The organism is Brevibacterium sp. MGP-B1 (assembly GCF_057766545.1).
Genome location: NZ_CM173407.1, coordinates 2,687,968 through 2,745,638 on the forward strand (window position 1 = coordinate 2,687,968; position 57,671 = coordinate 2,745,638).

49 protein-coding genes (2 of these 49 only partly in view) are annotated in these 57,671 nt (G+C 65.6%); 13 read left to right on the forward strand and 36 right to left on the reverse strand.

The annotated features are described in order from the left end of the window. The 6 genes from AC3CD9_RS12295 to AC3CD9_RS12320 all read right to left on the reverse strand — a co-directional run. Positions 1–46 carry the beginning of a YbjN domain-containing protein gene (locus AC3CD9_RS12295; protein WP_488364120.1) on the reverse strand. Its footprint begins 671 nt before the window's first position, so 46 of the gene's 717 nt are visible here — the first part of the coding sequence; it begins with the start codon at positions 44–46; the stop codon falls past the left edge of the window. Positions 47–96: 50 nt separating this feature from the next. Next, positions 97–1,533, reverse strand: a complete 1,437-nt coding sequence (locus AC3CD9_RS12300; RefSeq protein ID WP_488364122.1) for a glycosyltransferase — start codon at positions 1,531–1,533, stop codon at positions 97–99. A gap of 119 nt (positions 1,534–1,652) precedes the next feature. Next, positions 1,653–2,462, reverse strand: coding sequence for an alpha/beta fold hydrolase (locus AC3CD9_RS12305; RefSeq protein ID WP_488364123.1), 810 nt, complete (start codon positions 2,460–2,462; stop codon positions 1,653–1,655). A gap of 73 nt (positions 2,463–2,535) precedes the next feature. Beyond that, the gene (locus AC3CD9_RS12310; RefSeq protein ID WP_025777370.1) at positions 2,536–2,847 is read right to left on the reverse strand and encodes a DUF2516 family protein; all 312 of its coding nucleotides are present in this window, start codon (positions 2,845–2,847) and stop codon (positions 2,536–2,538) included. A gap of 109 nt (positions 2,848–2,956) precedes the next feature. Beyond that, the gene (locus tag AC3CD9_RS12315; RefSeq protein ID WP_488364125.1) at positions 2,957–3,439 is read right to left on the reverse strand and encodes an AzlD domain-containing protein; all 483 of its coding nucleotides are present in this window, start codon (positions 3,437–3,439) and stop codon (positions 2,957–2,959) included. Then, complete coding sequence (locus tag AC3CD9_RS12320; protein WP_488364126.1) at positions 3,436–4,212, reverse strand: AzlC family ABC transporter permease; 777 nt, start codon at positions 4,210–4,212, stop codon at positions 3,436–3,438. Before AC3CD9_RS12320 ends, AC3CD9_RS12315 begins: the two co-directional genes overlap by 4 nt. 66 nt (positions 4,213–4,278) lie before the next feature. Here AC3CD9_RS12320 and AC3CD9_RS12325 point away from each other — a divergent pair, with 66 nt between their 5' ends. Beyond that, positions 4,279–4,977, forward strand: a complete 699-nt coding sequence (locus AC3CD9_RS12325; RefSeq protein ID WP_488364127.1) for a helix-turn-helix domain-containing protein — start codon at positions 4,279–4,281, stop codon at positions 4,975–4,977. A 12-nt stretch (positions 4,978–4,989) separates the two neighbouring features. On the opposite strand, the gene AC3CD9_RS12330 is transcribed toward AC3CD9_RS12325, so the two are convergent. Next, complete coding sequence (locus AC3CD9_RS12330; protein WP_488364128.1) at positions 4,990–6,147, reverse strand: FUSC family protein; 1,158 nt, start codon at positions 6,145–6,147, stop codon at positions 4,990–4,992. 85 nt (positions 6,148–6,232) lie between these two features. Between AC3CD9_RS12330 and pepN the strand changes: the two genes are divergently transcribed. Next, positions 6,233–9,364: an aminopeptidase N gene (gene pepN, locus AC3CD9_RS12335; RefSeq protein WP_488364129.1), complete on the forward strand. Its 3,132-nt coding sequence runs from the start codon at positions 6,233–6,235 to the stop codon at positions 9,362–9,364. Positions 9,365–9,723: 359 nt separating this feature from the next. On the opposite strand, the gene AC3CD9_RS12340 is transcribed toward pepN, so the two are convergent. From AC3CD9_RS12340 to AC3CD9_RS12355, 4 genes are all read right to left on the reverse strand, one after another. Next, positions 9,724–10,812, reverse strand: a complete 1,089-nt coding sequence (locus tag AC3CD9_RS12340; protein WP_488364131.1) for a C40 family peptidase — start codon at positions 10,810–10,812, stop codon at positions 9,724–9,726. 318 nt (positions 10,813–11,130) lie between these two features. After that, the gene (locus AC3CD9_RS12345; RefSeq protein WP_488364132.1) at positions 11,131–12,246 is read right to left on the reverse strand and encodes an LLM class flavin-dependent oxidoreductase; all 1,116 of its coding nucleotides are present in this window, start codon (positions 12,244–12,246) and stop codon (positions 11,131–11,133) included. A gap of 142 nt (positions 12,247–12,388) precedes the next feature. After that, a complete protein-coding gene (locus AC3CD9_RS12350) occupies positions 12,389–14,770 on the reverse strand; it encodes an HNH endonuclease signature motif containing protein (protein WP_488364133.1) in 2,382 nt (793 codons plus the stop codon). Positions 14,771–15,174: 404 nt separating this feature from the next. Then, the gene (locus AC3CD9_RS12355; protein ID WP_229663978.1) at positions 15,175–15,834 is read right to left on the reverse strand and encodes a helix-turn-helix domain-containing protein; all 660 of its coding nucleotides are present in this window, start codon (positions 15,832–15,834) and stop codon (positions 15,175–15,177) included. Between the two features lie 185 nt (positions 15,835–16,019). Between AC3CD9_RS12355 and AC3CD9_RS12360 the strand changes: the two genes are divergently transcribed. Then, complete coding sequence (locus AC3CD9_RS12360) at positions 16,020–17,048, forward strand: NAD(P)/FAD-dependent oxidoreductase (protein WP_488364134.1); 1,029 nt, start codon at positions 16,020–16,022, stop codon at positions 17,046–17,048. A gap of 119 nt (positions 17,049–17,167) precedes the next feature. Here the strand turns inward: AC3CD9_RS12360 and AC3CD9_RS12365 are convergent, their stop codons facing one another. From AC3CD9_RS12365 to AC3CD9_RS12460, 20 genes are all read right to left on the reverse strand, one after another. Then, positions 17,168–17,563, reverse strand: coding sequence for a universal stress protein (locus tag AC3CD9_RS12365; RefSeq protein ID WP_101543775.1), 396 nt, complete (start codon positions 17,561–17,563; stop codon positions 17,168–17,170). A gap of 133 nt (positions 17,564–17,696) precedes the next feature. Beyond that, positions 17,697–19,130: an APC family permease gene (locus AC3CD9_RS12370; RefSeq protein ID WP_488364136.1), complete on the reverse strand. Its 1,434-nt coding sequence runs from the start codon at positions 19,128–19,130 to the stop codon at positions 17,697–17,699. A 105-nt stretch (positions 19,131–19,235) separates the two neighbouring features. After that, positions 19,236–19,937, reverse strand: coding sequence for a type 1 glutamine amidotransferase (locus AC3CD9_RS12375; protein ID WP_488364137.1), 702 nt, complete (start codon positions 19,935–19,937; stop codon positions 19,236–19,238). Further along, entirely contained in the window at positions 19,934–21,211 is a 1,278-nt protein-coding gene (locus AC3CD9_RS12380; protein WP_488364139.1) for a dipeptidase, read from the reverse strand. The genes AC3CD9_RS12375 and AC3CD9_RS12380 overlap by 4 nt, the downstream gene beginning before the upstream one ends. A 114-nt stretch (positions 21,212–21,325) precedes the next feature. After that, positions 21,326–22,483: a DUF819 family protein gene (locus AC3CD9_RS12385; RefSeq protein WP_488367547.1), complete on the reverse strand. Its 1,158-nt coding sequence runs from the start codon at positions 22,481–22,483 to the stop codon at positions 21,326–21,328. Positions 22,484–22,703: 220 nt separating this feature from the next. Then, positions 22,704–23,012: a DUF3870 domain-containing protein gene (locus tag AC3CD9_RS12390; protein WP_488364140.1), complete on the reverse strand. Its 309-nt coding sequence runs from the start codon at positions 23,010–23,012 to the stop codon at positions 22,704–22,706. A gap of 48 nt (positions 23,013–23,060) precedes the next feature. Beyond that, positions 23,061–23,861 carry a serine hydrolase gene (locus AC3CD9_RS12395; RefSeq protein ID WP_488364141.1) on the reverse strand — a complete coding sequence of 267 codons (801 nt, stop codon included), beginning with the start codon at positions 23,859–23,861 and terminating at the stop codon, positions 23,061–23,063. Positions 23,862–23,939: 78 nt separating this feature from the next. After that, positions 23,940–25,217, reverse strand: a complete 1,278-nt coding sequence (locus AC3CD9_RS12400) for a S66 peptidase family protein (RefSeq protein ID WP_488364142.1) — start codon at positions 25,215–25,217, stop codon at positions 23,940–23,942. Then, the gene (locus AC3CD9_RS12405; protein ID WP_488364143.1) at positions 25,210–26,865 is read right to left on the reverse strand and encodes an ATP-binding cassette domain-containing protein; all 1,656 of its coding nucleotides are present in this window, start codon (positions 26,863–26,865) and stop codon (positions 25,210–25,212) included. Before AC3CD9_RS12405 ends, AC3CD9_RS12400 begins: the two co-directional genes overlap by 8 nt. Next, the gene (locus tag AC3CD9_RS12410; protein ID WP_488364144.1) at positions 26,865–27,848 is read right to left on the reverse strand and encodes an ABC transporter permease; all 984 of its coding nucleotides are present in this window, start codon (positions 27,846–27,848) and stop codon (positions 26,865–26,867) included. Before AC3CD9_RS12410 ends, AC3CD9_RS12405 begins: the two co-directional genes overlap by 1 nt. Beyond that, entirely contained in the window at positions 27,848–29,053 is a 1,206-nt protein-coding gene (locus tag AC3CD9_RS12415) for an ABC transporter permease (RefSeq protein ID WP_488364145.1), read from the reverse strand. The genes AC3CD9_RS12410 and AC3CD9_RS12415 overlap by 1 nt, the downstream gene beginning before the upstream one ends. Positions 29,054–29,179: 126 nt before the next feature. Continuing rightward, positions 29,180–31,000: an ABC transporter substrate-binding protein gene (locus AC3CD9_RS12420; protein WP_488364147.1), complete on the reverse strand. Its 1,821-nt coding sequence runs from the start codon at positions 30,998–31,000 to the stop codon at positions 29,180–29,182. Between the two features lie 183 nt (positions 31,001–31,183). Next, the gene (locus AC3CD9_RS12425) at positions 31,184–32,728 is read right to left on the reverse strand and encodes a type III PLP-dependent enzyme domain-containing protein (RefSeq protein WP_488364148.1); all 1,545 of its coding nucleotides are present in this window, start codon (positions 32,726–32,728) and stop codon (positions 31,184–31,186) included. A 167-nt stretch (positions 32,729–32,895) separates the two neighbouring features. Further along, positions 32,896–34,791, reverse strand: a complete 1,896-nt coding sequence (locus AC3CD9_RS12430; protein ID WP_488364149.1) for a PucR family transcriptional regulator — start codon at positions 34,789–34,791, stop codon at positions 32,896–32,898. Positions 34,792–34,936: 145 nt separating this feature from the next. Beyond that, a complete protein-coding gene (locus tag AC3CD9_RS12435; protein ID WP_488364150.1) occupies positions 34,937–35,644 on the reverse strand; it encodes a response regulator transcription factor in 708 nt (235 codons plus the stop codon). A gap of 53 nt (positions 35,645–35,697) precedes the next feature. After that, complete coding sequence (locus AC3CD9_RS12440; RefSeq protein WP_488364151.1) at positions 35,698–37,176, reverse strand: sensor histidine kinase; 1,479 nt, start codon at positions 37,174–37,176, stop codon at positions 35,698–35,700. 109 nt (positions 37,177–37,285) lie between these two features. Further along, on the reverse strand, positions 37,286–38,650 hold the full coding sequence (gabT, locus tag AC3CD9_RS12445; RefSeq protein WP_488364152.1) for a 4-aminobutyrate--2-oxoglutarate transaminase: 1,365 nt from the start codon (positions 38,648–38,650) through the stop codon (positions 37,286–37,288). A gap of 209 nt (positions 38,651–38,859) precedes the next feature. Further along, positions 38,860–40,071, reverse strand: a complete 1,212-nt coding sequence (gene ygfZ / locus AC3CD9_RS12450; protein ID WP_488364153.1) for a CAF17-like 4Fe-4S cluster assembly/insertion protein YgfZ — start codon at positions 40,069–40,071, stop codon at positions 38,860–38,862. A 1-nt stretch (position 40,072) separates the two neighbouring features. Then, positions 40,073–40,672 carry a heme-binding beta-barrel domain-containing protein gene (locus AC3CD9_RS12455; protein WP_488367548.1) on the reverse strand — a complete coding sequence of 200 codons (600 nt, stop codon included), beginning with the start codon at positions 40,670–40,672 and terminating at the stop codon, positions 40,073–40,075. A 173-nt stretch (positions 40,673–40,845) separates the two neighbouring features. Beyond that, the gene (locus tag AC3CD9_RS12460; RefSeq protein WP_488364154.1) at positions 40,846–41,649 is read right to left on the reverse strand and encodes an ammonia permease; all 804 of its coding nucleotides are present in this window, start codon (positions 41,647–41,649) and stop codon (positions 40,846–40,848) included. Between the two features lie 127 nt (positions 41,650–41,776). Between AC3CD9_RS12460 and AC3CD9_RS12465 the strand changes: the two genes are divergently transcribed. The 4 genes from AC3CD9_RS12465 to AC3CD9_RS12480 are packed head-to-tail and all read left to right on the forward strand — an operon-like array spanning position 41,777 to position 46,803. Beyond that, positions 41,777–42,673: a winged helix-turn-helix domain-containing protein gene (locus AC3CD9_RS12465; protein ID WP_488364155.1), complete on the forward strand. Its 897-nt coding sequence runs from the start codon at positions 41,777–41,779 to the stop codon at positions 42,671–42,673. Beyond that, positions 42,670–43,683 carry a mycothiol synthase gene (mshD, locus tag AC3CD9_RS12470; protein ID WP_488364156.1) on the forward strand — a complete coding sequence of 338 codons (1,014 nt, stop codon included), beginning with the start codon at positions 42,670–42,672 and terminating at the stop codon, positions 43,681–43,683. Before AC3CD9_RS12465 ends, mshD begins: the two co-directional genes overlap by 4 nt. A gap of 4 nt (positions 43,684–43,687) precedes the next feature. After that, positions 43,688–45,832 carry an RNA degradosome polyphosphate kinase gene (locus AC3CD9_RS12475; RefSeq protein WP_488364157.1) on the forward strand — a complete coding sequence of 715 codons (2,145 nt, stop codon included), beginning with the start codon at positions 43,688–43,690 and terminating at the stop codon, positions 45,830–45,832. Beyond that, positions 45,829–46,803 carry an NUDIX hydrolase gene (locus tag AC3CD9_RS12480; RefSeq protein WP_488364158.1) on the forward strand — a complete coding sequence of 325 codons (975 nt, stop codon included), beginning with the start codon at positions 45,829–45,831 and terminating at the stop codon, positions 46,801–46,803. Before AC3CD9_RS12475 ends, AC3CD9_RS12480 begins: the two co-directional genes overlap by 4 nt. Before the next feature lie 32 nt (positions 46,804–46,835). Here AC3CD9_RS12480 and AC3CD9_RS12485 read toward each other — a convergent pair whose 3' ends face one another. Continuing rightward, positions 46,836–47,645 carry a methyltransferase domain-containing protein gene (locus tag AC3CD9_RS12485; RefSeq protein ID WP_488364159.1) on the reverse strand — a complete coding sequence of 270 codons (810 nt, stop codon included), beginning with the start codon at positions 47,643–47,645 and terminating at the stop codon, positions 46,836–46,838. Between the two features lie 382 nt (positions 47,646–48,027). Between AC3CD9_RS12485 and pstS the strand changes: the two genes are divergently transcribed. From pstS to pstB, 4 genes are all read left to right on the forward strand, one after another. Further along, positions 48,028–49,128, forward strand: a complete 1,101-nt coding sequence (gene pstS / locus AC3CD9_RS12490; protein WP_488367549.1) for a phosphate ABC transporter substrate-binding protein PstS — start codon at positions 48,028–48,030, stop codon at positions 49,126–49,128. A gap of 244 nt (positions 49,129–49,372) precedes the next feature. Further along, positions 49,373–50,263, forward strand: a complete 891-nt coding sequence (gene pstC / locus AC3CD9_RS12495) for a phosphate ABC transporter permease subunit PstC (RefSeq protein WP_101544086.1) — start codon at positions 49,373–49,375, stop codon at positions 50,261–50,263. Positions 50,264–50,277: 14 nt separating this feature from the next. After that, positions 50,278–51,417, forward strand: coding sequence for a phosphate ABC transporter permease PstA (gene pstA, locus AC3CD9_RS12500; RefSeq protein WP_488364161.1), 1,140 nt, complete (start codon positions 50,278–50,280; stop codon positions 51,415–51,417). A 55-nt stretch (positions 51,418–51,472) separates the two neighbouring features. Further along, a complete protein-coding gene (pstB, locus tag AC3CD9_RS12505) occupies positions 51,473–52,252 on the forward strand; it encodes a phosphate ABC transporter ATP-binding protein PstB (RefSeq protein ID WP_488364163.1) in 780 nt (259 codons plus the stop codon). A gap of 357 nt (positions 52,253–52,609) precedes the next feature. On the opposite strand, the gene AC3CD9_RS12510 is transcribed toward pstB, so the two are convergent. Further along, complete coding sequence (locus AC3CD9_RS12510) at positions 52,610–53,263, reverse strand: winged helix-turn-helix transcriptional regulator (protein WP_488364165.1); 654 nt, start codon at positions 53,261–53,263, stop codon at positions 52,610–52,612. A gap of 128 nt (positions 53,264–53,391) precedes the next feature. Between AC3CD9_RS12510 and AC3CD9_RS12515 the strand changes: the two genes are divergently transcribed. Next, positions 53,392–53,952, forward strand: coding sequence for a dihydrofolate reductase family protein (locus AC3CD9_RS12515; RefSeq protein WP_488364166.1), 561 nt, complete (start codon positions 53,392–53,394; stop codon positions 53,950–53,952). 59 nt (positions 53,953–54,011) lie between these two features. Here the strand turns inward: AC3CD9_RS12515 and AC3CD9_RS12520 are convergent, their stop codons facing one another. The 3 genes from AC3CD9_RS12520 to AC3CD9_RS12530 form a co-directional block, all read right to left on the reverse strand. Then, entirely contained in the window at positions 54,012–55,151 is a 1,140-nt protein-coding gene (locus AC3CD9_RS12520; protein WP_488364168.1) for a hypothetical protein, read from the reverse strand. Positions 55,152–55,272: 121 nt separating this feature from the next. Continuing rightward, positions 55,273–55,911: a response regulator transcription factor gene (locus AC3CD9_RS12525; RefSeq protein ID WP_488364170.1), complete on the reverse strand. Its 639-nt coding sequence runs from the start codon at positions 55,909–55,911 to the stop codon at positions 55,273–55,275. Continuing rightward, positions 55,908–57,410, reverse strand: coding sequence for a sensor histidine kinase (locus AC3CD9_RS12530; RefSeq protein ID WP_488364171.1), 1,503 nt, complete (start codon positions 57,408–57,410; stop codon positions 55,908–55,910). The genes AC3CD9_RS12525 and AC3CD9_RS12530 overlap by 4 nt, the downstream gene beginning before the upstream one ends. Before the next feature lie 122 nt (positions 57,411–57,532). Here AC3CD9_RS12530 and AC3CD9_RS12535 point away from each other — a divergent pair, with 122 nt between their 5' ends. After that, positions 57,533–57,671: the 5' portion of a DUF4383 domain-containing protein gene (locus tag AC3CD9_RS12535; protein ID WP_488364172.1), read on the forward strand. Its footprint extends 320 nt past the window's final position; only the first 139 of its 459 coding nucleotides appear in the window; its start codon is at positions 57,533–57,535; its stop codon lies off the right edge, out of view.

Here is a 57,671-nt window from a genome sequence, read left to right on the forward strand (position 1 = left end):
CCCAGGTGCGCACTCCGGACAGGATCGCCTCGGTGTCGGTGCTCATGCTCTCACGCCTTTCGCTCGGCTCTCGTGCTCACCGCCGACTCTAGTCGTTCAGCACGCTCCCAGCGCTTCCGAGCGCCGCGCAGTTATGCCGGAGGTGTCCGGCACAGCGTCGAGCACGGCTGCGACGGTGTGGCCCCAGTCGAAGCGTTCGGCACGATCGACGGCATGGCCGGCGAGTTCGGCTCGCAGCTGCGTGTCAGTGAGCAGCGTTTCGATCGCCGTCGCCCAGTGGTGCGGGTTGTGGTCGGCGATGAGCAGTCCCGAATGTCCGTGTTCGACGATCTCCGGGAGTCCTCCCACCGCCGAGGCGATCGCAGGCAGACCGGAGGCGGCCGCTTCGGCGGCCACGAGTCCGAAGGATTCGCTGCGGGAGGGGACGATGAGCAGGTCAGCGGCCCGGTAGTAGTCGACGAGGATGTGGGAGGGAACGGGCGGGCGGACCTCGACGCTGGGTTCGCTCGCGATCGCCGCGGTCAGCTCCCGCAGATACGTCGAGGACGGTCGGACCGCTCCCCCGCCTGCTTCGACGCCTGCCCCCGAGGCGGCTCCGAGGAGGATACCGCGGGTTCGGGAGGCCAGGTGCGGGTTGCGTTCCCGCAGTTCGGCCAGGGCGTCGACGGCGACGTCCGTGCCTTTGATGAACTGCATACGTCCGACGTAGAGGACGATCGCCTCGTCCGAGTCGAATCCCAGACGCTTGCGCGCGTCCGACTGTGAGTCCGGTGCGTAGAGCGCGTGATCGACACCCGGTCGGGCGACGACGACCGAGTCGGGGTCGGCGTGGAGTTCCGACACGAGATCGCGACGTTCGGCGGGTGTAGCGGCGACGAGCAGGTCGGCCTCGGCGGCGATGCGCTCTTCGGCTTCGAGTCGTTGGGGTCGTTCGTGACTGGTGTCGGAATCGCGGTTCTTCACGGCCCCGATCGTGTGCATGCTCACCGCGATCGGAGCCTGCGCCGCACGGTCCTGCCCGGCCCCGGCAACGGCGTCGGCACCGCTGTCTCCGGATTCGGTGCCGCTGTCTCCGGACTCGGCGTCGTTGTCGACGGCGTTGTCACGAGCGCGCAGGGCCGCCTCGGCGGAGATCCAATAGTGGCTCCAGATGAGATCGGCGGAGAGGAAGTCGGGGTGGGCATTGAGCAGGTCGGCGAGTTCGTCGATCGCGTCGGAGAGTTCGTCCTTCGTCGCGGCGCCGACCGGCAGGTGGTGGAGGGCGATGGATTCGGTGATCTCCAGCCTCGCACTCTGACCCTCGGAGGGGCCCGCGCCGCGTCCCCGGTCAGCGCCGGCTCCGTCGAAAGCGACTTCTGCACTGCCTCCCGTGCCGTCGAGTCCGCCGGGGTCGGCGGTGAACACGTCGACTCGGTGTCCGGCGGCGGCGAGCGCGCGCACGGATTGGTCGACGTAGACGTTCATTCCTCCGGCGTCGCCCTGGCCGGGTTGGGCGACGGGCGAGGTGTGGAGGGAGAGGACGGAGATGCGCACGGAGACAGTCTAGCCAACGACCTCGGTCGGGTGACCAGCCGAAACCAGCGCTGAACCGAATCCAGAACCTCACCGAAGCCGGCACCTAGTCGAAGCCAGTGCCCAGCCGAAGAACGTGACTAACCGAAGAACTCGCCGAGGATGCGCCGCACGTCGTGACGGCCGCGCCACAGGATCGATCCGGCGGGGAGCACCTCGAGGCGGGAGTTCGGAATCGCACGGTGGATGTCTTCGGCGACGGGGACCGGATGTGCCGGGTCGTCTTCGTGGGTGAGCACGAGGACGTCGCCCGGGAAGGAGCGCAGGTTCTCGGCTGCCTCTTCGGTGTCCGCGACAGCGATTTCGAGGGCGAGTCCGAGTCCGTCGGACATGTCCGTGTGGACGAGGTTCTCGGCCTTCGCCTTCGCCCAGGCTCGCGCGGGAAGCATTTGGGCCACCTCGGCGGGTTCGCGGGAGAGCATGAGTTCGACGATGCCGTCGATGTCCTCATCGGCGACGAGGCGACGCAGTCTCTCCAGGTGGGAGCGGTTGGCGGCGGCCACCTCGGTGGGGAATCCGGTGAAGGAGGCGGGGAGGACGAGGGCGATCTTGTCGAGACCGCGGGTCACGGGGTGGGCGATGCTCAGCAGGTGGAGAAGTCCTCCGGCGGACATCGAGACGCCCAGCGCTCGGCTCGCCGAGGTGGTGCTCACGGCGTCGGCGAGCACCTCGGCGATCTGCGGGTAGGTCCAGCCGGGGCCGGGTGAGGGGCGGCCGCCGTGGCCGGGCAGGTGGAGGAAGTGGCGGGTGCCGGTGATGCCGGTGCCGAAGGGGCGGGTGTCGCGGATCGCGCCGGCGAATCCGTGGCCGAAGAGGGTGTGCGGCTCGCCGCTTCCGAACGTGGCGATGAAGCCGGATTCGGGACCCGGCAGGTTGAGGTCGGTGCTCATAGGGCGAGTCTAGCCAGCGTGTGCTGGGCGCTTGCCGACCGGGTCCGCGAATGCTGGTGCGGCGTCAATCCGGTCAGCGTTTGCGGTAGCGCGGGTCGACGGCCCGGACCTTCGGGCGCACATCGGTGAGGTAGACGATGCCGGCGACGAGGGCGATGATGTTGAGGAAGATCATGCTCATGCCCATCGGGGGCAGTGCGATGAGGGCGAGCGCGAGCCCGACGCCGAGGAGGATGACCCAGAACTTCTTGCTCTGTTTGTCCACGGCGCGGTAGTTCTCATCCTTGAAGCGGAGGCAGTCGATGAACGCCCAGAGCTGGACGACGAATGCGGCCACCGTCAGGGCAAGAAAGACGAGACGCTGAAAACCCGCGATGTATTCCATGGTCCCAGCCTAGCAATCTCGGGCTTTCGGGGCAGTTCCGGGCGGGAGATCCTCGGCAATTGCCCACCCGCATCCCACGGCTTTCACAGTGGGGGCGTGCCGCCGCTGCTCAGAGGATCCCGGTGGTGCGGATGAGCGCGCACACGCCCATGCCGATGACGACGGCGAGCAGCATCGGCACGCGCAGAATCGAGGCGAGAACGCCGGCACCAACGCCGATGAGGCGGGCCGGATCGGCGATGTCAGTGCCGTCGAAGACCGCGGTGGTAGCGAAGACGGCGCCGATGAGCACGACCGTGGCCCGGTCCATCCACATCGTCACACGCTCGGTCGAGTCGGCCGAATCACCTGCCCCCGCCGAGGCGGCTGCACCCTGTCCGTCGACCCCTGCAGGGGCGGTTGCGCCCCCTCCGTCCACACCCGCGGAGGAGTCAGCCCCCACAGAGGAGTCAGGCCCTGCCGAGGCGGTCGCCGGGGCTCGCCGGCGCCCCTTCGTGGCGATGGCCGCTCCCACCTTCACACCGGCGAAGCGCATGAGATAGGTCCCGAGGCTCAGCCCGGCAAGGGCGATGAGGAAGCTGACGGCGCTCATCGGCGGCTCTCCTCTCGAGTTGTGTGTGGCGAGTGATCGACTCCGTGCTGGTCGGCACCGTTGGTTCCGGACCGGCGGCGACGGATGAACCAGCGCACGGCCCAGCCGGCGGCGACGAAGACGAAGACGGACAGTGAGGTCACTGCTCCCAGCCCGAGCGGCAGCAGCGGGGTCAGGCCCACGGCGATGAGGATGCCGATAACGGTCAGCGAGAGTGTGACCCGGTTCTTCAGGTCCCCGCGGATGAGGCAGAAGAGGATGATCGGGAAGGCCGCGTCGAGTCCGAGCAGGTCCGCGTTGATGACATTGCCCAGCCACTGCCCGACCATGGCACCGCCGGGCCACATGATGGCGATTGCGGCGCCCATGAGCAGAAACGCATGCCATTTCGCCCGGTCGTTGTGCCCGAGGCGCGAGATCGCGGTGGATTCGTCATTGATCCAGTGGGAGGCGATGAGAGCTCGCCAGTCCTGTGGGAAGAAGGGGCCGACCGCGACTCCGAAGGCGAAGTTCCGGGAATTGACGAGGAGACCCGCGAGCACCGCGAGGATCGGGGCACCGCCGGCGGCGATGACGCCGACGAAGGTGAATTCGGCGGCGCCGCCGAGAGCGAACATCGCCAGCAGCAGAGTCTGCCACCAGGCGAATCCGGAGACCGCGGAGATCGCCCCGTACGACAGGGCGACTGCGATGATCGTGATGGTGACGATGGCGACCGCACGGTAGGTCGAGCCGGGGAGCACCCGATCAGCCGTGCGAAATAATGAACTCATGTTCTATACAGTGCACCCTCGGTCATCGTTCGTCAACCCGAACGGCCTAACCGCTATAGTGAACTCATGACTTCTCGAAGCAACGACGATTCGCTGAACGACTCCCAAAGCGGTCCCACCCCTGATGCAAGCACCGAGGCCGCCGGCGAGCTCGTCTCCGATAACGCCGCAGCCTCCGCTTCCACCGGCTCCGGCTCCGGCTCCGCCCCCAGCCCGTCGCTGTCGCCGAGTCAGCAGATCGCCGCGGCACTGAAACGCGAACGACTGCGCGCCGGACTCTCCCTCTCCGAGGTCGCCAGGCGCGCCGGCATCGGCAAGTCGACGATGTCCGGGCTTGAGACGGGAAGCGGAAATCCGAGCCTGGAGACGATGTGGGCTCTGGCCGCTGCGCTCGACATCCCTCTCGCGCGCCTGCTCGACCCGCCCCCGCACGAGGTCGCCTTCCAACACGTCGGCGATATGCCCAGCCTGCCCTCGACCACCGCGAACTATGTGGCCACCCTGCTCTCACCGTCGCCGACGAATGCCCGACGCGACGTCTACTTCATCCAGGCCGAACCGGGTGAACCCAGGGAGTCTCAGCCGCACCCGCAGGGCACGATCGAACATGTCATCCTCGGCCGCGGGGCCGCACGCATCGAAGTGCTCGGCAAGTCCTACGAACTGGGCGTCGGCGACTACCTCACCCATCCGGGCGATCAGCCTCACCGGTTCACGGCTCTGGAACCGGGCACGAACGCCGTCTTCGTCGTCGAAAGCAGCTGACCGCCTCGACGGCTATTCGACGGCCGGCCCGTCTTCCTCATCGGCCTCATCGGCGTTCACGGCCAGCGGTGGAAGCCGGGACTGGGCTTCCTCACGGGTGAGTCCCGCGGCCTGCAGCAGGTCGACGGCGACTGTCCGCAGGAGCAGGACCATCGACTCGTCGTGGATGTCCCAATCGGGTTTCGCTCGCGGATCCAAAGCGCCCGCCGCTTCGGACAGGGCTGCCTCGGCGAGGGAACGGTCGGTGCCGCGGCGCAGAGCGATCTCGAGCTTCTTCGCACCGTCGGCCAAGGATCCGACGTAGTCGGCGATGACGGGTTTGGCGACGCCGAGCTCGGTGATGCCGACGACGCGGCGGGCGATGACTCGCATGGTCCGCATCGCGCGGTCGGAGAAGGTATGGGCGCGGGACAGGCGGGTGACCTCGGCCGCATGCCGGCGGGCTCGTGCATTGATCTTCGCGGCTTCACGGGAGATCCGCAAGGATGAACCCCAGGAATCGATGATGTCCTGGGTTTCGCGAGCACGTTCGAGGGCTCGTCCGGCCATCGTCACATCGGCTTCGCGCAGGGCTCGTTTCATCATCCTGAGAACGGCGTCGACCTCCTCGAGCATGTCCGCGGCCAGGCGACGCGGAGCCTTTCGGGCGTCGCGCGGGATCAGCAGTGCCAGGAGGATCGCGCAGACGGATCCGGTGAGAGCGTCGAGGGTGCGCGGGAACGGCATGGTGGTGGCGCTGGTAGGGACAACGACGACGTAGACGGATTGGACGGCGATCTGGGTGATGAAGATGCCGCCGGAGTTCAGTATCGTGCCGATCGTCAGGCCGATGATCAGGGTCAGGGCGAGCTGCCAGATGCCGGAGCCGTAGAAGTTGACGAGTATCTCGCCCACGAGCACCCCGAACGTCGCTCCGATGCCGATCTCGAGGGCGCGGCGCAGGCGACGGTCGACGACCGGGCCGATGCCGACGGCGGAGGCGACCGCGGCGAGGAACGGATACGGGTGGCCGAGCACGTAGACGCAGAAAGCGTAGGCGGCCGTCGCGGCGATGGGGATCTGGATCAGCTGACCGGAGTTCACCCACACCCGCTTGAGCCCTAAGCGCAGGCGGTGGGCGACGACGTTGAACCCCCGCCGAGGCAGTTCGCTGACCCGATTGTCCGCCATCAGTCCCCTCTGCCGCTCGCTGGTGCTGTACTCAGAATACCGGAAATGTGGCATGCTAAAGTCTGTCCGCCGAGGAGGCTATTGAATGACAACGAATCTCACCCGAAGCGAAGCCCAGAGTCGAACACAGCTGCTCGAGGTCGATTCCTACTCAGTCCATATCGACGTCAGCAACGCCGAAACCGATGCCGACACGTACCTGTCTCGCACTGTCGTCGACTTCTCCGCCCGCTTCGTCGATTCGACATTCATCGACCTCATCGCCGACTCCGTGACCTCCGTTCTGATCAATGGTGAGAGCCTCTCCCCCGCCGAGGTCTTCGACGGTGCCCGAGTCACGTTCCCCGTCCGCGCCGGCCGCAATTCCCTGACGATCGAGGCGCAGGCCCGCTATTCCACCTCGGGCGAGGGTCTGCACCGGTTCACGGATCCGGCCGACGGCAAGACCTATCTCTATACACAGTACGAACCCACCGACGCCCGTCGCGTCTTCGCGAATTTCGACCAGCCCGATCTCAAGGCCGAGTTCATCTTCACGGTCACCGCTCCCGCACATTTCCAGGTTCTGTCGAACCGGGCCGAGGCACGGACGGAACCGGCCGATGGTTCGGCGGGGGCCGCCTCGGCGGGTTTCGAGCCTGCGAACGGATACGAGTCGTCTGCCGCGGTCACCCATTGCTTCGAACCGACGCTCAAGCAGTCGAGCTACATCACCTGCATCACCGCGGGCCCCTACGAGGGGGCGACGGACGAGTGGACGGATCCGCGCACCGGGCAGACCGTGCAGCTGGGCGCGTGGACGCGCGCGAGCCTCGTCGACCACCTCGACGCGGAGGACATCTTCGGCGTCACGAAAGCCGGCCTCGACTTCTTCACCTCCGAATTCGACTACCCCTACCCGTGGGGCAAGTACGATCAGATCTTCGTTCCCGAGTACAACCTTGGGGCGATGGAGAACCCCGGTCTGGTGACGTTCACGGACAATCTGATCTTCCGGGACAAGGTCACGGACGCGAACTACGAGTCCCGTGCCAATGTCATCCTGCACGAGATGGCGCACATGTGGTTCGGCGATCTCGTCACGATGAAGTGGTGGGATGACCTGTGGCTCAAGGAGTCCTTCGCCGACTTCATGGGCGGGCTCGCGCTGGCCGAGGCGACGCGGTTCACCGATGGGTGGGTGACCTTCGCGCTGCGCCGCAAGGCGTGGGCGTACACGCAGGATCTGTATCCGACGACGCACCCGATCGTCGCCGACATCCCCGATGTCGAGGCCGCGAAGCTCAACTTCGACGGCATCACCTATGCCAAGGGCGCATCGGTGCTCAAGCAGCTCGTCGCGTTCGTCGGCCGGGAGGCGTTCTTCGCCGGTTCGCGGCTGTATTTCAGGCGCTTCGAGTACGGCAATACCGAGTTGGCTGATTTCCTCGAATGCCTCGCCGAGGCGGCTCCCGACCGGGACATCGCGAACTGGGCGGCCGCGTGGCTGGGGACGTCCGGAGTCTCGGAGCTTTCCCTGCAGCTGACGACGGCAGACGGTTCGTCTGGGTCCGCGAATGGTTCGTCTGGGTCCACGGTCGGGGCGGCAGGGCCCACGGTCGGGTCGGCCGTGTTCTCGCAGGGTGGGACCGGAATTGGAGCCGACGGAGATTCTGCCGGTTCCGACGTCTCCGCGCAGAGCGCGGGACGAGGGAGGCTCGTGGCTTCGAGCTCGGGCGCAAGGCTGCGCAGCCCGGATGTCGTCGGCGACGGTTTCCACGGGATCGCCGGAGCCGCTCACGAGGCAGGATCCAGGTCGAGCGGCAGGGTGGACCCGCCTCGGCGACGGTCCGGTTCGGAACAGGTCACGGGTGCCACGATCACTCAGTCCGATTCGGCCGACGGCACGGCCCTGCTGCGGCCGCACACGATCGAGATCGCCACGTTCGGGCGGTCGGGGCGGGCGATCGTTCCCCTCGATTCCTTCCGTTTCGAGTTCTCGACCGAGTCGGCCGACGTCGAGCAGCTGATCGGTCGCAGCGCCGGCGTGATCACTCTGCTCAACTACAACGACCTGGACTATGCGCGGGTGCGCCTCGATCCGGAGTCGACGGAGGCGGCGATCACCTCGGCGTCGCGGATCACGGACCCGCTGTCACGGGCCCTGGTGTGGTCGGCCTTGGACAATGCGGTGCGCGATGGGCTCATGCCGGTGCAGAAGTACCTCACCGCCTATGCCCGCAGCCTGGGCAAGGAGAGTCATGCCGGGATCATGGCGGGGCTCAGTCAGACCGCTCTGACTTGCATCGACCAGTGGGTGGCGGACCGGAATTTCGATGCCGCGATCATGGGGCTTTTGGGAGCCGCGTTGGATGCGTTGGCGGCGGCGAAGGCGGGATCGGATGCGCAGCTGCATCTGGCCAATCTCGTATTGGCGCTGACGTCGCGGACGGCCCGCTGTGCCGCCGGCAGCTCCGCGGTGGCTATGGGGCGTGGGTTCGCCAGCCAGATCCTGACGGTGCCGGTCGGTGAGGAGATCGACCGAATGTATGCCGGAGCCCCCGGGCAGGCCGGTTCGGCTGATCGGGCCGGGTCGGTTGGGCAAGCTGGTTCTGCTGGGCAGGCCGGTTCGGTGAGTCAGTCGGCCGAAGCTTCCGGCGGTGCCCGCACGGGTCGAGGCGCCGAGCATTCGACTGCAACGCTGCCGTTCCGGGGTCTCATCAATGATCATGCACTGCGGTGGAATGCGCTGACGGCGCTCGTCTGCCTCGGGTGGGCGGATCAGACGGATATCGCGCGGGAGAATCATTCGGATCCCAGCTCTTCGGGTCGACTTCACGCCGAGACGGCCAGTGCCGCACTGCCTCTGCCGATCGTAAAGATCCGTGCCTGGGAGGCGATCCGCGAGGCGGGAGCGCTGAGCAATGATGTTCTGTCGGCGATCATCGCCGGGTTCATCGCGCCGAGTGCGATGCCGCTCATCGAGGAGTATGTCGATGAGTACTTCGATGGTCTGCTCGGGTTCTGGACGGACAATTCGATTGAGATCGCCCGCCGCCTGGTGCTCGGCCTCTATCCCCGATGGTCCGTCGACGAGGAGGCCGTGGTCGAGAAGACCGACGCATGGTTGGCCGCCAACGACGATGCACCTGCGGCTCTGCGCCGGCTGGTCATCGAACGTCGGGATGATCTGGCCCGTGCCATCTTCCTGAAATCGACTCAGAGCTCGCGGCACTGACCGACGGTCGCGTCGGGGAAACCATACTGCGGTCGCCTCGGTGGGCGAGTTTCGATGAAATCGGGTCGCCGGTCATTCCGGTCGACTCTGCTCGATAGCCGCCTCGGCGGGCACCCCTCCCCTGGCCAGGCCTAGCGGCAATCGCCGTGCTCAGCAAACCTTGCGAGGCTCCCCTGCCAGAGCCGTGCTCAGCGACCTTGACGATGTTCCCAGCGAGGCCCTTCTGAAATCACTGATGGCCGGTCCCCTATTGGGGCACCGGCCATCAGTGTGTCGGCTGGTCACTCGACTGACGTGGCCAGATCCTGGTTGGAACCGGGACCATCTGACTCGATCCAGATCAGAGGACGCGGCTCAGATCAGAGGATGCGGCGAGCTCCGGAGAATTCGTTTCCGGTGTCCCACTTCTTCCAGTCGGTGACGTAGACGTCTTTCGACGCGTTCGGCGAGTGGATCATCTTGCCGTCGCCGACGTACATTCCGACGTGGTGGACAGTTCCCGAGCTGGTCGAGAAGAACAGCAGGTCACCGGGCTTGAGGTTCGACGAGGAAACTGCCTTGCCGGCCTTCGCCTGCTCTCCCGAGTCGCGAGGCAGATCGATGCCGTGGGCTTTGTAGATGGAGTAGGTGAATCCGGAGCAGTCGAATCCGTAGGCGGAGACTCCGGCCCATAGGTAGCGCAGACCCTCGAACTGCTTCGCGGTCTTCACGAGGTCCTTGCCACTGGGCTTCTCGGGTTTGCCGCCGACATCGTAGACATCCACATCGTCGATGTCGATCCAGGCGGCTCCGCCTCCGGGGAGTGCGACGCGGACATCGTCGACGTCCTGGGCGATGAGCGGCAGGTCGACGTTGAAGCTGACGTCGGCACCCGTGTCCTTGGTGAATTCGATGCCTTCGAGTTCGCTCTTGGGCTTCGTGACCACCGCGCGGGGCTGGTCTTCAGCGAGCTTTCCGAAGCGGTCGTTTTCGACCAACTGCTTCTTGGGCAGCCAACCCGGGTAGCCCTTCTTGTTCTTCGGGGTCTTCTGGTCGGTCACGGCGACCTTGGCCCAGCTGCCCTTGGTTTCGAGGACTGAGACTTCCGAACCGTACGTTGCCTGGGTCTCGGTTTTTCCAGTCAGGCCTCGGCGCACATCGGTGGATTCGAGGTTCTTGTTCCACTTCTTGAGGTCGACGGGGTGCTGGAGTGCGGGCTTGTCGACCTTGCGAGGGGCCTTCGGGTCGGTCCACAGTGTCGCGACCGTGACATCGACGTAGGCGGTCTCGCCCTTTTCGATCTTGCCGTCGGTGATTCGTTCGAGTTCTTGGCCGGGCACGACATCAGCGGAGATGCCGGACGTTTTTGCGGCGTCGGTCGACGACAGATTGCTCGACAGTGCGGGAGCACCGGCGCCGAAAACCAGTCCGACCCCAAGTGCTGCCGAAACAGCAATTTTGGTACGCATTATTTCTCTTTCGGTCTGCAGGCCGGGGCCCGCGTGGGGGAAGTCTCCGAAGGTGCGCGAGCGCATTCGGCGTACAGTATTCGCCTCCGTTTCGACCTCTCCGCAAGGAGCGGTCTCGCCGTAGACGAGGTTCTGCACGGTGTCGATTCTACCGGCTGTCACACGACTGTCAGCTTTAATGACACTGTGACAGGATAACGCGGACTGGTCGTGGATTGAAGTCCACTTGCCCGAATCGATGCTGAGCTGAGACTTCGGCCCGGTGCCGGTGGCCGATATCGGCCCCGACCGGCTCCGGGGGCAGTCTCCAGTCAGGTGTCACATATCAGTGCCTGCATCAGCGACGCCGGAAGCACCGGCAGAGCCGAGGAATTCCGCGGCAAGCAGGTCGATCGTCTGAGTCCGTCCCGGGTCTTCGCGCACGTCTTCGCCTTCCATGGCGCCGGCGATCGGTTGGATCATGATCTCGTCGACTTCGAAGCGCTCGGCGAGTTCCTCGAGCTGCGAGGACACGGATTTCGTGTCGCCGATGATCCAGTTGCCGGAGAGCTCTTCGCCGACCATGCGCTCTTGGTCGGTCATCACCGATCGCACGTCATCGCCGGCCAGGTGCAGCTTCTCCATCGGTCCGCCGGTGCGCATTCTGGCCATCTGCAGCATGAACGGCTCCGAGCGCAGCCGCGCTTCTTCCTCGGTGGGCGCGGCGACGACGTTGGCCGTGACGAAGGTCTGTGGTTTGTCACCATAGGCGCCGGGTGTGAAGTTGTCGCGGTAGATCTTCATTCCGGTGGTGGCACCCGATGCGAAGTGATTGGCGAAGACATAGGGCATGCCGAGTTCAGCTGCCAGCCTGGCCGAGTAACCGGATGAACCGAGCAGCCACGGCAGCGGTTGCGTTCCCGGGACTGCCGCTGGAGTCGCCTTGAGCACGTGTTCGCGTCCGCCGTGAAGCGGGACTCGCATCCCCTCGGGCCGTATGAGGCTGAGCGTGTCGATCACGTGCTGGGGGAACTGTTCGACGGGATCGATTGCCCGTCCTTCACGGTCGACCATCCGTCCTTCACCGAGGTGGCCCCGCATTGCCGCCGAGGTGATCGGGTCCGTCCCCGGTGCGCGACCGATTCCCAGATCGATGCGGTCGCCGTAGACAGCGGAGAGCAGAGCGAACAGCTCTGCGACCGCCAGCGGGGCGTGGTTGGGGAGCATGACTCCACCGGAACCGAGGCGGATCTGCTGTGTTCCGTGGCCGAGGTGCATGAGTTCGGGCCCAGGCATCGTCGATGCGATCGAGGGCATGTTGTGATGCTCGGCGACCCAATAGCGGGTGAATCCGAGCGTGTCAGCCGTGTCGATGATCTGCTTTGAGGCGGCGAAGGAGTCTGCAGTCGTCTGTCCTGTACGGACAGGGACGAGGTCAAGGATCGAAAGCTTCATACCGAGGCAACAGTGCATGTGAGAAGAACATTCCGTTTCCCGCTGTTCATGCCGCCGATGAACCGCACCATCGGTCACGGCGTGTGTCCTGCGAAAAGCAGTCACATTGCCGGGGTGTTTGTCGGCCGAACCTAAGTGCTTGTCAGCCGAAGAGAGTCTCTCCGATTTCCCGCGCGATGAACCGTGCGTGGAGCACCGGTTCTTGTACTGGGTCGATGGTCGCCGGTGGCACCCACGCGGGCCGACCGTCAACGAGCATTCTGCAGTCCCAATCGGTGTAGTCAAGCAGGTGGTGATGCGCTGAACAGGCCAAAGTGAGATTGTTGACGTCGGTCTTGCCGTTCTGCGCCCATGGGACGATGTGGTGCGCTTCGCACCAGCCGGGAGGAGTGTCGCATCCGGGGAACGTGCATCCCTGGTCACGGCTGGCGAGAATTGCCAGCTGTTTCTCTGTGGCCAACCGTCGTTCTGTCGCCAGTGCCAACGATTTCGCCTTGTCGCCCATGAGGTGGAAGAAGACCGATCCGTTCAGTCCTTCCAGTGCAGCGGAATCGATCGGAAACGGCGCTTCTGCCCCCGTGACGGCCTTGCCGGTCCGGTTCGCCAGGTCTTCTGCCTTGGCTGTGACGACCAGTGCGTAGGCGGCTCCGGCCTTGATGCGGTTCATTTCGATGCTTCCGATGACGCTGGAGAAGCGCTCGTAGATGCGACGCCGGACACTCGGCTGCTCAGCGGCCATCGTCACCAGTGAGCCGTCCTGCCTCACCCCGGCTCCCTGCGGGATCTCACCGTTCGCGCCGACCTGCGGCGGGGTGAAGTCGAGCGAGGGGTCGAGACAGTCCGAGCGGTCGCCGCGCAGAACCTCCGTATAGGCGTCGACGACTTCCTGGTCGAGGTCGCTCACACTGTCACTGCCGCTTTCGGCTGCGGGGCGGGCGTCGTCGGTGGCGCTCGCTCCGTCGATCGGGCGTTCGCCATCCGCGGGAGCGGCATCGATTCCGGCCGCATTCGCGCACCTGTCCTCGTCCGACTGAGAATCGGTTTTGATGCGCGAAGTCAGCAAGCCGTTGAGGATCCCACCGGTCTCCTCGTCGAGGCGACCTTTGAGGGTCCACGTTCCGTCCTTCGCCTGGCGCAGGTTGACAGCGAAGCTGTCCCGGTCTGCCGCTTCTTTCGGTTCCTGGCCGTCGGGATCGATCCAGCCCAGGATCTCTTCGAAGAGTGCATGGATATCGCAGACGCGAACCGCCTGAGCCTTTTCGACAAGCAGACTTTCAGCCTTGATCTTGTCGTCCTCCGATACGTTCACAGGCAGGTTCTTCAAGCATTTGGAGATCGTCGACGCCTGGTTTGCCGAGAGCACTCCTTCACGAAGGGCCGCTGCGAGAATCGGAAACTGCGCCTCGATCGATTCCCCGCTCATGCTGGTCCGCTTTCCCAGGCACTCAGCGAGCTGGGTGCGGCGGTAGGCCTCTTGTGCAGACAGGTTGAGGCGATGCTGGACCAGCGCCTTCGTCGTCTTCGCGCCGTAGTCGCGGGGCGTGCCGACACGTTCGAACACGGAGAGGGTCACAACCGACAGGGACTCTGTCAGACGGTTCAAGGTCTCAAGACCGTCGAGAAGAGTCACCGCATCATCGGGCCCCATGGGGCGGGTGAAGTCGTGGAGCCCGTCGAGCAGACCCTGCAGAGCGCAGATGCTTTCTGTGACTTCTGGGGCTGCGTGCTTCAAGTCTGACCAGCGAAACTCGTCGAGCAGGGGATGCGCGTCAGCTTCGGAGTCATAGCGTTCGGCGAGTGCCTTGTGTCGCTCCGCGCGTTCTGCCTCAGCGATACGTTCAGCTTCTTCCTGCGCTCGCTTCTTCGACTCGTACCGCTCAACGTGGGCGTTCCACTCCGCTCTTTCACGCGCGAGCTCTTCGTCCTCTGCGCGGGCCTGCGGGTTCTTCTTCAGGAACTCCTCACGCTCCGCAGCTCTCTGTGCCTCACGTTCTTCGCGCTTTGCCTTCATCCACGCGCTTTGGCGTGCTTCGATCTCTTTGATGCATGCCTGGACCTCTGCCTCGGTCTCCGGCATCGTCGTCCTGCTCGACCAGGGCCCCTGCCCGGCGTTGATATCGCCGCCCGGAAGAGCAGGCGCCGATGCGTCAGCCTCGATAGCAGTTGCTTGACTGCTGTCTTCCGCGGTTACGACTCCGTCGACGACTGCAGCGCTGCCATCTTCGACGGCGTCATCCTGTCCGTCACCAACTTGGTCGGCGACCGCCTCGCCGTCGGCCAGGTTGTCGGCGATCCCGTCGAATCTGTCGGCGAGAGGATGGCCGGTCAGATCGAATCCGGCCTCAGCGAGCAGCTCCCGGTAGGTCGACCTGGAGGAGTCACTGTCGGCAGACCGGGCAGAAGAGCCGCCTGCAGTTGGAGAGAGGCCACTGGGCGGTGAACCCTGAGGGGGTGGTGCCTGCGAAGCCTTTCCTGCTTCGCGATCATCGTGCTCGTCGTACCTTCGGTCGGGGATGAGAGCCATCTTCTCTTTATCCGTTCATCATCGTTGATGTCTTCGGCTTGGCTCTATTCTAATCCAACAATAGAACAGAGTCGATAGTTCTGTACTATTTATTTGAGATATTTTCCCTGAGGTACTATTTTATACTATTTGTGCTGGTCAAATAGAGATTTCACTCGGAGTGCGGTGTTTGACAATGATCGCCGGCGACGACTATCAGAAGGGCCTCTCACCTTCGGTGTCGACCAAGTGGATCAAGACTACTTCTCGCCACTGACGCGATCACGCAGGACCAGGGCCCTGCCACAGACACGCGAGCAGAACTCACATCGCGCCACAGTCACGCAGGCATCCCGCCACAATCAAGCGCGCGCAACCGACGCCCCGTCGCATCCACGAGCGCCTGCGCCGCCCCACAGCTCCACTCAGCTCTTCATATGAACGCGCTGTCCTTCGGGCCCGAACAGGCTGAGATACTCGACCCCGCCGTCATCGGCTCCCCCGAACCAGTGCGGAGTGCGCGTATCGAACTCCGCAGCCTCTCCGGCACTGAGAACCATCGTCCGATCACCGAGGATAAGGGTGAGTCGGCCGCGGATCACATAGACCCATTCGAATCCTGGGTGAGTCTTCAGCGCACCGAGCTTCGGTGTCTGCCGACCGTCGACGATGTGCTTGAAGGCCTGCACTCCGATCGCTCCGCGGCTGAGCGGCAGGATCGTCTGATCATGGAACTTCCGCGGCGAGATATGAATGCGCGGATCCCCGATCGGCGGAGTCCCCACAAGCTCATCGAGCGGGAGCCCATAGACCCCAGCCAGCGGCAGCAGCAGCTCCAAACTCGGCTTGCGCTTCCCGGATTCCAGGCGCGACAGTGTGCTCGTCGACATTCCGGCAAGCTCAGCCACCTCGTCGAGGGTGCGCCCCTGCTCCTGCCGCAGCCCTCGCAGGCGAGCGCCGACACCGGCCAAGGACTGCCTGATGGCCTCCTGCGCCTCGACCGGGGCGGACCCATCGGAGAGGATCTCCGACATCCGACCCGTCGCATGAGCGGCACGCTCTCCTGACTCTCTTGGCTCTTCCATGCCCTCAGCATGACAGAATTTGCTATTTCCGCAAACCCATTTGCGTCTCCGCGCACATCGGGAGCACACTCGAACAGTCACCGAAATCGGAGCACGGCTGGCACCGAGGTTCCTGCCAGTCCAGCACCGGCGTGCCATCACAGCACCACCCACGTTCCGACCACTTACCCGCCCACAGGAGAATCATGACTACCCCCGCCCCATCAGCGAACTACCAACCAACTGCCCATGACCCATCTGCCGAATCCGCGCAGGATTCCTTCGATGTCGCCGTCATCGGCGGTGGGGCAGGCGGCCTCGCCGCATCGATCGCCCTGGCCAGGTCTCTGCGATCCGTCGTCGTCATCGACGCAGGCCAGCTGCGCAATTCCTCAAGCGCACACGCGCACAACGTCCTCGGCCACGAAGGCATCAGGCCCCAGGATCTCGTGGCGAAAGGCCGCGCCGAGGCCGAGGAATACGGTGTTGCCTTCATCGAGGCGACTGTGCAGCAAGCACGCACGATCGATTCGGAACCCCACCCTGCCGAGGAGGCCCCGCATTATCGGTTCGAACTGACCACCTCGGCGGGGGTCGATGTCAAGGCCCGACGCATCATCATCGCCACCGGTTTGAGCGACGAACTTCCGGACATCCCAGGTCTCGCGGAAGGCTGGGGCGACACCGTCCTGCACTGCCCCTACTGCCACGGCTTCGAGGTGCGCGGGCAGCGCATCGGGGTCATCGGCACAACGGCCATGTCATACCACCAGGCGATGCTGTTCTCCCAGCTCAGCGACCACGTCAGCTTCATCCGGCACAACGCTCCCGCCCCTGATTCCGAACAGACGGCAATGCTCGATACGCTCGGCATCGAGTTCATCGATTCCACCGTCACCGAGGTGGCCCGCACCGAGTCCGACACCGTCGTTTCACTGGCGGCCGCCGAATCCGCGGACGGAGCGGAATCGCTTACCTTCGATGCGCTCACCGTCGGCGCGTATGGTCGAGCAAATGCCGACCTGTTCGCCCAGCTCGGAGGCGAGGTCGTCGCTCACCCGAGCGGGATGGGCACCTATATTCCGACGCAGATGGCCGGACAGACCGATGTGCCCGGCGTCTGGGCGGTCGGCAACAGCGCAGACGTGTCTGCGATGGTCGTGGCCAGCACAGCCAGCGGGGTGATGGCCGGCGCTCATGTCAACGCCGATCTCATCATGGAGCGGCTCGGCTGAGACATGCACGCTATTGCGGCGCGGCCTACTTCCGCTGGCCACGCAGACGTCACGCATGCACAGCATGACCCGTAGCCGCGGGCCACGCCGCCGCGGGTCACGCCGCCGCGGTCAAGACCTCAGTGCGCGGCTTTGACGCACAGCACCGGGGCCTCGGCGTCGAGGATGACCTTCTGAATCGTCGACCCGAGCAGGAATTTTCCGACCGGGGTGCGCTTCCGGGTTCCGAGCACGATCAGTTCGGCTCCCACCTCGTTGGCGGTGTCGAGGATCTGTTCGGCCGGGTCGTATTCGCTGCCCAAGGTCAGCACGCGAAACTCGACGTCCGCTCTGGTCAGGTAGTTGTTGACCGATTTGAGCTCCCCCTCGCCGAGGCGGTAGGAGTCGCTGCGCTGCGCCGACCGTGACGCATTGACGACGACGAGCTCCTTGCCGTCCTTCTTCGCCTGCGCGATGCCGGCATCGAGAGCAGCGTGTCCGGCGGGATTGTTGACGTAACCGACGAGTACTGTCATTTTTCACCTTCGTTGGATTGAGCTGTACAGAACCGAGCGCGCAGGCCGGGAACCCACCGTCCCAGCATATCGAGCGATACGGACATGGGTCGGCGGGCGGCCCCGGCCGCACCGCCTCGGCGAGGGGATGAGCTCACGACAGCTCTTCGGGATTGCGGAATCGGGTGCTCGTGCCCTTCGTCGAACGGTTCCAGAACCAGGTCACGGCCCACAGGACGACACCGATGCCGACGAGCGCCGCCGCGATCTGATACTGGATGAGCTCATCGAGACGGGCCCACGGACCGACGAGGAACACGCAGGTGATGACGCCGATCCACGGCAGAATCGTCGGTGCCTTGAAGTGTTCGGCATTGCCGGACTTGTCCTTGCGCAGGATGAGCACGGCGACGTTGACGACGGCGAACACTGCCAACAGCAGCAGCGAGGTGGTGCCGCCCAGGGACGCGGTCACCGTCTCGGGCAGGATCGTGGACACGAAGAAGATGAGCGCGAAGGCGATCAGCGTCGTGAAGATGATCGACACCCACGGCGAGCGGCGGCCGGCCAAGACCTTGGCGAACACGGGCGGGAGCACGTTCTGCTTGGCCATTCCGTAGAGCAGACGGCTGGCCATGAGCATGTTGATCAGGGCCGAGTTCGCAACGGCGAACATCGTCATGAACGGGAAGATCGTATCGATCGGCAGGCCCGGAGCACCCTCGCGGACGACCTCGAGCAGCGGCGTCTCGCTCTCGGTGAGCACGCCGATGGGCACGGCTGCGACGGTGACCAGGGAGACGAGGACGTAGATGATGCCGGTGATCGTCAGGCCGGAGAGCATGATCTTCGGGAAGATCCGCGGATCTTTCGTCTCCTCGACCATGTTGACCGAATCCTCGAAGCCGACCATGGAGAAGAAAGCGAGCGCAGTGGCACCGGTGACCGCGAGGAAGACGCTCTTGTCGCCCTCGGTCTCGAAGATCATCACACGTGAGAAGTCGGCGTCACCCGAACCGAGTGCGAAGAAGCCGACGACGATGACCAGCAGCAGACCGCTCAGCTCGATGAGGGTGAGGACGACGTTGAACCATACGCTCTCGCCGACTCCGCGGAGGTTGATGAGCGCGATGAGGGTGAGGAACGCCAGCGCAATCCACATCACCCCTGTGCCGGAGACGTCCCAACCGAAGCCGGCCACGAGGTTCGCCGCGAAGACATTCGACGCCGTCGATGCCGAGGTGATTCCGGAGCTGAGGACGGCGAAGGCGACGAGGAACGTCACGAAGTGGATTCCGAACGCCTTGTGCGTATAGAGCGCTGCACCTGCGGCCTGCGGATACTTCGTCACGAGTTCCATATAGGAGAATGCGGTGATCAGCGCGATGAGGAAGGCGAGGATCACCGGTGCCCAACCGGCACCGCCGACCTGCCCGGCCACCTTGCCCGTCAGAGCATAGACGCCGGTTCCGAGGATGTCACCGACGATGAACAGAAGCAGCAGCTTCGGCCCCATGACCCGCTTGAGGGTCTCGGGCTGGTGTCCGTCACCGGGGCCGATTGTCGTCGTGGGTTCTTTGTCGCTCACGATTCCTCCGTGTCCAATGCGGCGGCTGTGCCGCATACCTGGCAACCCTGACTGTGGTCAGAGCCTCGCCTAGTATGCCTCAGACACGAGCCTGACACACAAGCTTCAGTTCCGAACCACCGTGAGAAACGCGGAGAACAGTGCCTTCGAATCACGTTCGCTCTCCGGCCCGAGCTCCATCGCTTCTTCCAACAGGGTATCTTTATCGAACCCCAAAGTCTGCAGTTTCTCCGCATCCCAGCGCTCGATGTTCGCCCGCGTCGACTCCGGGTGGAACTGGGTCCCCCACGCCCTGCCGACCCGGAACGCCTGGAATTCGCAGGCCTCGCTCCTGGCCAGCAGCGTCGCCTCCTCGGGGAGGGCGACGATGCGGTCGACGTGGCTTTCGACGAACGAGGTCCGTGGCCGGATCGCGGAGAACACCGGGTCCGCGGCCGCCTCGGCGGTGGTGTCGATCCGCGTGTATCCTTTCTCCGGCGCTCCGGTCCGAGCCCGCACATCGCCCCCGATGACGTGGGCGATGAGCTGCCCGCCGAGGCAGATCCCGAACTGCGGCAGATCCGTGGCCAGGGCACGGCGGACGAGTTCGGCCTCATCGGCCAACCACGGGGCACGATCCGTCTCATCGGGCATGTACCCGCCGCCGAGCATGATGAGGCCGTCATAGGCATCGAGTTCCAAGGGCGCTGGCAGGGGTGAGACCCCGCCGATGCGCAGATCGAATTCGACGTTCTCGCTGATCGTCCACCGTGTCAGCAGCCCCGGCTGGGATTCGATGTCATTGACGATAACAAGCAGCCGAGTCATGATTCCGCCCCCGCCGAGGCGACCGAACCATTGCCTGCGGACGCGGCGTTGCCGGTGCCGCCGCCGTGCCCCTTCGCCGAGGCGGCCGTGCCGTTGGCCGCGGGCCCGGCGTTGCCGGTGCCGCCGCCGTTCCCCTTCGCCGAGGCGGGGGTGCCGTTGGCCGCGGACGGCGCATCGACCGCCGAGCCGAGGAACGCCGTGTACGCATCCTCGTGCGCGTCGAGGACGCGCATCGCATTGTCGAAGCCGATCTTGCGCAGCTCGGTCTGCGACCATCCGCGCGAGGCGAGCTCGGCGAACAGGTTCGGATACTGGCCGGCGTCGCCGAGGCCGGTCGGCAGCTCGTCGACTCCGCAGATGTCGCCGCCGAGGCCGATGTGGTCGATCCCGATCCTCTCGCGCACGTAGTCGCAGTGGTCGGCGACTTGGGCCACGGTCACCTCGGGGGCGGTTCCCTGCTCTCCGGCATCGACCCATTCGCGGCGGGTGTTCGAAACGAAAGACGGCACGAAGGTCATCATGGCCACTCCCCCGTTGTCGGGCACGCGGTCGAGGACATCGTCGGGGATGTTGCGCGGATGCGGGTTGAGTCCGTACGCGCAGGAGTGGGTGAAGAGCACCGGCAGGGTGCTCTCGTCCAGCGACTGGTGCATGACGGTGGGCGCGACGTGGGAGAGGTCGAGGATCATCCCGATCCGGTTCATCTCCGCCACGACCTCACGGCCGAAGGCGCTCAAGCCGCCGTGGACCGGTTCGTCCGTGGCCGAGTCGGCCCAGGAATGAGTGGTCGACCAGGTGAGAGTCATATAGCGGGCCCCGGCGCGGGCGTACGACCGCAGCACGGCCAGGGATTCGTCGATCTGCTGACCGCCCTCGACACCCATGAGGGATGCCACCTTGCCGGCTGCGCGGGCGGCACGGACGTCGGCGGCGGTGCGGGCGAAGGCGAGGCGTTCGGGGTAGGCGGTGACGAAGCGCTGGACCGCGTCGATCTGCTCCCATGTGGCCTTGATCGCGTCGGCTCCGGTGATCGAGGAATGGACGTAGACGGACCAGTACTGCGCGGCCACATGTCCGGCAGCCAGCTGATCCATCGTGGTGAACGGCGAGACGGCGGGGTCGTTGAGTCCCTCCACGCTGTAGTCGCGTTCCTCGCGCAGGTACCATGCGAGGTCGTTGTGTCCGTCGAAGACGTCGACAGCGGGTGCGGATGCTGCGCCTGGTGCGGATTCGGTGTCGGGTCCGGCTGCAGAGGCTGTGTTGGGTGCGGTCATGGTCGGGTCCTTCCGGTCGGGCGGATTGGGTCGGTGCAGGGGTGGGCGGATGCGGAACGGCACGTCCGCGATGGGGAGGTCGGCCGCCTCGGCGAGGTGGGGTCGGTTCGTTCATCATGCCAGCCCGGACAGGATCTGGGCCGACCACAGGCCGAGGAACGTGCCGAGGAACGTGCCCATCAGCGCGAACAGCACACCGACGGGGACGAGCTGTCGGTTGAAGGCTCCCGCAACGACCGGCGCCGAGGCGATTCCGCCGATGTTCGCGGTGCTGGCCACGGCGATGCTGAAGAGCTCGGTGCGGGTGAGCTTCGCGTAGATGAGCATGATGGCGATGTGGACGACGAGGACGATGATGCCCGCCACCAGGTAGAGCGGTGCCTCGGCCAGGGAGGTGAAGTCCGAGCCCGAGGCGATGATGCCGATGATGAGGTAGAGCAGGATCGTCGCGAGCTCATTGGATCCGGCGGTCTTGCCGAACCGAGTCGATCCGATGGCCAGCCCGAGGACGCTGACGGTGAGGATCGTCCACGCCGTGCCGTCGATGACCGCTCCGACCTCGGGCAGCAGTTCGCCGAGGCGGATCGCCAGTGCGGAAGCCAGAAGTGCGAAACCGATGAGCCCGAAGATCGACGACAGCGTCATCGGCTTCTCCTCCTCGGCGGAGACCCTGTCGGTGAAGTCGAGTTTGGACATATCCGCCTTCGTCCACTTGTCGAACTTGTCGGAGACAGTGACAGAGGAGAAGACGAGCAGCAGCCAGAAGGAGTAGAGCACCGTGTCGACGATGAGGACATAGCCGAACACGTTCTCGGGCGCCTGGAGGACCTCCTGCACCGCGACCATGTTCGCCGAACCGCCCGTCCACGAGGCGTTGAGAGCGCCGAGGGCCTTCCACGCTTCCGGGTCGAGGCTGGAATGCAGGATGAGGTAGCTGATGATGAAGCCGATGATGATGCTTGCCGCGGTCACCGCGAAGGTGAGCAGCAGTTTGGGCCCGAGCTTGATGATCTGCCGGATATCGCACTTGAACAGCATGAGCAGGATCATCGCGGGCAGCATCACCTCGCGCAGGGTGTCACCGACCGCGGTGATGTCTCCGCCGTCGTGGTCGAAGACGCCGAAAGTGTTGAGCAGCGCCGCCACGATATAGAGGATGACGAAGCCGGGCACATATTTGAAGAGCCTGAAGCGCCCGCTCCGGTCCGCGACGACGAGCGCTGCGGAGATCGCCAGAAGCAGGCTGATGAATAGAAAACCGTCCGTGATCACTAACGACACTTCCTCATTGAAAACGTCCATCCCGGCAGAGGCAGAGCAGACGGTGCCGCAGCTGGCTGCGCCGCACGGCGCGGATGGCAGCAGCACTGGGTGAGCCAGCGGCAGAGCCACGGGCGGCGCCGAGGATGCCTCCGGGATGGAGCAATGTGCAGTTGTCGATCGGATCCGGTCCGGTGAGGGCCCGGGCAATCGGGGTGGTCGAACGTGCTGCCTAAGCGGTGACCTCGCGGTACTTCTTCGCGGCGTTGTTCACTGCTGTGATCAGCGCCTTCTGCGAGGATCCGTGGTAGCGGCGCTGGATGCGCTCGATCAGTCGACCAGGGTCCGTGATGTCGACATCGACGAACAGGCTCCGAATGAAGTTCCGGGTCAGAGCCAACGTCGCCGTGCAGTCCACATCGAGGATTCGGTGGGTGTCCGGCTGGATCTCGAAAGCCACGTAGAACAGACCGAACTGGTTGGTGATCGGGTTGTTCGACGGAGCCTTCGCTTCGCCTGTGAGGTAGATCGTATCGGACATCGCCCACCAGACTACCCCACGGCTCTCCGCGCCGATTCGCGCTCGGGCTCAGAGGAACCGGTGGATCGCGTTGCCGGCCTGCCGCATGATCGGCATGACGTCGACGACGCGGTCGGTGCCCGGTTCCCAGTTCGCGAACACCGCATAGGCGACGCGACGCGTAGGCGTCATCACGATCCCGGCATCGGCCCGGATCGTCCCGTTCGTGCCGGTCTTGTTCCACACCCACACGTCCCGCTGGTAGTTGTAGTGGGCGAGCGGGTCGAGATCGAACGCCGAGGCGACCATCGAGGTGTCCGCGCCGGCTCCTAACCAGCGCCGGAAGACCTCGTTCGTCGACTCATCCCAGAATTCGTCCTTGGCATGCCTGGCCATGAAATCACTGAGCTCCGCGGCCGTTCCCGTCGACAGAGTCCGCGGTGCCTTGGCCGGACGCGGCCAGCGCAGAAAGTCGTGCAGACCGGAGCTCCGGTACCCGAGCTTCTCCACCTGATCCGCAACATTCTCCAGCCCGACCCTGCGGATGAGCACGTTCGTGGCGAAATTGTCACTGAACGCCCCGATGAGCAGGGCGACGTCGAAGATGCTCAGGTCGTCCTGCTCCATGAGGTACCAGATCCCGGACTCGTCGACCCTCTCCGAAGGCCGCCGATGCAGGCGTTCTTCCAGGTCAAGCGTGCCGTCCTTAGACATCTGCAAGGCAGTGTGGAGCAGGAAGACCTTGCCCATGCTGGCCGTGTCGAGTTCGTCGTTCTCATTGTGGGAGAACACCCGTTCCCCGCTGTCGACGTCGAAGGCCAGAGCGCTGAAGCGCACTCCGGGCAGTCCATCGAATTTCAGTTCGCTCATCAGCGTGCTCCTGTCAATCTCGTTTCGTTCATGTCTGCCTACTCGCGAAGCGGTGAGAACCCCTTTGAGTCGGCACCGTCATGCCTGCTCATCCGCGCGATCCACCCACAGCCGCGGGCGCTCCCCGGCCTCTGCCTCGAGTGTGACGTCGACACCGAGTGGGGCACTCGGCGCATCGGGATCGTGGCCGAAGCCCATCTCCGACACGATCGGTATTCCCAGACCGCCGAGGTAGTCGATCATCAGCGCTTCCACCTCGTGGACGGGAGCGCAGTCCTCCCACGAGCCGAGCACCACCGCATCCGCCGAGGTGAACCACCCACCGCGGACCAGCTGCACCATGAGATTGTCGAGCCGGTACAGCTCTTCGTCGACGTCTTCGAGCATGAGGATGCTCGGACCCCGACGGTCGCGTCGTTCCCGCACGTCGATGAGTTCGGGACTGCCCATCCCAGCGGCGATGAGACTGAGATTTCCCCCGCCGAGGCGGCCCTTCGCCGACCCCGGAACCAACGTCTGCGCCCGGCTGAGCGGGCGGGGCGCCTCTTCCTCGGCGGTGTCCTCAGCCGCACAGTCGTGGGTGGTCGAAATGGTCACGTCCCCAGCGGTTTTCTGCGACCATTTCGACCACCTAAGCGACGGGTCGACGGCCTCCGAGAAAGAAGTGGTCGCTTTCGGAGACTTTTCGGCGCCGAAAGTATCCGATGGTGACCTATTTTTGTCCGCCGCAGCCGCAGCGGCAGCCCCCGCCGAGGCCTCTGCGGGGAAGCCGAGTTCGCGGCCGCCCCAGAGATGGAACAGCCACGAGGCCACCTCGTCGGGGACGACCGTCGAGTTCTTGAACGGATCATTACCGACCATCGGGCAGAACAGGGTCGCGACCCCGAGGTGGTGGTCCCAGGCCTGGTGGAGTGCGGTGATGTCCGAGGAGCCGGTGAGCAGCTTGGGACGGCCGTCGCGGCGCAGCATGTGCCGGCGCATGAGGTCGAAGTCGATGCCGTCGAGCAAGCGCATGGCTCCGAAGCCGCCACGCAACGCGATGACCGCGTCCGTGTCCGGATCGCACCACGCGTCGACGAGATCGGCCCGGCGCTCGGCATCCGTGCCGGCGAGGTACTTCACCCTTGGATGGCGGGCGCGGATGTTCTCACCGGGCACAACGCGCAGCCCCCAGGATTCGAGCTGGGCGATGGCTCGCTGCAGCGATTCCTCGTCGGTGGGCCCGGACGGCGCGATGAGGCGAACGGTGTCACCAGGCGCCAGCGGCGCAGAATCGAGATATGGGCTCGGCTCCCCCGCGCCGACAGACCCGAACGCACCGTCGCGCCTGGACTCAACGAACTCCGACTTACTCATTCCTCACCAGACTCTGACTTCCCAGTCGGGGAACCGCGGCGAGCAGCTCCTGCGTGTACTCGTGCTGCGGATCGGACAGCACCCTGTCGACCTCACCGTATTCGACGATCTCCCCTCTCTTCATCACCGCCACCGTATCCGCGATGTTCCAGGCCAGGCCGAGGTCGTGGGTGATGATGAGCGCACTCATCCCGAAGTTCTTCTTCAGCGCGAGGAACAGCGACAGGATCTCCCCGCGCACCGAGGCGTCCAGCGACGCCACGGGTTCATCGGCGATGAGCACCTGCGGGTCGAGCGCCAGGGCGCCGGCGATGACGACGCGCTGCCGCTGTCCGCCGGAGAGCTCCTGCGGAATCGACTCGAGATAGTCCTCGGCCGGGGTGAGCTCGGCGGCTTCGAGCGCGCCGATGACCCTCTCGTACTCCCGGTCCCTGATCCCCTGCACTTTCAGGCCCTCGACCACGGCCTCGTACACGCTGCGTTTGGGATTGAGCGATCCGGCCGGATCCTGCAGAATCATCTGCACCTTCCGCCGGAATGCTCGCAGCGCCTTCGCCTTCTTCGGCAGAGCCTTGCCCGCGAACGACAGCTGGGAACCCGCCTCCACCTCCTGCAGACCGAGCAGCGACCGCGCCAGAGTCGTCTTCCCCGAACCGGACTGGCCGACGACGGCGAGGATCTCCGCCTTCCGCAGCTGCAGATCCACACCGCGCACCGCACGTTCACGACCCCGCCGGGTGTCGAAGGCGACACTGAGGTCCTTCGCCTCGAGCACCACCTCATCCGTCATGGTGAACGGTTCAGCCCGGGCCACCTCGGCGGGCCGCTGCGTCCGGGGATTCAGCCGGGATTCGGGGTCCCCGATCTGCGGAAACGCACCGGCCAGCTGCTTCGTGTAGTCCTCCTGCGGAGACAGGCACACTTCGTCGCTGGGTCCGTATTCGACGAGGCGGCCGTGGCGCATGATCGCGAGATTCGCGCACACGGCCGAGAGCACGGCGAGGTCGTGGCTGATCATCAGCAGGGAGATTCCGCGTTCGGCGACGAGGCGGGCCAGGCCGGACAGGATCTGCTTCTGCACGATGACGTCGAGAGCAGTCGTCGGTTCGTCGGCGATGATGATATCGGGCTCGCAGGCGAGCGCCATGGCGATCATGATGCGCTGCTTCTGCCCGCCGGAGAGCTCGTGCGGATACGCAGTCGACTTCGCCGCCTCGAGGTTGACCTCGGCGAGGAGTTCGAACATCCGGTCGCGGCGCTTCTGCGGGGTCGTCCACGTGCCTTTCGAGTGGTGTTCGAGGGCTTCGATGATCTGGCTTCCCACCTCGCGGACGGGGTTGAGAGAGTGCAAGGCGCCTTGGAACACGATCGAGGCCTGCGCCCACCGGACCGCGCGGATCTGGCCGAAGCTCAGCTCCCGGATGTCCTGCCCGCCGAGGAGGACCCGCCCGTCGAGGCGAGCCGACTTCGGCAGCAGGCGCAGAGCCGACATGATCAGGGTCGATTTCCCCGACCCGGACTCCCCCGCAATGCCCAGGGTGGCACCGGCGGGCAGGTCGAGGCTGACGTCTTCCACGGCGACGACGTCGCCGCGGTCGGATGAGGAGCGGTAGGTGATCGAGACATTCTCGAATTGCAGATCGGTCATCAGCGGCTCCTCAGGGCAGGGTTGATGATGGCCTCGAATGCGCGCCCGACCATCGTGAAGGCGAGCACGACGAGCAGAATCGCGATGCCCGGGGTGAGCACGTACCACCAGTAGCCGGAGGTCGCCGCGGACACGTCCATCGAGTTCTTGAGGATCGTCCCCCACGATTCCTTCGACGTGTCCCCGAGGCCGAGGAACGACAGCGTCGATTCGGCGATGATCGCCCCACCGACGGTCAGCGTCGTGTTCGCGAGCACGAGCGGCATCACCGCCGGCAGCAGGTGACGGAACAGGATATGGGAATGACCGGCACCGAGGATGCGCGCCCTTTCGATGTAGAGCCGAGATTCGACGCTCAACGTCTGTGAGCGCACGATCCGTGCGGTCGACGCCCATGAGGTCAGTCCGATGGCGACGACGATCGTGAAGACTCCGCGCTCGAGAACGGAGGAGAGCACGATCGCGAGAAGCAGGGACGGCAGGACGATGAAGAAGTCGACGATGCGCATGATGATGCCGCCGAACAGTCCCGTGAAGTGACCTGCGGCCAGGCCCATGATGGTGCCGATGATCATCGACATGACGGTCGCTGCGACGCCGACGAGGATCGACACGCGCGCTCCCCAGAGGATGCGCACCCACAGCTCCCGTCCCAGGTCATCGGTGCCCAAGGGGTGGTCGAGGCTCGGCGGGGCATAGCGCGGCACGTCGAGCTGCTTCGTGACATCGAGCATCGAGGCCGGGGCGATGAGCGGTGCGGCGATCGCGATGACGATGAAGAAGAGGAGCACGACGGCGCCGATGAGCGCCGGGACGTCGGAGCGGAAGAGCGCCCAGTTCTTCTTCGCGTTGTTCAGGCGGCGTTCGCGGACGAGCTTCGCGCCGTCGACGGCGGGGGTGGATCCCCGTGTCTCCGAACCACGCGGATTCGGTTCGTTCGATGAGGGGTCGGGGGCCGCCTCGGCGGGGGTGTTCGCGCTCATCAGGCCCTCCTGACGCGGGGATCGAGGAATCGGTAGACGATGTCGGCGGCGAGGTTCATCACGATGATGATCGCCGAGAATACGACGAAGGTGCCCTGCAGCAGCGGCAGGTCGGGGCCGCGGATGGCTTCGAAGGTGAGTTTGCCCAGTCCCGGCCACGAGAACACGGCTTCGACGGTGACGGCGCCGGCGATGAGTCCGCCGATGTGGAGGAAGACGACGGTGACGGTCGGCAGCAGCGCGTTGGGCACGGCGTGACGGCGGCGGACCTCATCCTCGGTGAGTCCTTTTGCGCGGGCGGTCGTGAGGTAGTCCTCGTTCATCTCCTCGAGCAGGGAGGCGCGCATGATCATGAGGAACTGCGCATAGACGACGGCGACGAGCGAGACGACGGGGAGGATGAGGTGTTTGATGACGTCGATGATTCCGGCCGGTGACCACGGGTCGAGGCCGGGGGTGATCATGCCGCCGGTGGGCAGCCATTGGAGGGTGCCGCCGAAGATCATGAGCAGGATGAGGCCGAGCCAGAACGTCGGCACGGACCAGAAGATCAGCGAGGTCGAGGAGGCGAGCTTGTCGAACAGGGTGTTGCGGCGCCAGGCCGAGATCTGTCCGAGCCACAGGCCCAGGACGATGGCGATGACGGCCGCGGTGGCGGTGAGCAGCAGGGTCGGGCCGAGGTATTCGCCGATGAGCGCCGACACGGACTTCCGGTACACGTAGGACTCGCCGAGGTCGCCGCTGACGATGCCGACGAGGTAGTCCCAGAACTGGACGATCACGGGTTTGTCGAGTCCGTACTGGCTGCGCAGTTCGGCGATCTGCGCCGGGGACATCGGCCGTTCCTTCGCGATCTTGAGCACGGGATCGCCGGGCAGCATCCGGAACGCGAAGAAGCCGAGCACGATGACGAGGACCATCGAGGTCGCGGCCCCGCCGAGCTTGCGCAGGAAGTAGCGGGTGAACGATCCGCCGGCCGGTGGTTCGTCCATATCGACGGTGGCGGGGTTCGCGTCGGCAGGGTTCGCGTCGGCGGGGTTCGCGTCGGCAGGGTTCGCCGCGTCGGCGGAATTCGCGTCGGCGGTTGCCGCGGTTCCCCTCGCCGAGGCGGGGCTGGGGTTCGTGGGGTCGGTGCCCGGGTTCGCCGTGCCAGTTCCTCGGTCAGGGCGATCCCCGGACTGGGGATCGTGGGTGGGTGTGCTCACTGTGGTGCTCCAGGTGGTGGGGACGGGCCCGTGGGCCCGGGTGCCGCGGGTGGTGCGGACTGGCCCGTGAGTCCGGGTGCCGCAGGTGGTGCGGATGGCGCGGCACCCGGACTGTGGGTGTGGGGACTATTCGCGGTCGTCGGACTTCTTGCGACGGCTGAGCAGCCAGCCGCCTCCGCCGAGGACGACGATGACCGCTGCCGCGATGCCGATCCACCCTCCTGCGCCCATTCCGCCGCCGGTGGCTTCCTCTTCGCTGACGGGTTCGACCGAGGAGTAGCCCCAGTAGCCGACCTGGTTGGCGATGGCACCGCCGTCGCTGGGCTGTTTGGTGAAGTTGTCGAACCGGTCGGAGCGGTAGGCCTCGAGCTGGTTCGGGTACCACAGCGTCACCGAGGGAGCCTCCTCGTAGTGGATGGCCTGGGCCTTCTGCACGAGGTCCTGACGCTTGGCCTGGTCGAGTTCGACGTGCTGAGCCTGATAGAGCTTGTCGAATTCCTTGTTGCACCAGCCGTCCTGGCTGGTGCCGCCGTTGCCTTCGGCATCAGGGCGCTGACCGCAGGTGTTGATGCTCAGCTGGTAGTCGGGATCGGGGTTGATCGACCAGCCGGAGAAATACATATCGTAGTCGCCCTTGGTGGTGCGTTCGGACTCGGTGTCGGCGTCCGTCGATTCGTTCTTCAGGTCGATTCCGATGTCCTTCATCCACGGTTTGAGGAACTTCGCGGTGCTCTGCTCCGTCGGGATGTCGGCGTCGGTGAGGAAGCGCAGCTGCAGCTTCTCGCCGTCCTTCTCGCGGATGCCGCCGGATCCTTCCTTCCAGCCGGCGTCGTCGAGGAGCTTCTTCGCCTTGTCGACGTCGAACCCGCTGATGACGGAGTTGTCGGACTTGAGTGCCCAGTCCGGGTAGACGGCGGGGATGAAGCTCGTGGCCGGCTGCGCATAGTCCTGCATGACCTGCTTGCGCAGGGTCTCGGTGTCGATGCCGGCGCGGATTGCCTGGCGGACCTTCTTGTCCCCCAGCGCCTCGTGGCCGGTGCCGAACTCCTTGCCCTTGGCGTCGGCGACGCCCGAGTTGATGGAGATTCCGTTGAAGCGGCGGCCGTTGCCGTCGTTGAGTTCGACGTTGTCCGCGTTCTCCAGCGCCGTGAACTGGTCGGGGCTGAGCCCGGTGATGAAGTCGACTTCGCCGGAGCGGATCGCCTGCACCTGCGCATCGGAGTTCGTGTAGTAGCGGTACTGGATCTCGTCGAGCTTCGGCTTGCCGCGCCAGAAGTTCGGGTTCGCCTTGAGCGTGATCGACTTGTTCGCCTCGTAGCTCTCGAGCTGGAAGGGCCCCGAGCCGACGGACTTCTCGTCGTTCTTGAATTCGCCGGGCTTGTCGATCTTCGACCAAACGTGCTCGGGCACGACGGGGATCTCCTGGCCGGGGTTGTTCGCCTGCGGCTTCTTCAGAGTGATCTTGACGGTGCCGTCGTCGGGGGCCTCGACCTTGTCGAAGTTCTCGACGAGGCTGCCGTTGGCCACCGCCATCTCTTCTTTCTCCATCATCTGGTTGTAGGTCCAGGCGACGTCTTTCGAGGTCAGCGGTTCACCGTCGGACCATTTCATGTCCGGACGGATCGTGTAGGTCCAGACCTTGCCCTCGGAGTCCGTGTTCCATTCGGTGGCGAGCCCCTCGGTGATCGAACCGTCCTTGGCGTCGTTGGCCACGAGGTTCTCGTACATGTACCGGAAGGTGTTCGTCGGCACGAGGTAGAAGGACGTGAACGGGTTGAAGGAGTCGATGAAACCGTCGGTGGCGATCCGCAGCACGTTCTCGGAGGCCGGAGCCTCCGAGGTGGCGGCCTGCGCCGGGGAGGTCGCCATCGATCCGGCAAGGGCGAGTGCTGCGACTCCGGCCAGGCACCGTTGCCAGCCTCTGCGCAGTGAGTGTGAAGTGAACATCTTCGTCTTTCTTCTCGTGCGGTGATTCACTTGTCCTCCCCTGACCCAGGTGAATCGGGGTGTTCTCCCGGGTCAGAGCAGATGTGTTCTCCATCACTCTACGTTCGAAGTGACGTGAAAACGGCACAACAACACACAAATATGCCTGCCGGTCACTGTGCAGATGCCACAGGCGACTCGAAATCAGCTGCCGTGGGCAAGGGGTTCGGCAGCGGTTTCGCGGTTATCCGAACTCAGCGCACGGCCGTCCGAGCTCAGCCCGCGGCTCGCCTGGCTCAGCCCGCGGTCGTACGGACTGAGCGCACGGTTGTCCGGACTCAGCGGGCGCAGCTCGGTCTCGCCCGCCTCGGCGAGGATTTCAGCGATCGTCTGCCCGCGGCGGATGATGCTGAACTCGATGCCGCCGTCAGGAGCAGTGCGGTAGCCGAAGATCGGCACCCGCGGGAGCAGATTGTAGGAGAACGGATTCGAGAAGTAATAGGCGCCTGTCTCCGGTATGGCGACGAGGTCACCTGCATCGAGACGCGGCAGCATCCGATCCCGGGCCAGGAGGTCGCCGGAGAAGCAGGCGGGCCCGGCGACGTCGGTCGGGACGATCTCGGTGCCGGCCTCCTCGGCGATCTTGGGGTTCCCGTCCGGGGTGAACGGCAGGATCCGCAGGGGCCAGTCGTTCGGGGCATAGGCGGTGCGGGTGGCGACCTGGACACCGGCCTGGGTCATGACGATCCGGCGCCCGCCGGTGGTCTTCGCGTATTCGACGCGGGTGAGGATGGTGCCGGCCTTGGCGAGGAGAGCGCGGCCGAATTCGGTGACGATGTCGAAGTCGAACAGGCCCGGCACCTCCTCTTCGAGCACCGAGCGGTAGTCGGCGAAGGTCGGGGTGATGTCCTCGCCGTCGAAGTTCACCGACAGTCCCCCGCCGATGTCGATGCGCGTGATCCGGCGGGCCGAGGCACGGGAGTTGATCTCCTCGGCGAGGTCGACGGCGGCGCGGATTCCGACGGCGGCCTTGTCGAGGCTGATGCCCTGCGAGCCGGAGTGGACGTGGATCTGGCTCAGCCATGGGCGAGCGAGGTAGGCCTCGATGAGGGCCTCCCGGGCGCCCGGGTCGGCGAGTCCGATACCGAATTTCGAGGTTTCGGTGGCGGTGCTCAGGGCGCCGATCGCGCCCGTGCCCGACTGCGGATTGATGCGGATTCCGATCTTCGCCGAGGCGGCCGTGGCGGCCGTGCTGTTTCGATCCGCCAAGATCGTGTCCAGGCGGGCGAGTTCGTCGAAGTTGTCGGCGTTGATCGAGACGCCGAGGTCGACGGCGCGGCACAGTTCGGCCCAGGTCTTGGCCGGGGAGTCGAAGACGATGCGATCGGGGGCGAACCCGGCCGAGAGGGCGAGCTCGAGTTCGCCGGGGCTGGCGACCTCGCAGCCGGCTCCCGCCTCGGCGAACCGACGCAGCAGCGACGGCAGCGGCACCGCCTTGCACGCCACTGCGTGGAGCACCTCGCGGTCCGTTTCGAACGCCGAGGTCAGCCGGTCGAAGGCGGTGTCGACCCAGTCGAGGTCCATGAGTCCGAGCACGGCCGCCTCATCGGTCAGCGCGGGGACGGAGTCCGATTGCGCGGAGGCGTTTGCCGGCAGTGTGGGCGCCGAATCCGACTGTGCAGGAGCCGAATCCGACTGCGTGGAGGCATGTGCCGACTGTGCGGGAGCGGCTGAGTGGTGAGGCGACACGCTGTTCTCCGCGATCGTTCGGATTGCTCGGGCGCGACGGTTCGGAATCGCATGGTGATGACTGGGCATAACGTCCTTTGTTCGAGATCTGTTGTCACTTTAGGACGGCTGACCTCGAAGAACGCACGATAATTCGCCAACGTTCGCGGGGGCTGATTGTAGGTTTCTCACGACCGGTCGTGAGCGAGCACGGAGAGTTCGAGCCAGAGCCGTTCGGCCGGTTCCGCCGTTGAGAGTCCGGTGATCTCCTCGATCCGGCCGAGGCGGTGTCGCAGCGAATTCGTGTGCACATGAAGCCGGCGGGATGCCTCGGCCGAGTTGCCGACCGTGGCGAAGTAGACCCGCAGGGTCTCGAGCAGGCTGCCGTTGTGCTGACCGTCGTGAGCGGCCAGCGCCTGTGCCGGACCAAGCACTCCGGCGCCCGACGGAGTCCGCTGGCCGGTGAGCGCTCGCCCGTCGGCCGGTCCGGGCCCTCCGCCGATCACGCGCTCATCTGCGGCCAGCAGCGTATCGGCGACCTGCAGACCCACGACCCTCGCTGCCACGTCGCGGATGGTCGCCCCGACGATTCGGCCGTGAGCACTCGGACTTGCGCGCGTACCCGAGCTCTTCTGTGGGGTCGGGTCCACGTCCTGATCGTCGTCCGCGCCAGGACCCGCCTCGGTGACGGCCTGCACGGCGTCGACGACGTATGCGGCTTCGGTCCACGACCGGTGCACGGCATCGAGCCGATCGACCGGAGTGCCGACCCCGAAGCACAGGGTCTCCGTCGCCGGCAGGGACCTGCGCAGAGCGGCGATGACGTGATCGCGCACCTGTTCGGCGTTCATCGGCTCGTTCATCTGCACCAATGCCGCGAGGTGGACCCGCTCCCCGGTTCCGGATCGACCCATGCTGACATCTGCCGGGCCGACAGGGACAGAACCATGTCCGGCGTGTGCGGCACCGGCAGAGCTCACGTGCGCGAGCACGGCATCGGCGAAGGCAGCCCGCAGATGGAACCGCAGGACGGGCTCTCGGTCGGGGGCCACCTCGGTGAAGGCAAGGACGCAGAAGCTGCCCGAGAACGGCAGCGACAACAGGGTCGCCGACGGCCCGAGATCGGCCGAACCGGCGAGGATCCCGCCGAGAGCCTCCCGGCGGATGCGCTTCTCGAACGGTGACCGGCGCAGGGTCCGCAGCATCACGGGCAGGGCCGCGCGAGCGGCGTCGCGCAGCACCTCGCGCAGCGGTTCGGGGTCGACCTCGGCCGGGTAGGCCGCCCAGATCGTCCCGATGAGTTCGCCCTCGCTGCGCAGGGCGATGACCGATCGAGCCGGTGATGTGCCTTCGGCGGGACGTTCGACGACATCGGTGGAACGACGGATCGTGTCGAGGAACCCGGATTCCTCGAGTTCGGCGATCCGCCAGTCGGGAATGGCCCCGGACAGGATCGTCTCGCGACGGATCTCATCGAGTTCGTCGCCGAGGTTCGCATGCGCGAGCACTCGCGAGGCCGGGTCCTCGATCGTGATCGACGCGCCCGTGGTTTCGGCGATGACGGCGGCCAGGGCGCTGAGGTCGTCGACATCAGGCCAGGCCAGGGCGCTCGTCGCCCCTTCGATGAGCTGTCGCAGATGGACGAGGATCTCCGACCACGTCACATGCGGCGATCGTTCGAGGAGGACCGGAGCCCGGCCCACACTCCCCCGCAGGTCGGCCCCGTCACCGAGGTGACTGTGCGTTCCGGGCGGGACGACGAGGGCGGCGGCTCCCGCATAGTCGGTCAGCACGGAATCGAGTCCGGCAGGGCTGCGCACCGGTTCGGTGACGAGGACGACGGTCCCGTTCACGGAGCCGTGGTCGGCGGCCCCGGCAGGCGCGGACGTGTGCGCAGTGGTGCGCTGATCGGCGCGTGGTGCAGTGAGCGCTGCGGCCGACGGCTCTGTGGAAGCGGCTGGCAGGTCGAAACCGAATTCGACTCGCGCGACCGCGACGTCGTCGGCCACCTCCGTCAGCGGCAGGAGGAACCCCTCCGTGTCCCGGATCAGGCGGGACAGTCGCGGACTCGCGGTGTCGGTCATGCTCCCACTGTAGTCAACGACCGACCGTGGTCGGGAGGGTCTGCGCCAACGGAACCGGTCGCCTCGGCGGGGTGGGATCAACTGGACGGGTCAGCCGCCTCGGCGGGGGTGAGTCGAATCAGCCAGCCGCCTCGGCGGGGGTGGATCATTCCGGGGAGAAGAATTTGAACTGGAGGGCGCGGACGACGAGCTGGGCGAGATTGCGCGCCCCGAGTTTGAGGCGCAGGTTGCGGGCGTGCGACTTCATGGTGGACATGGCCACCGATTGGTCGGCGGCGATCTCCTCGTAGCTGTGGCCCTGGCAGAGCAGGGTGAGCAGCTCCATCTCGCGGGCGGTCAGCTGCGGTGCCGCGTCGGGGGCGTCGGGCAGGGGGTCACCGCTGATGACGATGTCCTCGGCCAACCCTCTGAGCAGTTCGGGGCTCTCCCCCGCCGAGGCGGCCCGCACGATCGAGACGAGTTCCCTCTCCCCGGCCGACTTGTTGATCACGGCGAGTGCGCCGGCTTCGAGCCCGCGGGCGATTCCCGGACCGGGAGACACGGTCGTCAGGAGCACGACGCGGGCTTCGGGGTCGAGGTCCATGATCGCAGCCGTCGCATCGACGCCGCTCATTCCCGGCGGCATGTTGACGTCCATGAGGACGAGGTCAGGACGTTCGGCGTCGAAGGCGGCGATGGCCTCCTCCCCGGAGTGGACGGGGTCGAGGACACGGAAGGAACCCGAATCATCGAGCGCCGCCGCCACCGCTCGTGTCGTCCACGAATCGTCATCGACGACGAGTACGGAGGTGCGTGCGGCGAAGTCAGGGGTCATGTCGTGGCCGGCCTGCGGCGTGGTCGCTTCCGGTCTCACATGAGGGGGCGCCTCCGAGGTCCGGGACGGGGCCGCGTGGGAGTGTGACGTCATCAGGCGTCGACCTTGTCCCGGCCGCCCTTCGTGCGGCTGCCGTTGCTGTGGCTGCCGTTGCTGAGGCGGTAGGTCTCCACGCCCGAGAGGTCGGAACCAGCGGAGTCCGTGCTCGTGAGTCGGTCGGGGGCGTCGGTGGCGGCCGCCTCAGCAGAGGTTGGCAACGAACCTGTTGCCTCGGCGCTGGTGTCGAAGTCGTCATCGACGACGTCGATCATGCCCGCGTTCGAGGAAGACCGCGCGGTATCCGATTTCGAGGAAGCCGGCGCGGACGGGGAGACGAAACGGATCGGCAGGGCCACCTCGACGACGGTTCTCCTCCGTTCATCCTCGTCCACCCGGCAGACGCCGCCCACGGCCGTGGCCCGGCGGGACAGCGACCGCGGCGCCTGGGTCAGGACCGTCGGGGATTCGTTCGTGCTGCGGCAGAGCAGTTCGGCCCGGTCACCGCGCTCACCTCGCATTTCGACGGCGAGGGTGGCGGGGGTGCCCGGAACGGAGTGGCGGATGACGTTCGTGGCGAGCTCGAGCATCACGGCCCGGAAATGGTGTGACAAGGTGCCGGTCGCGTGGGTCGGCAGCGGGGAGAGTTCAGTGGTCAGCGGAACGGAACCGGCCGCACACCCGTCTTCGATCGCGGTCGTCAGCTGCTCCGCCTCGGCGCGGAACCGGACCCGAGAGGTGGCGGAGTCCCCGGTGCAGGCCTCGGTCTCCCACCTGCTCAGGCTCGTCACCAGCTGTCGGAGCCGTTTCGTGGCCTCGGCGTTGACCAGCGCCAACTCGGCGAGGAGGCGGTCCGCGGTCTCGGAATCGGTTTCCTTCGCCAGGGTGCGGATGATCGCGGATTCGGTGGTCAGCGAGTGCGAGATGGTGTCGTGCATATCGCTGGTGAACCGGGCGCGCATGGCATCGAGTGACTTCTGGTGGTCGACGGCGGCGCGTTCGCGGCGGTCGATCTCACTGCGGATTCGAGCTTCGACGAAGGACGCACACAGGCCGAGGATCGAGTAGGTCAGCCAGCCGTAGCCGAGGTCGGTGAACCCTTCGAAGCCGGCGTCATAGGATCCGAGTCGGGTCGATGCGCCGAGGTAGACGGCCAGTCCGACGGTGCCCAGCGCGAAGCCGATCCAGCGGCGGCGGCTGATCAGGACCGCGGTGGCGAGGATGAGCGCCTCGGGGAACATGTTCTCCAGGTCCGGGTAAAGCATGGAGAAAGCGATGCCCAGTCCGGTCGTCGCGATGACGATGCTCAGCGGCAGGAAGCCGGCTAAGACGATAAGTCCGTAGGCGAGGATGAGCAGGCCTGCGTAGCGGGGTTCGGTGATCTCGAAGGACCCGGGCACGAGGATCGTCAGCCCCATGATGAGGGCCAGCAGACGGATCGGCAGATCGATGAAGCGAGGCCCTCGAAGGAATTGCCACACTCGGGCCGGGACGCCCGCTGACGTGCCGGTCGCGCTGTCGATCTCTGAAGTCATGGCTTCTATTGTGCTACAACTGCCTCCCCCGAACTACCTGACGGCGGCCCAGCAACCTCGCGCGAGGTTGCTGGGCCGCCGTCAGGTAGTAATTGGGATGAGGGTCGGGTCAGCCGAGGAGTTCGGCGAGGGCGGCCTCGATGACATCGAATGCGTCGTTCAGCAGCTCGTCGGAGATCGTCAGCGGCGGCAGGAAGCGCAGGATGTTGCTGAAGGTTCCCGTGGTGAGCACGAGGACGCCGTTCTTCGCGCAGTAGTCCGCGATCTTCTTCACGAGATCCGGGTTCGGCTCGATCGAATCGAGTTCGACGAACTCTGCGGCGATCATGGCACCGCGGCCGCGGATATCGCCGACCTCGGGGTACTTCGACTGCAGCTTCGTCAGGCGGTCGACGATGGTCTCGCCGATGGCCAGGGCACGCTCGGGCAGTCCGTCCTCTTCGTACGAGGCGATGGCGCCGAGTGCGGCGGCACATGCGGCGGGGTTGCCGCCGTAGGTTCCGCCGAGGCGGCCCGGTCCGACCGAGTCCATGATGTCCGCGCGACCGGTCACGGCCGACAGCGGCAGACCGCCGGCGATGCCCTTGGCCGTGGTGATGAGGTCGGGCACGATGCCCTCCCACTCGGAGGCGAACATCTTGCCGGTGCGGGCGAATCCGGCCTGCACCTCGTCGGCGACGAAGACGATGCCCTTCTCGCGGGCGTAGTCGACGAGCGTGGGCAGGAAGCCCTCGGCCGGGACGATGAAGCCGCCCTCACCCTGGATGGGTTCGATGACGATCGCGGCGACGTATTCGGAGCCGATCTGCTTCTCGATCATCGTGATGACGCGCTTGGCCGCGTCCTCACCGCTGATCTTCGTGCCCGCCGCATCGTTGTCGCGGTACGGGTAGGACATAGGTGCGCGGTAGACCTCACCGGCGAAGGGACCGAAGCCGGCCTTGTAGGGCGCTGCCTTCGCAGTCATCGCCATGGTCAGGTTGGTCCGACCGTGGTAGGCATGGTCGAAGACGACGACGGCGTCGCGACCGGTGTGGGCGCGAGCGATCTTCACAGCGTTCTCGACGGCCTCGGCACCGGAGTTGAGCAGCACGGTGCGCTTCTCGTGGTCACCCGGGGTGAGGCGGTTGAGGGCTTCGGCGACCTCGACGTAGCTCTCGTAGGGGTTGACCATGAAGCAGGTGTGGGTGAAGGCCTCGAGCTGGGCTTTCGCGGCCTCGACCACTCGGGGGTTCGCGTTGCCGGCCGTGGTCACGGCGATGCCCGAGCCGAGGTCGATGAGCTGGTTGCCGTCGGCGTCCTTGAGGATGCCGCCGCCGGCCGCAACCACGTAGGCGGGCAGGCTCGAACCGACACCGGTCGCCACGGCTGACTTGCGACGTTCCTCGATCTCACGGGACTTCGGTCCCGGAATCTCGGTGACGATCTTACGTTCCTGCGGCAGAGCTTCGCCGCCAATTTCCAAAGCTGTCATAAGGGGAAGAATAGGGGCAATCGACGCTTTTTGTCACTTGCCGTCCGAGGGCTGAGCAGAACCGCCCGCAATGGAGAGACGAACGCGCGGATTCGGTCCAGTTCGGGTACGAAATCCGCAGCCGTTCACCGACCGTCGAATCCCCTAGTCAGACCGTCGACACCGAAGACCACCTACGGTACCGGCAGCGTACCCGACGCTCCCGGTAATCAGCGGTTCTGACTGCGGGCGTCGACGTCCCTGTTCCGTTCCGGAAGCACGCGCTCGTGCTCGCGCATCGGCACGACGATCGTCTCCTGAGCACCGATGACGCGTTCGCCGTCGCCGATTTCGAAGCTCAGCTGCGCCTCGGGGGCCAGGTTCCGTTTGACCACGGCCAGACCGATCGGTCCGAGCTCCCAGTGCACGGTCACCGAGGTCAGACTGCCAACAGATCGTTCGGATCCGCGGACCTCGGCAAGCACCTCGGTGCCGGGATCCGGGGCGATGTGCCCGGACCCGTCGAGATGGACGAAGGTCAGGCGCCTGGGCGGCTGACCGAGATTGTGGACGCGCGCCACCGCTTCCTGACCGCGGTAGCAGCCCTTGGCCAGGTGCACGGCCGTGCGCAGCAAGTCGAGTTCGCCGACGAGGGCCTTGTGATCGATTTCATTTCGACCCGGTCGCCAGGCGGCGATCCGCAGAGCCTCCCAGGCGTCGAAGCCGGCCATGTCGAAGCCGTTCGCCGACAGCCCCTGCAAGTCAGAGCGCTTGACGATGCCGATGACGAACGGAGTCTCGAGACCCGGGTGGTCGGTTCCGGCGACGTCGTGCCCGATGTCGATCTGCGCGTAGGAGGCCGAACCGCTTCCGATATGCGGCCACGGATCGGACCAGGTCCGGGTGACGGGCAGGGCCTCCGGCAGAGCGGTGATGGCACCGAAGCACTGATAGTCGTCGCTGAGGTCCTCGATCTCGACGCGCATCATGAAGACCATCTTGCGCAGGAAGTCCAGAGTCGCATCGGTGTTGAGGTCGCTGATCGCCCACAGCGCCTCACCGTCGTCGACGAGCTTCAGCCAGCCCTCGATGCGACCGTTCGGATCGAGCACGAGGGTTTCGGTGGACACGCCGGGGGCCAGGGTGTCGATCTTCTGCGTGGTGATCGAGTTCAGCCAGGTCAGACGGTCGGGTCCGCTCAGACGCAGCACGCGGAGATGAGCGAGGTCGACGAGACCGTCCTTCTCCGCGAGCACGCGCTGCTCACGCAGTGGAGCTCCGTAGTGGATGGGCGTCTCGGCGAGGTCGCCGGCCCCGAGCACCGCGGTCGAGCTCAGCCCGCGGGCCAGCGACGAGCGCCGAACCGCCTCGGTGGGGGTGTCGGTGTTCTCCGGCGACGGCGAATCGTTGAAGTCAGAATTCGGCGACACGGGATCAGTCATCTTAAGACAGCTTCTTCAATCTGGCAGAGGAGTGGGAGGCGAGTTCGTGGCCCTTGGCTGCCATGTCCCAGGCCCACATGAGTTCGCCGCCGACGAGGCCGTACATCCGCGTCGAGGCGGTGTACTCCTTCGCGGTCTTGGTCCTGGCCACCACGTCGGTGGCCAGATCGATGCGCGGTCCTTTGACGGTTCCGGCGTAGAGTTCCATGACTCCGTGCGGGTGAACGATCTCGGCTTCGATCTCGAAGGCGTCGTCGTTCGTGCGCAGGGTTTCGACCGCTGCGGCCGAGGTGAAGGACTGCGGTTCGGTCGGCACCATCATCCCCGGGCCGACGTCGCCGTCGTCGTGCTGACGCACGAGCTGCCAGATTCCGGTCTCGAGAGTCAGGGTCGACTCGAGATCACCGGACTCGCTGAGCAGCCACGCATGCGCGGTGTACTGGAGGAAGGGCGTGCCCTCATGGGCAACGAAGTCGATGCGCTGGCCGAACTGCTTCTCAGGAGTGTCCGCATAGCCGACGACACCGACGCCTTCCCACGACCCGATCAGCCAGGACAGAGGGACGAGCTCGGGATGGACCGAGACATCGAGTTCGATCACCATCAGGGATCAGCGGTTGTCTTTGAACAGCGCCGTGACGACCTTGATCCCGACACCCAGGGCGCCGAGAGCGGCAATGCCGACGAGGGTGGAGAAGACGATTTCGAGAGCAACAAGATTTTCCATGCTCCCAGTCTACAGTTCCTGACAAAGTGATGTGCATTCAGCCCAGATCAGGAAGCGACGCGTTCGAGGGCGTAGACGACGACTCCGCCGAGTGCGATCGGGGCGGCGCCGAGTGCGAGCTGAACGGCGAAGCTCCGGGCCTTCTCGACGTTCTTCTTCACCTCGATGTTCTGTGAGGCCTCGAGGTTGGCGGCCTGGAACTTCGCATAGGCGACGAGCCCGAGCATCCGGTCGACCGCCGCCACGAGCAGCCCCATGACGACGCCGAGGATGAGCGCAGTGGCCAGGGAGATCGCCGATGCGAACACGAGCACCGAGAGGATCCCCGCCACGGCCGTGGACATGGCGATGGCCAAGGGCGAGGTGTAGATCGCCGGCCACGGCAGCGCGGTCATGCACTGCGCCACGATGAGCGAGGCGAGGCCGATGACGATGGCCTCCTTGTCACCGGGGACCGTGATCGCCGCAACCCAGGTGCTCGCGGACAGGACGATGACGAGACCGGAGACCTGCGCGGACACGTTCGCCACCGCATAGGAGGCACCGATTCCGCGGGTGAGGTTCTGCACGAAGGTCCACAGCAGACCGAGGCCCGCGAGCACGGGCAGCCAGTCGAGGTAGGGAGCCGTGGAGTCGTGCCAGGCGGCGTAGAGTCCGCCGACGCCGAAGAGGGCGAGCATGATCGACGTCGCCCGCGGCTGCGGGGAGTCCGTCAGGCGCGGCCAGCCATAGGCGACGCCGAAGACGATGAGTCCGGTCGCCAGCAGGAACAGCGTATAGCCCCAGTACACGGAGGCACTGAGGGCCAACACCAGCACCAGGGCGACGGCAACTCGAATCCATCTGATCACAGCACTATCGTGCCTTATCCGGCGACACCCGCGGTAACCACCGGTGGCAGCGCGTCGGAGCAGCCCCGGCCGGGGCCTCGCTATAATCTTCCTCAGACGACGGGCGCCGAGGAGGTGGAGGCAGCACATGCGGATTCTGCACATCTGCCCCACCGCCAGGCTCGACGCCCCGCTGGCTCCCGAATCCCTGCAGTACCTCGGTCACCAGATCGACCGCTGCGCCGCCGAGGACCTGCCCAGCCGCCGGGCCGAATCCGCCGCGGTCGACGTCGTCATCGCCGACGCCTGCCTCGATCTGTCCCTGGCCCCGCGCATCTCCGACCTCCTCGCCGAGGCGCGGATCACCGCCCCCGTCATCGTCGTCCTCGGTGAGGGCGGACTGGCGACCGCCTCGGCGAAATGGAACGTGTCCGACCTCATCCTCACCACTGCGGGCCCCGCCGAGGTGGAAGCGCGGCTGCGCGTGGCCCGTGACCGTCACGCCGCATCCTCGTCAGCTCATTCCGGCAGCGGATTCCCCGACGGATTGCATGCCGGGTCCGGCCGGCTCGGCGCGAAGGGCGTCGCCGGGGGCTGGGGACCGGTTCGCACCGGACGCGGCCCCGTCGGCACCTCCCGAGGCGGCGGGCCCGGTTCGTCCGGCCGCCTCGGCGACACGGGCGAGGAAATGTGGAATGCCGATGGCGAACCGATGGTCGTCGTCACCGGGGACCTGCGCATCGACGAGACAGCGTTCACCGCCGAGCTCGGCGGTCGCAGCCTCGACCTGACCTACCGCGAGTTCGCCCTGCTGAAGTTCTTCGCCATGCACCCCGAACGCGTCTTCACCCGCGACGACATCCTGCTCGCCGTGTGGGGCGACGACTACTTCGGCGGCACCCGCACCGTTGACGTGCATGTTCGCCGCCTCCGTGCGAAACTCGGCAAAGACCTTGAGAACGCCATCCACACCGTGCGCAACGTCGGCTACCGGTTCAGCGCCGACAGCGTCACAGACACAGATTCAGAGGACGTGACGGTATGAGAATCCAGGCCAGCGGAGCAATCACCTCCACCCCGATCGACACCCTCACCGAGGATGAGCTGAAGGTCCTCGACGACGTGGCGGCCACCGACGGCGCCCCCGAGATCTCCGGCGGGCTCATGGCCGTCGCAACCGGTGAGGACACCGCCCACGAGGCGCAGACCGCCTCGAGCGTCTGGCGCGTCTTTGCCGACGACGCAGACGGTTCCGACTCCGCCGGCAAAGACGCGGCCGGCGAGCTCATCGGATTCGGAATCCGCGCCCTGCAGGGGGATCGTCACGCCGCCGAATTCCTCATCGCCCCCGACCATCGCGGTCAGGGCCTCGGCGAACTGCTGCTGAGAACGATCCTCGACGAAGAGCCCGAAGCCTGGTGCTGGTCGCACGGCGACCATCCGGCCGCGGCTCACCTCGCACAGAAGCACGGCCTCGGCCGCGACCGAGTGCTCTATCAGATGCGCACCGACACCGGTCTGCGCCTCGACGGCCTCCCCGAGACGCAGAGCCCCGACGGAGTCGAGATCCGCTCCTTCGCTCCCGGCGATGAGGACGGCTGGCTGACCGTGAACAACGCCGCTTTCGACTGGCATCCCGAACAGGGCGGCCAGACCCGCGCCGATATCGAAGCCGTCGTCACCGCTGCGGACTTCGACCCGACCACCTTCATCATCGCCGCCCGCGATGGCAAGGTCATCGGATTCCACCAGACGAAGATCACGGACACGGATGATGAGGGCCGCCTCGGCGAGGTCTATGTCGTCGGCGTCGATCCGCGCATCCACGCCAAGGGCGTGGGCAAGGCGCTGACGGTCGAGGGAATGCGGCGGATGGTGACCGCCGGTGCCGAAACGATCGAACTCTACGTCGAATCGGACAACGCCCCGGCGCTAGGCTTGTACGAGCGACTGGGTTTCCATGTCGCGGTCGCGCACGTGGCCTATGCACCGGCCTCCGCAAAGGTCGCCGGCACTGAATCTGCGAGCACGGCGTCGACGGACGAGAAGGAGTAGAGCGTTGTACGACATCGCGGCTTCGGGTAAGGAGCTGGGACTGCCCGACCCGGCAGATCGCTTCCTCGATCGTGAACTCAGCTGGCTGGCCTTCAACGAACGCGTCCTCGATCTCGCCTCGGATCCGGAGATCCCGCTGCTCGAACGCGTCCGGTTCCTCTCGATCTTCGCGACCAACCTCGACGAGTTCTTCATGGTCCGCGTCGCCGGTCTCAAACGCCGCATCAACACCGGTCTCGCCGTCCCCAGCGTCACCGGCCGCATGCCCGCGCAGGTCATGCACGATATCGGGGTGCGGGCATTCGAGCTGATGAGCCGGCATGCGGCCCTGCTCAAGGACGATATCGGTCCCCGCCTCGACGCGGAATCGATCACGAAGGTCCAGGTCGAGGACCTCACCGAGGATGAGCGGCACCGCGTCGACGAATTCTTCTTCGGCCACGTCTATCCCGTCCTCACCCCACTGGCCGTCGATCCGGCCCACCCGTTCCCGTATATCTCGGGTCTCTCGCTCAACCTCGGCGTGCTCCTGCGGTCGCCGGAGACGGGCAAGGAGTTCTTCGCCCGCGTCAAGGTTCCCCCGCGCCTGCCGCGGTTCTTCAATGTCGCCGAGGCGACCGACCGGCCCGCCGGACGCGACGTCCCGGCCCGCTTCGTCGCCCTCGAGGACATCATCGCCGAACACCTCGGGACTCTGTTCGACGGCATGGAGATCGTCCACCATTCGACCTTCCGCGTCACCCGCAACGAGGACCTCGAGGTCGAAGAGGACGATGCGGAGAACCTGCTCAAGGCTCTGGAGAAGGAGCTGCTGCGCAGGCGTTTCGGTCCGGCCGTGCGGATGGAGATCACAGAGAACATCCACCCCCGCGTCCTCGAGATGCTCAAGGACGAACTGGGCATCCACGACTCGGAGATCTACCACCTGCCCAGTCCGCTGGACCTGTCCGGCATGTCCGATATCGCCGATGTCCCGCGCGATGACCTGCACTATCCGAAGATGGTTCCGCAGATGAACAAGGACCTGTCGCTGCGGGAATCCAGCGACCAGGTCGACGTCTTCGACGCGGTGGCCAGCCGAGACATCCTCCTGCACCACCCCTACGATTCGTTCTCCACGAGCGTGCAGGCCTTCCTCGAACAGGCGGCGTCGGACAAGAACGTGCTGGCGATCAAGCAGACGCTCTACCGCACCTCCGGGGATTCGCCGATCATCGACGCCCTCGTCGATGCCGCACAGGCCGGCATCCAGGTGCTCGCCGTCGTCGAGATCAAGGCCCGGTTCGACGAGGAGGCCAATATCACCTGGGCTCGTAAGCTCGAGCGCGCCGGCGTCCACGTCGTCTACGGAATCGTCGGCCTCAAGACCCATGCGAAGCTCTCCCTCGTCGTCCGTCAGGAAGCTGACGGTCTGGCCCGGTACTGTCACGTCGGCACCGGCAACTATCACCCGAAGACCGCCCGCGGCTATGAGGACTTCGGGCTGCTGACACGTGATCGGGCCGTCGCCGATGATCTGACTAAGCTGTTCAACCAGCTCTCCGGCTACGCGCCGAAGTCCGAATACTCACGGTTCCTCGTCGCCCCCAGCACAGTGCGCACCGGACTCATCGACCTCATCGACTCCGAGATCGCGATCGCACAGTCCGGCGGGCAGGGGCAGGTGCGGATCAAGGTCAACTCGATCGTCGACGAAGCCATCATCGACGCCCTCTACAGGGCATCCCGGGCCGGGGTCGCCGTCGAAGTCTTCGTCCGCGGAATCTGCGCCCTGCGCCCGGGCATCGAAGGTCTGAGCGAGAACATCACGGTGCGATCCGTGCTCGGACGCTTCCTCGAACACTCCCGTTCCTTCGTCTTCGGCAACAACGGCGACCCGATCGTCTACATCGGTTCGGCCGACATGATGCACCGCAACCTCGACCGTCGGGTCGAAGCGCTCGTGCAGATCGTCGATGACGGGCACCGGGCGGAGATCATCGAACTCTTCGATCTCGTCTTCGCCCCGACCACCTCGGCGTTCGATCTGGCCGGGGACGGGAGATGGACCCGGCGGACCCACGACGACGAGGGCAGCATCCTCGCCGACTATCAGACGGAGCTCATCCGTCGGCACCGGAAGCGTCGGCGAATCGGGGATGAGGCGTGAGCCGGTCCGAGGTCGCCTCGGCACAGGCGTCATCGCGCGTCACCGCCGATGTCCTTGCCGCCGGGGCCGTCTGCTGGAGACACGGTCCGAAAGGTCTCGAGGTGGTGCTCATCCACCGCCCGAAGTACAACGACTGGTCGTGGCCCAAGGGCAAGGTCGATCCGGGTGAGACCCTGCCGGAGGCCGCGATCCGCGAGGTCAAGGAGGAGACGGGGTTCGACATCCACCTCGGCATCCCTCTGCCGTCGGCCGAGTACACGGTCGGCAAGAACACGCTGAAGAAGGTCTTCTACTGGTCGGCCGAGGTCAAGGACGAAGCGGAATTCGCCCCGGTGAACAAGCGAGAGGTCGACACCGCCGGCTGGTTCCCTGTCGACAAGGCCCGTTCGAAGCTGACGTCGTTCGCGGACCGGGAACAGCTCGATGCGCTGGAGAAGTTCGCCGAGACGGACGCGCTGCGGGCGTGGCCGCTCATCCTCGTCCGCCACGGGAAGGCGTTCCCGCGTGCGAAGTGGTACGAAACCGAGCATGTGCGGCCTCTGCTCAAACTCGGCACCCGACAGGCCATGGCACTGACCGGGCTGCTGGGAGCCTGGGGCGCCCGCAAGCTCGTCTCGAGTCCGTGGAAGCGCTGCGTGGCGACGCTGACTCCGCTGTCGGCGGCGACGGGCAAGTCGATCAAGAAGGTGTCGACGCTCAGCGAGAAGGCCACCGCTGCGAACCCGGACAAGACCGCCCGCTATATCGAGAAGCTGCTGGCGAAGGGCAAACCCGTCATCTACTGCACGCACCGGCCGGTGCTGCCGACGGTCTTCTCCGTCTATGCCGCTCATGCCCCGAAACGTGTGGAAGCGAAGCTGCCGAAGGACGATCCGTACCTCAAGCCAGGTGAGGTCCTCATCGCCTATGTGCGCCCCGGACCTGTGCCGCGCATCGTCGAGATCGAACGCGTCCGCCCCATCGACAGCTGAGTCCGCCCCATCGACAGCTGACGGGACTGCTCTCAGTCGACGGTGCAGTACGCGCCGTACATGACCGGCCCGAGGAGCGTGGCGTCCTCGGCGTCCAGTTCGTCGCTGAGCCGCTGCGTGAGCGAGTCGATTCCGAGCTCGTCTGCGGTCACAATCCCCTGCTGCTCGAGGTACGGCAGCAGAGCGGTCAGGGCATTCACCCAACCGAAGCTGGGCGCTTCCTCTCCTCCGCCCACCGGGGCACTCATTGTCAGATGCGGGTCGGGCAGTCCAGCGGAACGATACGCCGCGAAGAGATCACGTCCCATCCGGCTGTGGACTCCGAGCGATTCGAAGGTCTGCAGGATCAGGCTTCTCACGCGTTCCAACAGCGGGGTGTCCACACTCGCCCAGTCATGAGTCGTATCGAGTTCGTGCATGACCAGCAGACCACCGGGGCGCAGATGCCGGCCGAGTCGCTCCAGGACCTCGACGGGGCTGCGCAGGTGCATGAGCACGGCCCTGCCGACGATCGCATCGAATTCTCCGTCGAGGTCGAGTGCGCCGAGGTCCGCCTCGGCGAATTCGATCTCCGGCCGGTGACCCAGCCGATTTCGGGCCCCCTCGAGTGCCTCGGGATTGCGGTCGACAGCGAGCACGTGCCCGTCCGGGCCGACGAGGTCGGCGGCGATGACCGCGACGTCTCCGGCACCCGTGCCGATGTCGAGCACGCTCATGCCTTCGGTGATTCCCGCTTCGATGAGCAGCTGTCTGGTCAATGGGTCCAAAACGACGGATTGGTCGCGCAAACGTGAGTGTTCGGTCTCGGATTCTCCGAGGACATAGCGATTCTGTTCGAGCATGTGTGCCTCCAGCGGCAGGTCGGTTCACGGCGCCCCGTCGGGGCACGTGTCTGGTCGTAGAGGAGACCTTAAGAATCAGCACCAACCGGAAACAAGGGATCGACGAACCTCACGGGCGCACACGCGCATCGGGCGGCCGCCTCGGCGGAATTGGACGCGTACTGGGCGGGCCGCCTCGGCGGGGGAATGCCGGTCCCGACAATGATCCTTTCATGAAACCGACGGAGTCTGTGATCGAGCACTCACAGCGGTTCCAACCCTTCGCCCCTCATTCACCTTCCATTCACGTTTCAACTCCTTGCACTTCACGCGTGATCCTTAGCGTGGATGACGAGCAATCGAGAACTCTCGAGCTGTGTCCACAAACATGAAAGGCATCTTCGTGAAGATGAAGCATCTCGCCCCCTCCGCTGCGATCCTCGCGGTCGGCGCCATCACCCTCTCGGCTTGCGGCGGACAGTCCGCCACCGGCGAAGAGGCCTCCGGCGGCAGCAGTGACCTGCAGGGCACCCTGACCGGCATCGGCGCCTCCTCGCAGAAGGCGGCCATGGATGCCTGGGCAGCGGACTTCACCTCGCAGAACTCCGGCGTGACCGTCAACTACTCCCCCGACGGATCGGGTGCCGGCCGTGAACAGTTCCTCGCCGGCAACGCGCAGTTCGCCGGATCCGACGCCCACCTCGACGACGACGAGGTCAAGGCCGGAGAGGAAGCCTGCGGCGCCGACGGAGCCTACGAGTTCCCCGTCTACATCTCCCCCATCGCCGTGACCTTCAACGTCAAGGGCGTCGACGAGCTCAACCTCTCCCCCGAAACGATCGCAAAGATCTTCAAGGGCGACATCACCAACTGGAACGACAAGGCCATCAAGGCCGACAACCCGGATGCCGAGCTGCCTGACCTCAAGATCACCGCCGTTCATCGCGCCGATGATTCGGGCACCACGGAGAACTTCGCCGAGTACCTCAAGGCCACCGCCGAGAAGGACTGGGACGCCGAGGTCGACGGCAACTTCCCGAAGGAGTACGGCGGCGAGGCTGCGCAGGGCACCGACGGTGTCATCCAGACCGTCTCCGACACCGACGGAGCCATCGGCTACGCGGATGCCTCGGCCGTCGGCGAGCTCTCCACCGCCAAGGTCAAGGTCGGCGACGAGTTCGTCGAGCTCTCCCCGGAAGCCGCGACCAAGGTCGTCGACGCCTCCGAGAAGGTCGAAGGCCGCAGCGAAGGCGACCTCGCCTTCGACCTGGCTCGCGACACCACCGAGTCCGGCGCCTACCCGATCGTGCTCGTCTCCTACCACCTCGTCTGCTCGTCCTACAAGGACCAGGAGACCGTTGACATGGTCAAGGCTTGGGAGAAGTTCGTGGTCTCGGAAGAGGGACAGAAGTCCGCTGCCGATTCCGCCGGGTCCGCACCGCTGTCGGACGACCTGCGCAAGCAGATCGAAGAAGTCATCGACTCGATCAAGGTCGAAGGCTGATTTCAGTCTCTGACCTGGAGATATAGCCAGTCGGGAGCGGCGCAGAAGCCCTGCGCCGCTTTTCCGCGCCTGTGGAACCACCCCGGTTTCACCACAAGTCACATGAGGAGTACTTGTGCCGATCAGCACACAGACCACTGAGTCAGGCCCCACCGGGCCCGGCTCCACGCCCGAATCCGGGCAGAAGCCGCCGCAGAGCCCGGCAGCTCGGCAGCAGAAGGCCGTCGTCCGACCCGGCGACCGCATCTTCTCCGCCGCCACGCTCATCGCCGGCATCCTGATCCTGGTGATCCTCGCCGGAGTCGCCCTGTTCCTTCTCGCACAGTCGAAGGACACCATCACCGCGCAGATCAGTGACCCCTCCCAGATCACCGGCGGCAAGGGCTTCTTCTCCTATGTCTGGCCGCTGGTCATCGGCACGCTCATCTCCGCGGCCATCGCACTGATCGTTGCGACTCCCTTCTCGCTGGGCATCGCACTGTTCACCACCCACATGGCCCCGCGCAAGCTCGCTCCGGTGCTCGGGTACGTCATCGACCTGCTCGCCGCCATCCCCTCGGTCGTCTACGGCCTGTGGGGCATCGCGTTGGCCGGCAACCTCACCGGCTTCTACCTGTGGCTGTCGAAGTGGTTCGGCTGGATTCCGATCTTCGCTCCGGCCGCCGACGGATCCGTGTCGCAGACGGGCCGCACACTGCTCACCGCCTCGCTCGTGCTCTCGATCATGATCCTGCCGATCATCACCTCCCTGACCCGCGAGATCTTCCTCCAGACCCCGCGCCTGCAGGAAGAAGCGGCGCTGGCGCTCGGCGCCACCCGCTGGGAGATGATCCGCATGGCCGTGCTGCCCTTCGGCAAGTCCGGAATCGTCTCGGCCACGATGCTCGGCCTCGGCCGCGCCCTCGGTGAGACCATGGCCGTGGCCATGATCCTCTCGCCCGGCGTTCTCACCGCCTCGCTCGTCGTCAGCGGCAACCAGACCATCGCCTCCGAGATCGCGCAGAACTTCCCCGAGGCCGCGGGACTGCGCCTGTCCGAGCTCATCACCGTCGGCCTTGTGCTCTTCGTCATCACCCTGCTGGTGAACATGGGAGCCCGCGCCATTGTCGCCCGCACCTCGGTGAAGGGAAGTTGAGACCAATGACCACCATGAACACCACCACCGAGGCGGCCGTGTCGAAACCGGCGAAGCTCACCTCCAAACAGCTGCCGAAGGCCACTCCGTGGATCGTCGCCGTCGCCTCGATCATCGTAGCGATCGTCATCAGCTTCATCGCCTTCGGCGGCTTCAACATCCCCGTCGTGGCCGTCCTCGCCGGCCTCATCAACGCAATCGCCGTGTTCGCGGTCTCCGCGTCCTACGAAGGCCGCCGCAAGGCCGTCGACCGGATCGCGACCACCATCGTCACCTCGACGTTCGTCCTCGCATGCGTTCCCCTCATCTCGCTGCTGTGGCTGACCGTGTCCAAGGGCGGGGCCGCCATCAGCGGTGACCTGCTCACCCGCACCATGCTCGGAATGAAGGGCGTCCTCGATCAGCAGTACGTCGCCGGTGAGGCCACTCTGGCCGGCGGCTTCTACCACGCCATCGTCGGCACCGTGCTCATCACACTCGCTGCCTGCGTGATCTCGATTCCGATCGGCGTCCTCACCGCCATCTACCTCGTCGAGTACTCGAACAAGAACCGCCTGGGCAAGGCGATCACCTTCCTCGTCGACGTGATGACCGGTATCCCCTCGATCGTCGCCGGTCTCTTCGCCTTCGCTCTGTTCTCCACGATTGCCAACGTGCTGCTGCCCGGGGCAGCCGGAATCGCGAAGACCGGCTTCACCGCGGCCGTGGCGCTGTCGGTGCTGATGATCCCGATCGTCGTGCGCAACACGGAGGAGATCCTCCGCCTGGTGCCGATGGACCTGCGCGAGGCCTCCTACGCTCTGGGCGTGCCGAAGTGGAAGACGATCGTGAAGATCGTTCTGCCCACCTCGGTGTCGGGAATCCTCTCCGGCGTCACCATCGCCATCGCCCGCGTCATCGGTGAGACGGCACCCATCATGGTCACCGCCGGGTTCGCCAAGACACTCAACTGGAACCTCTTCTCCGGCTGGATGTCGACGCTGCCGACGTTCATCTACGACTCGCAGCTGCGCCCGGTCTCGCCGGGAGCCGCCGCCCTGGCCAGTTCGGAACGCGCCTGGGCCGCAGCCCTTGTGCTCGTCGCCCTCGTCATGGTGCTCAACCTGCTCGCCCGCATCATCGCGAAGGTGCTCGCACCGAAGGCCGGCCGCTGACCGGCGACAGCCCACAGACCTCCAGACTCACCCATTTCCACGGATAGGAAACACAATGTCCAAGCAGATCGACATCAAGGATCTCGACATCTTCTACGGCGACTTCCGCGCCGTCGACGGAGTGCAGATGCAGATCAAGCCGCGCTCCGTCACCGCCTTCATCGGCCCCTCGGGCTGCGGCAAGTCCACGGTGCTGCGCACCCTCAACCGCATGCACGAAGTCATCCCCGGCGCCAGCGTCTCCGGTGAGGTCCTCATGGACGGCAATGACATCTACGGCGCCGGCGTCGACCCGGTCAACGTCCGCCGCGAGGTGGGCATGGTCTTCCAGCGGGCGAACCCGTTCCCGACGATGAGCATCAAGGAGAACGTGCTCGCCGGCGTGCGCCTGAACAACCGCCGCCTGTCGAAGACCGAGGCCGACGATCTCACCGAACGTGCCCTGCGCGGCGCGAACCTCTGGAACGAGGTCAAGGATCGCCTCAACCTGCCCGGTTCGGGTCTCTCCGGCGGTCAGCAGCAGCGTCTGTGCATCGCCCGCGCGATCGCCGTCGAACCCGAGGTCCTGCTCATGGACGAACCGTGCTCGGCTCTCGACCCGATCTCGACCCTGGCGATCGAGGACCTCATCAACGACCTCAAGGACAAGTACACGGTCGTCATCGTCACGCACAACATGCAGCAGGCAGCTCGTGTGTCCGACAAGACCGCGTTCTTCAACATCGCCGGCACCGGCAAGCCCGGAAAGCTCATCGAGTTCAACGAGACCTCGACGATCTTCTCGAACCCGGACAAGGAAGAGACCGAGAACTACATCTCCGGTCGCTTCGGCTGATCTGAGTACTCGCCGGCGGGCGGACGCTGTTCTCGTCTCGCCCCAGGGAGATGCCACGCGTCGTGGCGACCCGCGCCATCACGGCGGCAGCCGACGCGGGTCGCCACGACGGTGCTCCTCTCTGCGACTATGCGCGTCACTCGGTGGTCGTTTTGGTCACGTTCTGCTCAGCAGAACGTGACCAAAACGACCACTTTGCGTGTGCGTGACCGGTCGGGAACGCGGATTCGTCCGCGGTGCGTCATTGTTTGGGCGATCCAACGCGATTCACGCTTCTGAATCACTCCGGAGCGACCACAGAATCCGCCTTCCTGGACTTTTCGCTGCTCGGTCAGCCCGCGGAATGAACGATTGGGCCTATTCTGCATGCGACATGTCGCCGACGCTGACGTCGAGAGGCGCACGGAAAGCGCGAACGAACTCCGACAACAGGGACTTGTCCCCGTCGACCGTCACCGTTCCGGCCCTTGCGGCCGCGGTCACATCGCCATCTGCTAGGAGGCTTCGCACCCCCGGACCTCCGATGAAGAGCTGTGCGGTCGGGTCGGCTCCTTCGTCCACATCCACACCCGACTCGTTCACCTCGGCATGTGCGACCGCGGGGCCCGCCGTCACCTCCACGCTGAACGGACGCACCTTCGACTCGGTTCGGGAGGTGAGAAGTGCGGCGGCCAAGGAGCTGTCGGTCGGGACTTCTCCTTCCCGCGGAGCGTCCAGACGACGTGCCCCCCAGCGGCCGAGCTCGATGAGCACCGGCCCGAGATCCGAACCGTAGTCGCTGAGGCAGTAGACGACGTTGCGTCCGTCGATGCTGCGCTCGACGATCTCGGCGGCCTCGAGCTCGCGCAACCGTGTGGCCAGCAGGTTCGACGGAATGCCGAGGTTTCCTTGCCGAAGCTCGTTGAAGCGCTTCGGCCCGACCAAGAGGTCCCGGAGGATGATGAGCGACCACCGCTCCCCCAGCACCTCGGCTGCGCGAGCCAAACCGCAGAACTGCCCGTACGACTTCATGGTTGACAGCATAGCAATAACAGTTCACTATTAAAACCATAGTTCATTTTATGAACTTACTTCGGCTGCGGGACCACAGCCCGCACGAAATGCAACGGCCTGCACGACAGCTCAATGAGGAGATCACCATGCCCCGCACAGTCATCGCCGCAATGTTCCAGTCACTCGACGGAATCGCCTCCGATCCGTTCAAGTTCCAATTCGATTCCTTCGACCGAGAGATGGGTGAGTGGATGACCACTGCCATCGGAGGAGTCGATGACTGCCTCCTCGGCCGTGTCACCTATCAGGAGTGGGAGGGCTACTGGCCGAACCACACAGAAGGCGAGGACGCCCCGTTCGCCGATTTCATCAATTCGACGCCCAAACACGTCGCCTCGACGACGCTGTCGCAGGCCGACCTCGGGTGGAAGAACTCGACGCTTATCCAGGGCGAACTCGTTGACTTCGTCCGCGAACTCAAAGCCGGTGACGGCGGCAAGATCGCTGTCGAGGGATCGATGTCGATTGTCCGTCAGCTCGTCGAAGCGAACCTCGTCGACGAGCTGACGGTGGCCATCCACCCGGTCGTCGCCGGCACCGGACGGTCTCTCTTCGAGGGTGGCACGACGACACGGTTGGAGCTCAAGGACGTGCAGCGGACCAGCAAGGGCAACCTGCTGGCCACCTACGGACCGTTCCCCGGCTGATCCTGGAGTGCCGAGTCCCCTGTGTGCACAATGGACTCGGCACTCCGCGGGTCTCAGCGTCAGCCGCGCGGCTCGGCGAGCGCACCCGCCTCTGCTGCCAGCCGACGTTCCCGGTAGGCGTAGGTCGCCCAGCCGAGCGCGATGCCCCAGACCGGGAAGAGCAGCGTCGGCCCGATCGTCACCCACCAGCTGTCGGCGAAGATTTCGGGGGTCCCTGAGAAGATTGTGCGCACCAGGCCGACTCCGCCGGTGAAGATCGCCAGCGACACGATCGTCGCGGGAATCGTCGCCAGAGTGATCGGCACTCGCTTTCCGCCCAGAGGCCCCAGCCATGTTGGCAGCTGCTCTCCCCATCTCTGAATGAGACCGAGGGTGAGCAGGATCCCACCGATGGCGGCCAAGGCGAGCGCGAGTCCCGAATGCCAGAGTCCGACGCGCTGCCCTTCATCGAAGAGTCCGGAACTCAGGCCGAAGGGAATTCCCACGGCCCAGAGGATCCGCGTCAGGGCATAGAAGCCCGGCACGATGACAGCCACGGCGACGGCGATCTTCGCGCTTGCGGTGACCGACGGCGATCTCCCCACGCGTCCGGCACTGTCACCGTCTGCACGCCTGTGACCGGCGGCGGAATCCTCAACCTGAACGGTCTCGGTCAGATGACGATGACTGTCCTCATGTATCCGACGACTGGTCTTCTCCGCACCGGCCCACACGATGATCCACAGCAGCGGACCAAGCAGCATGACCCCCTGCCAGATCACCGGAGTCGGGACCGGTGGGAACTGCAGGCTGAGCGCATAGCCGAGGTAGGCCAGCAGCAGGGTATCGGTGAAGAAGACCGTGATCACTGCGGTGAAGGCCAGGACGACAACCCCGAGAACGCGTGCCCCGCTTCTGTCGAAAAGGCGCTGCCGCAGGCGGGGCGCGGTGAGCAGGGCCGCCGAGCCGACAAAGCTGAGCAGGGCGACGGCACCGATGATGAGCCCCGCGAACGGTCCCGGGAGTGCGGCGATCATCGACGTGAACGTCCATTCCTCGGATCCGGCCAGGGGTGAGGTGACGAACCCCAACCCCCAGAGGGCCGACATGACGAGAAGGAAGAGCGACCACGCCAAGGCGGCCGTCAGCCCCGCCTGCACGGCGACGGACTTGTTCTGTGATGGATGATGGGCGGTTTGAGTGAGCTGTTTCCGTGTCATGACTCCAGGCTCGTCCCCGAAGGCCCGCCGGGGGCTCCCCCACAAGGGTGAAGCTGGCTCCCGAGAGAGTGAATGCACACACTGGGCGGGTGAACGGCCTTCCCGCCTGCTCACTTTGGGATCAGGTCTCGACGAACCCCGATTCGAAGGCCTTGATCACGGCTTGGGTTCGGTCCCTTGCCCCGAGCTTCGACAGCAGCGAACTGACGTAGGTCTTCACCGTCTCCGCCCCGAGGAACATCGCCCCGGCGATCTCGGCGTTGCTCATTCCCCTCGACATGAGCGTGAGGACTTCCTGTTCTCGGCTGCTCAGCTCAGCCGAGCTCACCAGATCGACGGCTCGGTGCGATCGTGCGGCCATGTCCCGGATCTTCTGCGGGTAGAGCAGCGTCTCTCCTCCGGCCACGGTATGCACCGCCCGGACGAGTTCGGACGGCTGAGCGCGTTTGAGGACGAAGCCGTCAGCGCCCACGCGCAGAGCTTCGAAGACGTAATCATCGCTGTCGAAGGTCGTGAGGATGAGCACCCGAGGAGGCTCCTGCCTGCTCATGAGCAGCCGCGTGGCCTCCAATCCGTCGAGGTGGGGCATGTGCACATCCATCACCACGACGTCAGGATCCGACCGAGTCACCAGATCGAGCGCTTCCGCCCCGTCATCGCCCTCCCCGACGACCTCGAGTCCCGGGTCGGAGTCGATGATCGCGGCCAGACCCGCACGCACGAGCGGTTCGTCGTCGATGAGGATCACCGAAATGGTCATGGCATCTGTCCCTCCGAATACGGCAGTCTCACCTGCAGAATCCATTGTCCGTTCTCGATTCCCCAGTCGGCGCTTCCGCCGAACAGAGCGGCCCTCTCACCGATCCCGACGAGTCCGCGTGACTTCCTCGCCGAGGCGGCCGCCCCCTTCGCAGCGCCCGCCACCTTCGCATCAGTCGCCACCGTCCCATCGGTCCGTCCCTTCTTCGATGAGCCGAGCACCGGACCGGTGGCCGCGCCGGCATTGCGCGTGACCACCTGTACGCAGTCGGCGCCGATGTCGATGGCCACTTCGAGGCCGGGCGTCGTCGCGTGCCGCAGCGAGTTCGTCACCGCCTCGCGCACGATCCGGTGGAGTTCGTGGACCACGGTCGGCGGCGGCCCGGTGGCGTCCCCGCTGACCGTCAGTCGGGTGGGGTGCCCGATCGCACCGGCCTCCTCGGCCAATCGGGTGATGTCGAGCATTGTCCGCCGAGGCGACCGCGCACTTCCGCCGTCACCGTCCCCCGCGTGCGCTCCGCCCTCCACGGCTTCGCCCTCGGCATCAGCGATGGCATCAGCGCCGTCGAGGGCGTCGACGTCGCCTGCGGTGTCTTCATCGCTGCCTGCGCCGTCGGCCTCCGCGCGCAGCAGGGCGAGGACGTGGTCCAACTCGGCCACCGCCTCACGGCTGGTGCGAGCGATTTCGTCGACGGCCGCCTCGGCGAGTTTCTGATCCTGGTGCAGGGCACGTTTGGCCACGGCCGCCTGCATCGTCGTCACGGTCAGGGCGTGACCGATCGAGTCGTGGACTTCGCGGGCGAGGACGGTGCGGCGGAACCGACGGACGCGCTCGGCCCCGGCGAGCGCAGCCCGGTCAGCTGCCGAAGGGCCGAGCAGGATCTGTGCGTAGTGAGGCAGGAAGTAGCCTTCGGCGATGATCATGGCCGTGAGGAGAAGCAGGACCACGGGCGCGAGGATCTGGACGAGCCCGGCGGACAGGACGACGACGGACTCGGCACCGGTACCGGCCGACGTTTCGGCATTTCCGGCCGGCGATCCAGCAGTCGACCCGGCTGGGGAGCCCGCAATGCCGAGGAGTCCGTTCGACAGCTCCGAGGCCTGTTGTGGGTCCGCGACCATCAGCAGCACGGAGGGAAGGACCACGACGACCGTGATCAGGACCAGGGCGCCCGCGAAGGCGTGGCCGAAGTAGAACAGGGCACCGCGGAGGCGATCGGACCAGGTCGGCCGCCTCGGCGGGGTGGGGATGGACAGTTCGAGGAGCTGCTCGGCCAGGGTCCGTTCGAGTGCGCGGATGACGGCAAGGAACGCGGGAATGCACAACAGCACGAAGACGACGGTGCTGAAGGCGAGCATGCTGAGCGCCAGAGACCGGTCGCTGACCTCGTTCCACGCGGAGACGGCCCAGATGATGACCGCGATATAGGGCACGGCGATGACCCCGCCGATCAGTAGGACCAGCAGTCTGCGCCACAGCTTCGCCGCCCAAGCTCCCATCGCCACCAGACTACAGCGGCGGGCCGACATGAGACGGTGGCCGGAAAGTTTCGCCCGTCGGCCATCCGAATCGGCATCTGCTCCGAATCACCGATACAAGCCATCTTTGGGAAAGGATCGTCATGAATATCTCGATGTCGTCACAGTCGCCCGCCGCTGCACGCGGTGCGCGTTCGCAGGTGCAGATAGTCTCCGGGCTCTTCGGCGCAGTGTTCCTGCTCGTGGGGATCCTCGGCTTCGTCCCGGGCATCACCGCGAATC

Excerpts from the sequence above, each read along its gene's own strand:
- AC3CD9_RS12305 (WP_488364123.1), bottom strand. The coding sequence starts at position 2,462 with ATGAGCACCGACCTCAACCTGCCGGGTCCCGAATCCGGCTTCATCGCC.
- AC3CD9_RS12310 (WP_025777370.1), bottom strand. The coding sequence starts at position 2,847 with ATGGAATACATCGCGGGTTTTCAGCGTCTCGTCTTTCTTGCCCTGACG.
- AC3CD9_RS12315 (WP_488364125.1), bottom strand. The coding sequence starts at position 3,439 with ATGAGCGCCGTCAGCTTCCTCATCGCCCTTGCCGGGCTGAGCCTCGGG.
- AC3CD9_RS12320 (WP_488364126.1), bottom strand. The coding sequence starts at position 4,212 with ATGAGTTCATTATTTCGCACGGCTGATCGGGTGCTCCCCGGCTCGACC.
- AC3CD9_RS12325 (WP_488364127.1), top strand. The coding sequence starts at position 4,279 with ATGACTTCTCGAAGCAACGACGATTCGCTGAACGACTCCCAAAGCGGT.
- AC3CD9_RS12330 (WP_488364128.1), bottom strand. The coding sequence starts at position 6,147 with ATGGCGGACAATCGGGTCAGCGAACTGCCTCGGCGGGGGTTCAACGTC.
- pepN (WP_488364129.1), top strand. The coding sequence starts at position 6,233 with ATGACAACGAATCTCACCCGAAGCGAAGCCCAGAGTCGAACACAGCTG.
- AC3CD9_RS12340 (WP_488364131.1), bottom strand. The coding sequence starts at position 10,812 with ATGCGTACCAAAATTGCTGTTTCGGCAGCACTTGGGGTCGGACTGGTT.
- AC3CD9_RS12345 (WP_488364132.1), bottom strand. The coding sequence starts at position 12,246 with ATGAAGCTTTCGATCCTTGACCTCGTCCCTGTCCGTACAGGACAGACG.
- AC3CD9_RS12350 (WP_488364133.1), bottom strand. The coding sequence starts at position 14,770 with ATGGCTCTCATCCCCGACCGAAGGTACGACGAGCACGATGATCGCGAA.
- AC3CD9_RS12355 (WP_229663978.1), bottom strand. The coding sequence starts at position 15,834 with ATGGAAGAGCCAAGAGAGTCAGGAGAGCGTGCCGCTCATGCGACGGGT.
- AC3CD9_RS12360 (WP_488364134.1), top strand. The coding sequence starts at position 16,020 with ATGACTACCCCCGCCCCATCAGCGAACTACCAACCAACTGCCCATGAC.
- AC3CD9_RS12365 (WP_101543775.1), bottom strand. The coding sequence starts at position 17,563 with ATGACAGTACTCGTCGGTTACGTCAACAATCCCGCCGGACACGCTGCT.
- AC3CD9_RS12375 (WP_488364137.1), bottom strand. The coding sequence starts at position 19,937 with ATGACTCGGCTGCTTGTTATCGTCAATGACATCGAATCCCAGCCGGGG.
- AC3CD9_RS12380 (WP_488364139.1), bottom strand. The coding sequence starts at position 21,211 with ATGACCGCACCCAACACAGCCTCTGCAGCCGGACCCGACACCGAATCC.
- AC3CD9_RS12390 (WP_488364140.1), bottom strand. The coding sequence starts at position 23,012 with ATGTCCGATACGATCTACCTCACAGGCGAAGCGAAGGCTCCGTCGAAC.
- AC3CD9_RS12395 (WP_488364141.1), bottom strand. The coding sequence starts at position 23,861 with ATGAGCGAACTGAAATTCGATGGACTGCCCGGAGTGCGCTTCAGCGCT.
- AC3CD9_RS12400 (WP_488364142.1), bottom strand. The coding sequence starts at position 25,217 with ATGAGTAAGTCGGAGTTCGTTGAGTCCAGGCGCGACGGTGCGTTCGGG.
- AC3CD9_RS12405 (WP_488364143.1), bottom strand. The coding sequence starts at position 26,865 with ATGACCGATCTGCAATTCGAGAATGTCTCGATCACCTACCGCTCCTCA.
- AC3CD9_RS12410 (WP_488364144.1), bottom strand. The coding sequence starts at position 27,848 with ATGAGCGCGAACACCCCCGCCGAGGCGGCCCCCGACCCCTCATCGAAC.
- AC3CD9_RS12420 (WP_488364147.1), bottom strand. The coding sequence starts at position 31,000 with ATGTTCACTTCACACTCACTGCGCAGAGGCTGGCAACGGTGCCTGGCC.
- AC3CD9_RS12430 (WP_488364149.1), bottom strand. The coding sequence starts at position 34,791 with ATGACCGACACCGCGAGTCCGCGACTGTCCCGCCTGATCCGGGACACG.
- AC3CD9_RS12440 (WP_488364151.1), bottom strand. The coding sequence starts at position 37,176 with ATGACTTCAGAGATCGACAGCGCGACCGGCACGTCAGCGGGCGTCCCG.
- gabT (WP_488364152.1), bottom strand. The coding sequence starts at position 38,650 with ATGACAGCTTTGGAAATTGGCGGCGAAGCTCTGCCGCAGGAACGTAAG.
- ygfZ (WP_488364153.1), bottom strand. The coding sequence starts at position 40,071 with ATGACTGATCCCGTGTCGCCGAATTCTGACTTCAACGATTCGCCGTCG.
- AC3CD9_RS12465 (WP_488364155.1), top strand. The coding sequence starts at position 41,777 with ATGCGGATTCTGCACATCTGCCCCACCGCCAGGCTCGACGCCCCGCTG.
- mshD (WP_488364156.1), top strand. The coding sequence starts at position 42,670 with ATGAGAATCCAGGCCAGCGGAGCAATCACCTCCACCCCGATCGACACC.
- AC3CD9_RS12485 (WP_488364159.1), bottom strand. The coding sequence starts at position 47,645 with ATGCTCGAACAGAATCGCTATGTCCTCGGAGAATCCGAGACCGAACAC.
- pstA (WP_488364161.1), top strand. The coding sequence starts at position 50,278 with ATGAACACCACCACCGAGGCGGCCGTGTCGAAACCGGCGAAGCTCACC.
- pstB (WP_488364163.1), top strand. The coding sequence starts at position 51,473 with ATGTCCAAGCAGATCGACATCAAGGATCTCGACATCTTCTACGGCGAC.
- AC3CD9_RS12510 (WP_488364165.1), bottom strand. The coding sequence starts at position 53,263 with ATGAAGTCGTACGGGCAGTTCTGCGGTTTGGCTCGCGCAGCCGAGGTG.
- AC3CD9_RS12515 (WP_488364166.1), top strand. The coding sequence starts at position 53,392 with ATGCCCCGCACAGTCATCGCCGCAATGTTCCAGTCACTCGACGGAATC.
- AC3CD9_RS12520 (WP_488364168.1), bottom strand. The coding sequence starts at position 55,151 with ATGACACGGAAACAGCTCACTCAAACCGCCCATCATCCATCACAGAAC.
- AC3CD9_RS12525 (WP_488364170.1), bottom strand. The coding sequence starts at position 55,911 with ATGACCATTTCGGTGATCCTCATCGACGACGAACCGCTCGTGCGTGCG.
- AC3CD9_RS12530 (WP_488364171.1), bottom strand. The coding sequence starts at position 57,410 with ATGGGAGCTTGGGCGGCGAAGCTGTGGCGCAGACTGCTGGTCCTACTG.